General features: G+C 72.5%; 39 protein-coding genes and 2 pseudogenes (2 of these 41 cut by a window edge). 20 read left to right on the top strand and 21 right to left on the bottom strand.

All coding sequences use genetic code 11. The features are described 5' to 3' along the window. Both ACFZDL_RS07915 and ACFZDL_RS07920 read right to left on the bottom strand, forming a co-directional pair. Window positions 1-455 carry the 5' portion of a TerD family protein gene (locus ACFZDL_RS07915; RefSeq protein ID WP_391190716.1) on the bottom strand. The gene continues 73 nt to the left of window position 1, outside the view, so only the first 455 of its 528 coding nucleotides appear in the window; its start codon is at window positions 453-455; its stop codon lies beyond the left edge, outside the window. A 93-nt stretch (window positions 456-548) separates the two neighbouring features. Further along, window positions 549-1,466 carry a DMT family transporter gene (locus ACFZDL_RS07920; protein ID WP_353593580.1) on the bottom strand — a complete coding sequence of 306 codons (918 nt, stop codon included), beginning with the start codon at window positions 1,464-1,466 and terminating at the stop codon, window positions 549-551. Window positions 1,467-1,540: 74 nt separating this feature from the next. On the opposite strand from ACFZDL_RS07920, the gene ACFZDL_RS07925 reads away from it, so the two are divergent. Further along, on the top strand, window positions 1,541-2,392 hold the full coding sequence (locus ACFZDL_RS07925; protein WP_353593579.1) for an AraC family transcriptional regulator: 852 nt from the start codon (window positions 1,541-1,543) through the stop codon (window positions 2,390-2,392). 8 nt (window positions 2,393-2,400) lie between these two features. Here ACFZDL_RS07925 and ACFZDL_RS07930 read toward each other — a convergent pair whose 3' ends face one another. Next, window positions 2,401-3,282 (bottom strand): helix-turn-helix transcriptional regulator, encoded by an 882-nt coding sequence (locus ACFZDL_RS07930; RefSeq protein WP_353593578.1) that lies wholly within the window; start codon window positions 3,280-3,282, stop codon window positions 2,401-2,403. Window positions 3,283-3,486: 204 nt separating this feature from the next. Here ACFZDL_RS07930 and ACFZDL_RS07935 point away from each other — a divergent pair, with 204 nt between their 5' ends. Both ACFZDL_RS07935 and ACFZDL_RS07940 read left to right on the top strand, forming a co-directional pair. After that, window positions 3,487-4,236, top strand: coding sequence for an SDR family oxidoreductase (locus ACFZDL_RS07935; protein ID WP_353593577.1), 750 nt, complete (start codon window positions 3,487-3,489; stop codon window positions 4,234-4,236). 80 nt (window positions 4,237-4,316) lie between these two features. Further along, window positions 4,317-4,523 (top strand): annotated as a pseudogene (locus tag ACFZDL_RS07940) (tautomerase family protein); the annotation flags it as partial. A 53-nt stretch (window positions 4,524-4,576) separates the two neighbouring features. On the opposite strand, the gene ACFZDL_RS07945 reads toward ACFZDL_RS07940, so the two are convergent. Together ACFZDL_RS07945 and ACFZDL_RS07950 are read right to left on the bottom strand one after the other, a co-directional pair. Next, the gene (locus ACFZDL_RS07945; protein ID WP_353593576.1) at window positions 4,577-7,720 is read right to left on the bottom strand and encodes an amidohydrolase family protein; all 3,144 of its coding nucleotides are present in this window, start codon (window positions 7,718-7,720) and stop codon (window positions 4,577-4,579) included. A gap of 105 nt (window positions 7,721-7,825) precedes the next feature. Further along, complete coding sequence (locus ACFZDL_RS07950; protein ID WP_353593575.1) at window positions 7,826-10,261, bottom strand: GTPase-associated protein 1-related protein; 2,436 nt, start codon at window positions 10,259-10,261, stop codon at window positions 7,826-7,828. 333 nt (window positions 10,262-10,594) lie between these two features. On the opposite strand from ACFZDL_RS07950, the gene ACFZDL_RS07955 reads away from it, so the two are divergent. Next, window positions 10,595-12,247, top strand: coding sequence for a cellulase family glycosylhydrolase (locus ACFZDL_RS07955; RefSeq protein ID WP_353593574.1), 1,653 nt, complete (start codon window positions 10,595-10,597; stop codon window positions 12,245-12,247). Here the strand turns inward: ACFZDL_RS07955 and ACFZDL_RS07960 are convergent. The 5 genes from ACFZDL_RS07960 to ACFZDL_RS07980 all read right to left on the bottom strand — a co-directional run bounded on the left by ACFZDL_RS07960 (window position 12,244) and on the right by ACFZDL_RS07980 (window position 18,924). Then, window positions 12,244-14,271, bottom strand: coding sequence for a DUF2264 domain-containing protein (locus ACFZDL_RS07960; protein WP_353593573.1), 2,028 nt, complete (start codon window positions 14,269-14,271; stop codon window positions 12,244-12,246). The two genes, ACFZDL_RS07955 and ACFZDL_RS07960, sit on opposite strands and share 4 nt — an antisense overlap. After that, on the bottom strand, window positions 14,268-15,356 hold the full coding sequence (locus tag ACFZDL_RS07965) for a LacI family DNA-binding transcriptional regulator (RefSeq protein ID WP_353593572.1): 1,089 nt from the start codon (window positions 15,354-15,356) through the stop codon (window positions 14,268-14,270). The genes ACFZDL_RS07960 and ACFZDL_RS07965 overlap by 4 nt, the downstream gene beginning before the upstream one ends. A 53-nt stretch (window positions 15,357-15,409) precedes the next feature. Next, entirely contained in the window at window positions 15,410-17,059 is a 1,650-nt protein-coding gene (locus ACFZDL_RS07970; RefSeq protein WP_353593571.1) for a sugar ABC transporter substrate-binding protein, read from the bottom strand. Window positions 17,060-17,185: 126 nt separating this feature from the next. After that, window positions 17,186-18,073, bottom strand: a complete 888-nt coding sequence (locus tag ACFZDL_RS07975) for a carbohydrate ABC transporter permease (protein ID WP_353593570.1) — start codon at window positions 18,071-18,073, stop codon at window positions 17,186-17,188. Beyond that, window positions 18,070-18,924, bottom strand: coding sequence for an ABC transporter permease subunit (locus tag ACFZDL_RS07980; protein ID WP_353593569.1), 855 nt, complete (start codon window positions 18,922-18,924; stop codon window positions 18,070-18,072). The genes ACFZDL_RS07975 and ACFZDL_RS07980 overlap by 4 nt, the downstream gene beginning before the upstream one ends. Before the next feature lie 410 nt (window positions 18,925-19,334). On the opposite strand from ACFZDL_RS07980, the gene ACFZDL_RS07985 reads away from it, so the two are divergent. Continuing rightward, on the top strand, window positions 19,335-19,886 hold the full coding sequence (locus tag ACFZDL_RS07985; protein WP_391190661.1) for an RNA-guided endonuclease InsQ/TnpB family protein: 552 nt from the start codon (window positions 19,335-19,337) through the stop codon (window positions 19,884-19,886). Here the strand turns inward: ACFZDL_RS07985 and ACFZDL_RS07990 are convergent. Beyond that, window positions 19,772-20,527 carry a VC0807 family protein gene (locus tag ACFZDL_RS07990; RefSeq protein ID WP_391190663.1) on the bottom strand — a complete coding sequence of 252 codons (756 nt, stop codon included), beginning with the start codon at window positions 20,525-20,527 and terminating at the stop codon, window positions 19,772-19,774. The two genes, ACFZDL_RS07985 and ACFZDL_RS07990, sit on opposite strands and share 115 nt — an antisense overlap. A 234-nt stretch (window positions 20,528-20,761) precedes the next feature. Between ACFZDL_RS07990 and ACFZDL_RS07995 the strand changes: the two genes are divergently transcribed. The 3 genes from ACFZDL_RS07995 (at window position 20,762) to ACFZDL_RS08005 (ending at window position 26,583) form a co-directional block, all read left to right on the top strand. After that, window positions 20,762-22,732 carry a BTAD domain-containing putative transcriptional regulator gene (locus tag ACFZDL_RS07995; RefSeq protein WP_353593568.1) on the top strand — a complete coding sequence of 657 codons (1,971 nt, stop codon included), beginning with the start codon at window positions 20,762-20,764 and terminating at the stop codon, window positions 22,730-22,732. Between the two features lie 96 nt (window positions 22,733-22,828). Further along, on the top strand, window positions 22,829-22,999 hold the full coding sequence (locus tag ACFZDL_RS08000) for a mersacidin/lichenicidin family type 2 lantibiotic (RefSeq protein ID WP_014181724.1): 171 nt from the start codon (window positions 22,829-22,831) through the stop codon (window positions 22,997-22,999). Between the two features lie 182 nt (window positions 23,000-23,181). Further along, window positions 23,182-26,583, top strand: a complete 3,402-nt coding sequence (locus tag ACFZDL_RS08005; protein ID WP_353593567.1) for a type 2 lanthipeptide synthetase LanM family protein — start codon at window positions 23,182-23,184, stop codon at window positions 26,581-26,583. Here the strand turns inward: ACFZDL_RS08005 and ACFZDL_RS08010 are convergent. Beyond that, entirely contained in the window at window positions 26,540-26,878 is a 339-nt protein-coding gene (locus ACFZDL_RS08010) for a GNAT family N-acetyltransferase (RefSeq protein ID WP_353593566.1), read from the bottom strand. The genes ACFZDL_RS08005 and ACFZDL_RS08010 overlap by 44 nt on opposite strands. A 228-nt stretch (window positions 26,879-27,106) precedes the next feature. Between ACFZDL_RS08010 and ACFZDL_RS08015 the strand changes: the two genes are divergently transcribed. Continuing rightward, window positions 27,107-27,979: a LysR family transcriptional regulator gene (locus ACFZDL_RS08015; RefSeq protein ID WP_353593565.1), complete on the top strand. Its 873-nt coding sequence runs from the start codon at window positions 27,107-27,109 to the stop codon at window positions 27,977-27,979. A 273-nt stretch (window positions 27,980-28,252) separates the two neighbouring features. Beyond that, complete coding sequence (locus ACFZDL_RS08020) at window positions 28,253-29,362, top strand: low temperature requirement protein A (protein ID WP_353593564.1); 1,110 nt, start codon at window positions 28,253-28,255, stop codon at window positions 29,360-29,362. Window positions 29,363-29,432: 70 nt separating this feature from the next. Here the strand turns inward: ACFZDL_RS08020 and ACFZDL_RS08025 are convergent, their stop codons facing one another. After that, window positions 29,433-30,404 (bottom strand): alpha/beta hydrolase, encoded by a 972-nt coding sequence (locus ACFZDL_RS08025; protein ID WP_353593563.1) that lies wholly within the window; start codon window positions 30,402-30,404, stop codon window positions 29,433-29,435. A 311-nt stretch (window positions 30,405-30,715) separates the two neighbouring features. On the opposite strand from ACFZDL_RS08025, the pseudogene ACFZDL_RS08030 reads away from it, so the two are divergent. Next, window positions 30,716-31,003, top strand: a pseudogene (locus ACFZDL_RS08030) (amidohydrolase family protein); the annotation flags it as partial. A 56-nt stretch (window positions 31,004-31,059) separates the two neighbouring features. Here the strand turns inward: ACFZDL_RS08030 and ACFZDL_RS08035 are convergent. The 5 genes from ACFZDL_RS08035 to ACFZDL_RS08055 form a co-directional block, all read right to left on the bottom strand. Next, window positions 31,060-32,058 (bottom strand): helix-turn-helix domain-containing protein, encoded by a 999-nt coding sequence (locus ACFZDL_RS08035; protein WP_353593562.1) that lies wholly within the window; start codon window positions 32,056-32,058, stop codon window positions 31,060-31,062. Between the two features lie 119 nt (window positions 32,059-32,177). Next, window positions 32,178-34,148 carry a BTAD domain-containing putative transcriptional regulator gene (locus tag ACFZDL_RS08040; protein WP_353593561.1) on the bottom strand — a complete coding sequence of 657 codons (1,971 nt, stop codon included), beginning with the start codon at window positions 34,146-34,148 and terminating at the stop codon, window positions 32,178-32,180. 91 nt (window positions 34,149-34,239) lie between these two features. Next, window positions 34,240-37,104, bottom strand: a complete 2,865-nt coding sequence (locus ACFZDL_RS08045; RefSeq protein ID WP_353593560.1) for a BTAD domain-containing putative transcriptional regulator — start codon at window positions 37,102-37,104, stop codon at window positions 34,240-34,242. A 37-nt stretch (window positions 37,105-37,141) separates the two neighbouring features. Further along, entirely contained in the window at window positions 37,142-37,873 is a 732-nt protein-coding gene (locus ACFZDL_RS08050; protein WP_353593559.1) for a response regulator transcription factor, read from the bottom strand. Continuing rightward, window positions 37,870-38,748: a histidine kinase gene (locus tag ACFZDL_RS08055; RefSeq protein WP_353593558.1), complete on the bottom strand. Its 879-nt coding sequence runs from the start codon at window positions 38,746-38,748 to the stop codon at window positions 37,870-37,872. Before ACFZDL_RS08055 ends, ACFZDL_RS08050 begins: the two co-directional genes overlap by 4 nt. A gap of 137 nt (window positions 38,749-38,885) precedes the next feature. Here ACFZDL_RS08055 and ACFZDL_RS08060 point away from each other — a divergent pair, with 137 nt between their 5' ends. The 4 genes from ACFZDL_RS08060 to ACFZDL_RS08075 all read left to right on the top strand — a co-directional run bounded on the left by ACFZDL_RS08060 (window position 38,886) and on the right by ACFZDL_RS08075 (window position 44,943). Continuing rightward, complete coding sequence (locus ACFZDL_RS08060) at window positions 38,886-39,593, top strand: ABC transporter ATP-binding protein (protein WP_353593557.1); 708 nt, start codon at window positions 38,886-38,888, stop codon at window positions 39,591-39,593. Further along, window positions 39,590-41,878 (top strand): FtsX-like permease family protein, encoded by a 2,289-nt coding sequence (locus tag ACFZDL_RS08065; RefSeq protein ID WP_353593556.1) that lies wholly within the window; start codon window positions 39,590-39,592, stop codon window positions 41,876-41,878. The genes ACFZDL_RS08060 and ACFZDL_RS08065 overlap by 4 nt, the downstream gene beginning before the upstream one ends. 119 nt (window positions 41,879-41,997) lie before the next feature. After that, entirely contained in the window at window positions 41,998-43,389 is a 1,392-nt protein-coding gene (locus ACFZDL_RS08070; RefSeq protein ID WP_353593585.1) for a VOC family protein, read from the top strand. A 24-nt stretch (window positions 43,390-43,413) separates the two neighbouring features. Beyond that, window positions 43,414-44,943 (top strand): aldehyde dehydrogenase family protein, encoded by a 1,530-nt coding sequence (locus ACFZDL_RS08075; RefSeq protein WP_353593555.1) that lies wholly within the window; start codon window positions 43,414-43,416, stop codon window positions 44,941-44,943. A gap of 96 nt (window positions 44,944-45,039) precedes the next feature. Here ACFZDL_RS08075 and argG read toward each other — a convergent pair whose 3' ends face one another. Further along, complete coding sequence (gene argG, locus ACFZDL_RS08080) at window positions 45,040-46,503, bottom strand: argininosuccinate synthase (protein WP_353593554.1); 1,464 nt, start codon at window positions 46,501-46,503, stop codon at window positions 45,040-45,042. A gap of 386 nt (window positions 46,504-46,889) precedes the next feature. Between argG and dctA the strand changes: the two genes are divergently transcribed. From dctA to ACFZDL_RS08095, 3 genes are all read left to right on the top strand, one after another. Further along, a complete protein-coding gene (gene dctA, locus ACFZDL_RS08085) occupies window positions 46,890-48,221 on the top strand; it encodes a C4-dicarboxylate transporter DctA (RefSeq protein ID WP_353593553.1) in 1,332 nt (443 codons plus the stop codon). 45 nt (window positions 48,222-48,266) lie between these two features. Beyond that, window positions 48,267-49,172 carry a LysR family transcriptional regulator gene (locus ACFZDL_RS08090; RefSeq protein ID WP_353593552.1) on the top strand — a complete coding sequence of 302 codons (906 nt, stop codon included), beginning with the start codon at window positions 48,267-48,269 and terminating at the stop codon, window positions 49,170-49,172. 159 nt (window positions 49,173-49,331) lie between these two features. Next, window positions 49,332-50,423, top strand: a complete 1,092-nt coding sequence (locus tag ACFZDL_RS08095; RefSeq protein WP_353593551.1) for a tartrate dehydrogenase — start codon at window positions 49,332-49,334, stop codon at window positions 50,421-50,423. A gap of 97 nt (window positions 50,424-50,520) precedes the next feature. Here ACFZDL_RS08095 and ACFZDL_RS08100 read toward each other — a convergent pair whose 3' ends face one another. After that, on the bottom strand, window positions 50,521-52,746 hold the full coding sequence (locus tag ACFZDL_RS08100; protein WP_353593550.1) for a family 43 glycosylhydrolase: 2,226 nt from the start codon (window positions 52,744-52,746) through the stop codon (window positions 50,521-50,523). Between the two features lie 192 nt (window positions 52,747-52,938). On the opposite strand from ACFZDL_RS08100, the gene ACFZDL_RS08105 reads away from it, so the two are divergent. Further along, window positions 52,939-55,134, top strand: a complete 2,196-nt coding sequence (locus tag ACFZDL_RS08105; protein ID WP_353593549.1) for a glycoside hydrolase family 9 protein — start codon at window positions 52,939-52,941, stop codon at window positions 55,132-55,134. Between the two features lie 106 nt (window positions 55,135-55,240). Beyond that, window positions 55,241-57,634 carry an Orn/Lys/Arg decarboxylase N-terminal domain-containing protein gene (locus ACFZDL_RS08110; protein WP_353593548.1) on the top strand — a complete coding sequence of 798 codons (2,394 nt, stop codon included), beginning with the start codon at window positions 55,241-55,243 and terminating at the stop codon, window positions 57,632-57,634. Here ACFZDL_RS08110 and ACFZDL_RS08115 read toward each other — a convergent pair. Then, window positions 57,624-57,671: the 3' portion of a helix-turn-helix transcriptional regulator gene (locus ACFZDL_RS08115; protein ID WP_353593547.1), read on the bottom strand. 792 nt of this gene lie beyond the right edge of the window; only the last 48 of its 840 coding nucleotides appear in the window; the start codon falls outside the window, past its right edge; the stop codon is at window positions 57,624-57,626. The two genes, ACFZDL_RS08110 and ACFZDL_RS08115, sit on opposite strands and share 11 nt — an antisense overlap.

Genomic DNA, 57,671 nt, shown 5'->3' on the forward strand with positions numbered 1-57,671 from the left:
TTCCACTCGCCGTCACGCCGGTAGAGCTGGCCGAATACCATCGCGGTCTGGTCGTGTGCGTCCTCGGTCGGCTCGTAGCGGCACATCTCCACCTCCGTCGCCTGGTGCACCGCGCGAATGTAGGCGTCGCGGATCCGGCCGAAGGTGATGGCGGCCCCGCCCTCGTTGTGGACCGACACCACGAACACCACGGACTCGGCGTGCGCCGGAAGGAGGTTGAAGTCCACGGCGATCTGCTCGTCGTCCCCCTCGCCCTCGCCGGTCTTGTTGTCGCTGGTGTGGCGCACCGACTGCTCCGGCGTGGTGCGGTTGTTGAAGAAGACGAAGTGCTGGTCCGACAGAACCCGTCCGTCGCCGCCCAGCACGAGCGCGCTCGCGTCCAGGTCGACGTCGCCGGGGGCCGTCGTGAGCAGCCCGTCCGTCAGGCCATAATCTACATCGTTGTAGAAGTTGATGGGGTGTCGAACGGTCCATCTCGGCCAGGTGGCGCGCCCGGCGGGACCATCCGCGGGCGGCACAGCGACGACGCCGGACCTGGCACTACCCGCTCACGTGGCCGACCTGCGGGTCTGCAGGCTCAGCACGGCACCCGCCATCAGCAGCAGCGCCCCCGCGCCCTGCACCCGGCCGAACGACTCGCCCATGAAGAGCGTGGCGCACACCGTATTGACGACCGGCACCAGGAACATCATGAGAGAGGCCGACGCGGGCCCCACGGCCGCGATTCCCCGGTAGTACAACAGGTTGGCGACAGCGGCGGCGCACACGGCGAGATACGCGGCGTTCAGCCACACCCCGGCCGACAACTCGCCCCAGCGCACCTCCGGCAGATCGGGCACGGCGATCACCGCCAGGAGGACGGCGCCCGCACACGTGGCGTAGGTCGTGGCCCGCAGCGGCTCGATACCGGCCAGCACCCGCGGCCCGGCCAGGGTGTACGCGGCCCAGCACACCGCACTGAGGAGGAACAGCGCGTCCCCGGCGAGCCGTGCCCGGTCACCGCCCCCGGACGAGGCGCCGCCCGCCCCCAGAAAGAAGACCACGGCCCCGGCCAGTCCCGTCCCGAGCCCGGCGATACGCGCCGCCGAGGCCCGCTCACGCCGTACCACCAGCAGAAAGGCGCTGGTGATCACCGGGCTCATGACCGGGATGAGAATGCCGGCGTCCAAGGACGGCGCCAGCGACAGCCCCCAGAAGAAGAACGCGTTGTACGCGAACACGCCCAACACCCCCGCCAGCGCCGCGCGCCACCCATGGCGCGCCGCCACCTCCGTCCGCCGCCGGCCCCCTGACACCCGTACGGCCAGCAGCAGGGCGAGGGCGCCACCGCCGAAACGCAGCAGCGCGGCCACGGTGTGCGGCATATGGCCCACCATCGACTTGGAGCTGGAGAAGGCGCTGCCCCACAAGACCATGGTGACGAAGAGGAGTGCATAAGGGCCGCTCAAGCCCTGTTTCGATGCCATGCCCCCACCCTGGCCGGCCACCGCGCGCCCGTCTTGAACGCCTGTGCGCACACCATGTGCAGCACAATGAGGCCATGGGAACGGGACCGAGCTGGGTGCGGTACTGGCGGGACGGCTCGCATCCGCTGGAGGCGATGCACGCCCACTTCTTCGACCACGTGTACGCGCCGCACAGCCACGACACGTACTCCTTCGGCATCACCGACGTCGGCGCCCAGCGTTTCCACTGCCGCGGCGCGGCCCACACCAGCGGCGCCGGGATGGTGATGGCCTTCAACCCCGACGACGTGCACGACGGCCGGGCCGCCGCGGAACTGGGCTACCAGTACCGCATCGTGCACATCGGCCCCGCGCTGGTGCGCGACGTCCTCGCCGACGCCGCCGGCAAGGGCGCCGGGGCCATGCCGCTGTTCGGACAGCCCGTCCTCCACGACCCCGCGCTCACCGGCGCGCTCGCCCGCCTCCACGCCGTGCTCAGCGGCCCCGCGGAACCCGGCGTACGGGACGAATGCCTGACCGCGGCCGTGCTCGCGATGGCACGCCGCGGCGCCACCCGCGCCCCCCGCCTCCGCACGGAATCGGCGGCCGCCCAGCGGCAGATCGCCCGCCGGGCCCTCGCCCTCCTCCGCGAGTCCTGCCTCGAACCGTCCCTCGCGCCACTGACCACCGACGCCCTGGCCCAGACGATCGGCTGCAGCCGCTACACCCTCTACCGCGCCTTCCACGCCGAAGTGGGCCTGGCCCCCAGCGCCTACCAGCGCCAGCTCCGCCTGCGCCGCGCCCGCGACCTGATGACCACCGGGATCGGCCCCGCCGCCGCGGCAGCCGCCACCGGCTTCGCCGACCAGGCCCACTTCACCCGCTGGTTCCACCGCGCCTACGGCCTGACTCCGGGCACCTTCCGCCGTGCACTGGCGGCGGGTTAGCCACTGGATCAGGACTTCGGCTGTTCGGCTCCGTCCGTGCCGCTCGTCATGGTCGTCATGTCCTGCGTGCCGATGACGGAGAGCAGTTCCAGCTGGGCGGCGCCCTCGGTGCCCGGCGGGGCGCTGAACCACAGCAGGCGTTGCCGTCCGTCCTCGCTGAACAGGCTGTGGCAGTCCAGCTCGATCACGCCCAGCGCGGGATGGACGATGCGTTTGTGGTCGGCCCGCCGGAGGGCGACGTCGTGAGTGTCCCAGAGGGTGGCGAACTCCTCGCTGCGCCGGCGCAGCGCGGCCACCATCCGGGCCACTTCGGGGTCGCTGGCGCGCCGGGCGGCGACCGCCTGGAGGTCGGCGACGAAGACCCGGGAGTGGTGGGGGTGGTCCTCGAACGGGTAGATCGTCCGGGCCCTGGGATCGGTGAACCAGCGGTAGACGAGGCTTGCCGCGGGGCCGCGTACGGCCGGGGGCCGGCCGACGAGCGCGGCGGCCAGGGGGTTCTGGACGAGGATCTGGTGCAGGTCGGTGATCACCTGGGCCGGGGTGGTGGTGAGCCGGTCGAGCAGACCGAGCAGACCGGGCTGGACGTGCGCGTTCGCGCCGTGGGTCGCGGGAGGGACCGGACGGTCGGCGAGGTGGAACAGATGGTCGCGTTCGTCGCCGTCCAGCCGCAGCGCCCGGGCGAGGGCGGCCAGCACCTGGGCCGACGGCTGCGCGCCCCGCCCGCGCTCCAGCTCGGTGTAGTAGTCCGCGGACAGCCCGGCCAGCTGGGCGACCTCCTCGCGCCGCAGACCCGGCACCCGGCGCCGGGGCCCGCCGGGCAGTCCGACGTCGGACGGGCGGATCCGGTCGCGCCGGGATTTGAGGAACGCGGCGAGCTCGGCATGGTTCACGCCCCCCATCGTCGCGCGTACCGGCGGGCTGAGCCAGGGGTTGGGAACCCCAGGGTCGGGACAGCCCTGGCAGGCCCGGGAGCCCCGGGCCACGGTGGAGACACGGACAGGGCACCGGGCTCGCCGGCACCGGCACTCCGGCACCGGCGCCACGGTTCACCCAGTGTTCCGTCCTTCATCAGGCATCAACACGCAGGAGTCCCCATGTCCACCCAGGAAACCGCGAAGAGCCGCGTCGCCGTCGTCACCGGCGGCTCCCGTGGCATCGGCCGCGAAACAGTGACCCGGCTGGCCGCCGAGGGATACGCCGTCGTGGTCGGGTACGCGGGCAACCGCGACCGGGCCGAGGCCGCCGTCAAGGAGATCACCGCCACCGGTGGCAGGGCGGTCGCCGTGCGGGCCGACGTCGCCGACGAGCAGCAGGTGGCCGCGGTCTTCGACACCGCGGAGGCCGAGTACGGCGGCATCGACGTCGTCGTCCACGCGGCCGGCCGGGGGCATGTGGCCCCGGTCGCCGACCTGGACCTCACGGAGCTGGACGCGGTGTACCGCACCAACATCCGCGGCACCTTCGTCGTCGCCCAGCAGTCCGCCCGGAGGATCCGCCGCGGCGGGGCGATCATCACCTTCTCCAGCTCCGTGGTGGGCCTGGCCTTCCCCGGCTACGGCGCCTACAGCGCCAGCAAGGGCGCCGTCGAGGCCCTGACCATGGTCCTCGCGCGCGAACTGCGCGGCCGGGACGTCACGGTCAACACCGTCGCCCCCGGCCCCACCGCCACCGACCTGTTCTTCGAGGGCAAGGACGAGGAGACCGTCGCCCGGCTGGCCGCCCAGCCCCCGCTGGAACGCCTCGGCACCGCCGCCGACATCGCCGGCGTCGTCGCCTTCCTCGCCTCACCGGCCGGCCACTGGATCAACGGTCAGACCATCCGCGCCAATGGCGGCATCATCTGACGGCCGCCTGGCCCCGCACGACCGCCACACCCCCGTACGCCACTCACGTCACCGACGCCATCACCAGAAAGAGAGCCACCGTGCCGTTCGCGAACTTCAAGGTCCCCGCCGGATCCCTCGACGAGAAGCAGAAGGCGATGATCGTCACCCGCGCCACCGAGCTGTACGCCGAGATCTACGGGGAACGAGCCCGAGCCACCACCCTGGTCCTGGTCGAGGAGGTCCCCGACGGCGGCTGGGGCATCGGCGGCGACGTCCTGACCCTGGCCATGCTCCAGCAGGACCCCGGACAGCCGCAGCCCAAAGGCCCGGAACTCGCCGCCGCCGGGGAGGAGGCGGCTCAGCAGCAGGGGCCGAGCGCGCGCTCGTCCCGGAGCCACCAATAGCGCTTCCGCGCCGTGGCCCCCGCCGTGGGCTTCGCCGTGGCCTTCCGCACGGCGGAGGCGCTGCGGGCCGCCCCCGATCCCTCGGCCACCAGGTCGTCCACCGTGTGCACCACGCCACCGACCACCACCTGCCGCACGGCCGCGGCCGCCGTGATGTCGCTCAGCGGGTCGCCCTCCACCAGCACCAGGTCGGCCAGCTTCCCCGGCTCGACCGTGCCCAGGTGGGCGCTCATGCCCAGCGCCCGTGCGCCCGTCACGGTGGCCGAGCGCAGCGCCTGGTACGGGCTGGCGCCGTAGCGCACCATCGTCTGCACGTTCAGGTGGTAGTAGACGGCCGGGGGCACCAGCGGGCTGTCGGTGCCGACGCCCACCTGCGCCCCCCGCTCCAGCAGCCCGCGCAGTGTCGCCCCGTGCCGGGCGGTGAAGGCCAGCTCGTCGGTCGGCTCGTTCTGCTGCGCGTCGGCCACGCCCTTGCGGAAGTCCTCGTACTCCGCCGCGCTCATCAGCGACATCAGCCGCCGGTCGCCGACCGCCCACTGGGCGTACCGGTACAGCGCGGCCCGGGTGGCGGCCAGGCCCGCGCCGGACAGCCCCAGCGTCGGGGTGAAGACCATCCCGGAGGCGATCAGCGGCTCGGTGACGTCCTGATAGGTGTGGCCGAGGTGGGTCTCCTTCTGGCGGCGGCCGTAGCGGCTGGTGCCGCCGATGTGTTCGACGCCGTCGGCGCCGAAGCACAGCGGGCCGAACAGGTAGTGGGAGGTGGCGGGCAGGCCGAGGCGGTGGATCGCCCGTACGGCGCGGCGCTGCAGCGCGTACGGCAGCCGCACATAGGTCTTGAGCAGGTCGTGGCCCAGTGCCTCGGCCTTGGCCACCTCCCGCTCCACCTCCTCCTCGCTCGCCACGGGGCGGCCGACGCCGTAGTAGGTGCGGTTGCCCTCGAGCGCGTCACCGGCCGCGAAGACACGTGGCCCGGCGCGGCGTCCGGAGTCGATGGCCTCCTTGGTCTCGACCGATGTGTAGTGCGCGCCGCCGGGGGAGCGCAGCGTGGTGACGCCGAAGGCCAGCCACAGCTTCAGGGTCTCGGCCCGTGGCCAGGGCGCGTGTTCATGGAGGGCGATCAGGCCGGGCATCGCGGTCAGCCCGCGGGCGTCGATCGTGCGGTCGCCGTCGACGGCGCCGCGCGCCACGACCCGCTCGATGCGGTTGTCCTTGATGACGATGTCCACATCGCGCCGCAGGGTCTCGCCGGTGCCGTCCCAGACCGCCCCCACCTGCACCACCGTGCGGCCGGACTGCTTGGCCTGGCGCCAGGTCAGCCCGGTCGGGACGGTGGTGGCGCGGCCCGTGCGCACATCGGCGAGGCGCAGCCGGCCGTCGGAGACGTAGAGCAGGGAACGCCCGTCGGCGCTCCAGCTGGGGCAGTCCGCGGTCTCGCCGTTCAGCTCGCGGGCGGTCCCGGTCGGCCGCGAGGCGGAGTCGAGATCGCTGAGGTGCACGGTGCCGTCGACGATGTACGCGGTGTACCTGCCGTCGGGCGAGTGGACGGGCCCGGCGTCGGTGCGGTTGGCGAGGGACTTCCCGGGCAACGGATCGGCGTAGTGGACTTCACCACTGGCGAGGTCGAAGGTCAGGACACGGTTGGAGCCCTCGCGGTAGCGGGGCGTGGCGGGCACCAGCGCGGCGTACGAGACCTTGGTGCCGTCGGCGGAGAAGGTGGGTCTGGCGGCCCCGACGGTGAGGGTGCGCACGGCTTTGGAGGCGACGTCGATGGTCTGCACGACGGCGGACCACCAGGAGAATGCGACGGTCCTGCCGTCAGGGGCGAAAACCGGCCCGGACAGCTGGGCCTGAAGGTCCGTCAGCCTCCGGTTCTCACCGCTGGCGAGGTCGTGGATCCACAGATCGGCCGCGCCGTCGGCCCGGTCGCTGACGTAGACCAGACAGGACCCGTCGGGGTGCCAGGCGGGGTCGCTGTTGATGTGGCCGTCGGACACCACGGCCTTGGGCGCGGAACCGATGCGGCCGACCCAGATGTCGCCGAGCGCGGCGAAGGCGACCTGCCTGCCGTCGGGCGACAGACTCGGGCCGACGATGCCCTTGACCTCGCGTGGCGCGGTGGAGTCGAAGTCCCGTGGGGCGGGCCGCTCGGGGACCCTCGGGACGGTGAGACGGACGGTGAAGGGGACGTCCTTGACCGAGGCGCCGGAGAGCGACCTCCGCCGGATCTTTCCGTCGCCGGTGTAGAACACCTCGTTGCCGGAGATCCAGCGCGCGGCGAACGGGAAGACCTCCTCGCCGTCGCCGGAGACGGTCTTCCCGTCGACGACGAGACCGGCGGCCGAGGAGGTGAGATGGACATACGCCAGCTTGGTGCCGTCGGGGGACAGGGACGGCCCCGCCACCCGCCCCTCGGTGACGGTGACGAGCGTGGTGCGCCTGCCGTCGGCGTCGACCCGGACCACGGACTGCGGGGCGTCGCCCTTGCCGCTGGTGAAGACGATGGCGTTTCCGTCGGGGTGCCAGAAGGGCTGCGCCTCCTGGACCGTGGCGTCCGTGCCGGAGGTCCAGCGCCTGCTCTCACCGGTGCCGAGGTCGAGGACGTGGATGGCGTAGTGCCCGTCCGTCTCGGCCGCGTAGGCGATCCGGCCGCCGTCCGGCGAGAAGCGGGGCTCGTGGTGGTCGACATCACCCTCGGTGAGCCGCCGCGCCCCGGTGCCGTCCGCCCCGGCGAGCCAGAGGTGGAAGTTGCCGTCGGTGTAGGACTGGTAGACCAGGTGGCGGCCGTCGGGCGAGAAGTCGGGCTCGCTCGCCTCCTGGCCGATCTCCGTCAGCCGGGTGGCCTCGCCGCCCTGCGCGGGGAACGCCCACAGCAGGTTGAGCAGGTCCATGACGACGGTGCGGCCGTCGGGGGAGAGGGCGGCGGACGCGTTGGTGGCCTGGCTGACGGTGATCTGGCGGGTGTCGCCCTCCGCCGCCTTGCCCGGTGCCGCGGACGCCTCGGTGGCGAGGCCGGCCAAGGGCCCGCCCAGCCACAGCGCACCGGCCCCGGCGGCCGCCCTGCCGCTCTGCTGGATGAGTGATCTGCGTGATAGCTCCAACGCCCTGTCCCCTTGCTCGGATATCGGCTCGGCAGAGTCCCGAGATCGGCGGAGCGCGCGAAGAGGACCTGCGGCAGCAGGGTGACGCGGGGGCCTAAAACCGGTCTAAATTCCCTGTCCTTCCGAGGCGCCCTTCCGCCGCCGGCCGGCCAGGCGCCGGCCGAGCCGGCCGAACGCGCCGGGGCGGTTCCACGCCCGGAACTCCTCGGCCCACCGGACGCTCGTACGCTCCAGACAGCTCTCCACCGAGGCGATATGCGCGTCGGGCAGCGCCCGCACCACCGGACGGAGCACCGTGTCCAGCAGCGCGGCCCGCGTCTCCTGCCAGGCGTCACCCGCCTGGGGATGCGAGCTCCACGCGATGAAGCACTCGGCCACATACGACGGATCGGCGTGGAGCCGGTCACGCACCCACTCGGACCGCGCGGCCCGGCCGTAGGCGGCGACGAGGCCCGGGTCCCCGCTGTGGATCAGCGCGTACAGCTCCCCGTCCGGGGCGTCCTCGGACAGCACACGGTCCGCGAGCGCCCCGAAGGCATGCTCGAGAACCGTGGGTTCCACCGGCTCCGCCGTGGCCCGGAGGGACAGCGCCCGCTCGGTCCAGCCGGGCTCGGCGCGACGGCTCCGCAGATCGCGTGCGAACTCCAGGAGCAGCAGCGACGCACGGTCACGCGCCGTCAGATCCTCGGCGAAACAGCGCAGGAGGTCATGGGCGAGATCCGGGACGTCGGCATCGTCAGCGGGCCCTTCGAGCGCGGCCCTGAGCAGGCCGGCGGAGGTGCCGGCCGTGCGGTGGGCGTCCGATCCGATCTCGCCGAGCATCAGCCGGGCCTCTCGGGCGGTCGGTGTGCCGCCCTCCCACACCAGCCGGACCGCGGTGCGCAGGACAAGCGGCTCGGCGAACACCGAGACGCCGCCGGAGCGCAACACGGCGTTCAGCGCGGTGGCGCGGTCCCCTCCGCCCGTCGCCACCCGCGGCGCCTCGGCACACATGCGCAGATGGGGCAGGGCCTGGCTCTCCGCGAACCGCAGCGGGACGCGGGCCAGCAGCCGGGCCGCCGCGGGCGGATCGCCCGCGGCCAGGGTGTCGAGCCTGCCGAGCAGCGCGGTCCGCAGCGCGAAGTGCTCCTCAAGCGCCAGGTCCACCGCGCGGGTGTGGGCCGACTCCGGGTCGGCCAGCAGCGCCCGGGCCAGCTCGTGTGCCACCCCCGGCAGCAGATCCGAGCAGTCCACGCCGAGCAGATCGGCGATGCGCAGCAGCTCCAAGGGGCGGGTGGCGCCCTGTTCGGCGTCCGAGACGCCGGCGCGCAGATCGGCCGCGAGTTCGCCCGCGAGGCGCTGCCGGACCTCCTCGGTGAGCGCGTCGGGCCGCAGGGCCTCGAGCCCCGGGCCCGCTGCCGGCGCACGGACGGCTTCGGTCAGCACCAGCGCGGCGAGCGGTGTGCTGACCGAGGTCGCCACCCTGCCGTCCAGGCAGGTGAACAGCCCCGTCAGGGCCGCCTTCTCGGCATCGGAGCGGTCCACGGCCGGCACGCACAGCGCCGTCAGCAGCCGGTGCAGCCGCTCATCGCCCAAGGCCTCCGGGTGGTGGCGTACCCAGTCCGCCGCCTCGGCACGGCCGGTGGTGCCGAGGTCGAGCCCCGCGCACAGCGCGACCACGGCGAGCGCGCCAGGGGCGAAGGGGCCTCCCGGGAGCGCGTCGGCCTCCTTGAACAACTCGGGGGCACCGCCCAGCCAGACGCCCGCCGCCACCTTGGCCCAGGCGTCGGACACCGGCTCCCCGGTCCTCCGGCCGGCCACGTCGTACACCCGGTAGCGGTGGCCGTGATCGGTCAGCTCCCGGCCGTCCTGTGGCCGTACGCCGATGATCTGCTGCCGGGAGAGCTCCGGCCGCGGCGCACAGGTGGTGAACGTCAGCCAGTGGGCGAGGTCACGCGGCAACGCGCTGGACGCCAGGGCGATCCACCGGGCCACATCAGCGCTGTCCTGCTCGATCAGAACGATCCGTGGCGCGGACCCGTCCTCGCTCAGCCCGCGCAGATCGGCGAAGAAACGCGCGAGCCACGGCGCCCGGGAGCCCGCGAAAGCGACCAGACCGTCCCGGCTCAAGCGCCCCGAAGTGGTCAGGGACTCCAGCGGCTCCGGCACCCCGCCCTCAGGCGCGCGAGCGGCCCACCGCGGGGAACCCCAGGCGCTGATGGGCAGCGCGCCATCCGGCAGCGACGCACCGACGGGCAGGAACACGGCATGGCCGTGGAAGGTGCCCCAGCGCCCGCCGGCGTCGGCCCCCGCGAAGACCGTACGGGCCAGCAATCCGCTGCCGTCGGAGAGCCGGCTGTAGCTGAACGCCTCGGGGCACGAGGCGCGTTCGGAGCCGGAGCCACGCGGCGGCGCGTCAGGTGGCGGCACATGTCCGGCCAACAACCCCTCGACCTCCCCGAGCAGCGACGGTGGCACCGCGGGGCTGACCGCGGTGAACCGCACCCCGGGTCCTTCGGGCCCCGGCGGAGCCGAGGTGTAATGCAGCTGCGCCAGGTTCATACTCCGGGCCTCCACGGCTCCCGCACCACAGCCCGCTCCCCTGCTCACCGTCGACTGTGAGAAGGATTATCACAGCAGACCCGCCTCTCCGGTGGCGGACTCCCCAGGTTCGCCCCGGAACACCAAACCGGGGCTGTATGTGGCGGTTCATCGCAAAAGGCCCCTCGCGTCCTCGGCAGGACCCAATATCCCTGTGCGGCACGGCAGATGAGGTCCCAGGGCGGGCCGGCTCCCGCCGGAGACCTTGACGTGCCTGGGGAGCGATGCATTGATGGGAGCGCTCCCAGTTCCTCGCCCGCGTCAGCCGTCATGTGCTCACTCCTTGGAGTCGCGATGAGACGAACGAGACCGCCGGCCATTCTGCTGGCCCTACTGGCCGGCCTCCTCGGGATCGTGGGCCTCGGCCCGACCGCCCAAGCCGCCCCCCAGGCAGCCGGGACACGCGCCCCGCTCGCCACCGGCCTCCACATCAGCGGCGGCCGCCTGCTGGAGGGCAACGGCAACGACTTCGTCATGCGCGGCGTCAACCACGCCCACACCTGGTACCCGGGCGAGACCCAGTCCCTGGCCGGCATCAAGGCCCTGGGCGCCAACACCGTCCGCGTCGTCCTCTCCAACGGCCACCGCTGGACCAGGAACAGCCCCGAGGACGTGGCCTCCATCGTCGCCCAGTGCAAGGCCAACCGGCTCATCTGCGTCCTGGAGGTGCACGACACCACCGGCTACGGCGAGGAGTCCGCGGCCGCCTCGCTCGACCAGGCGGCCGACTACTGGATCGGCCTGAAGAGCGTGCTCACCGGCGAAGAGAACTACATCATCATCAACATCGGCAACGAGCCCTGGGGCAACACCAACCCCGCCGGCTGGACCGACCCCACGGTCGCCGCCGTCAAGAAGCTGCGGAGCGCGGGGTTCCAGCACACCATCATGGTGGACGCCCCCAACTGGGGCCAGGACTGGCAGAACGTCATGCGTGACAACGCGCAGACCGTCTACAAGGCGGACACCACCGGCAACCTGATCTTCTCGATCCACATGTACAGCGTCTACGACACGGCACAGGAGATCACCGACTATCTGAACGCCTTCGTAGGCGCCCGTCTGCCCATCCTCATCGGTGAGTTCGGCGGGCCCCCCGACCAGTACGGCGACCCCGACGAGAACACCATGATGGCCGCCGCCCAGCAGCTCAAACTCGGCTATCTGGCCTGGTCCTGGAGCGGCAACACCGATCCCATCCTGGACATGACCACCGACTTCGACCCCAACAAGCTCACCGACTGGGGCAAGCGCGTCTTCAACGGCGCCAACGGCATCGCCCAGACCTCCCGCGAGGCCACCGTCTACGGCGGCGGCTCCGGCGGCGACACCCAGGCCCCGACCACCCCCGGCACGCCCACCGCCTCGGCCGTGACGGCCACCTCCGCCACGCTCACCTGGCCCGCCGCCACCGACAACGTCGGCGTCGCCGCCTATGACGTCGTCCGCGTCAGCGGCGGCACCGAGACGAGGGTCGCCACCTCGACCGGCACCAGCGCGACCATCACCGGCCTGACCGCCGCCACCTCCTACACCTTCGCCGTCTACGCCCGGGACGCGGCAGGCAACCGCTCGGCCCGCTCGGCGACGGTCGGCGTCACCACCGAGGCGGGCGGCGGCTCCGGGGCCGGGTGCTCGGTCGGCTACCGCGTCGTGGGCGACTGGGGCAGCGGCTTCCAGGGCGAGATCTCCATCCGCAACACCGGCTCCGCCGCCATCAACGGCTGGAGCCTGGGATTCTCCTTCGCCAACGGCCAGACCATCACCAACATGTGGGGCGGCACACCCCAGCAGACGGGCGCCGCGGTGACCGTCGCCCCCGCCGCCTACACCTCCACCATCCCCGCCGGCGGCTCGGTCACCCTCGGCTTCACCGCCAACCGGGGCGGCACCAACTCCGCGCCGACCGCCTTCACCCTCAGCGGCAGCGCCTGCGCCACCGGCTAAGGCCCCTCGGACGCCGTGCGGGTGTCCGCTGTCGTAAGGGTGTCCGCTGTCGTGAGGGTGTCCGTGCGCACCCGCTCGACCACCCCGTCCGGGAAGCGGACCTCCACGGATCCGTCCGGTGTCACAGCGGCGCGGGCGCCCGCGCGCAGGGCGTGGACGTCGCGGTGCACCGCCGGGTCGGCCGTGAGCAGGACCAGGGTCACCAGCAACCGGGCGCCGCCGGGGTGCCGGTCCAGGGTGAGCAGGGGGGTCGCCGAGTGGTGGCCGTAGGCGTTGTGGTCCCGCGCCCGCGCCACCGTTCCACTGGCCGGCCCGTCCTGGCTCTCCCAGCCCAGCAGGCCCACGAGCGCGCTGGTCAGCCCGTCGCGGCGGCGGGCCAGCGCCCAGCCGGGGCCGGTGTCCGCGGTGGGCGGGGCGGTGTCGCAGGCCACGGCCCAGCCGCCTTCGCGTACGGAGGTGCCGGGCGGGGCCTGGACATGGTGCACCCGCACCTCCCAGGGGCCGTGCACGAGACCGGCCGTGGCGATGCGCGGAACCGGGCCCGAGCGCTCCTCGCCGTCCGGGCCGAGCGGGGTGTGCCATGAGGCGGCGCGGCGGCCTTCGGCGTACAGCGGGTGGATACGGCCCCGGCGGGAGGGGCCCGCGGGGGTCAGCAGCGCGATGTGGTTGTCGGGGCCCGGCGGTTCGTCGCCGGGCGGGGTTTCCGGCGCGGTGGCGGTGGAGTAGGCGAGCCGGGTGTAGTGCGGGCTGTCCTGCGGGGCGGCGGGCGGGGGCGGCAGCCGGTCACTGCCGTGGTTGACCAGGCGTACGATCCCGTCGGCCGCGGTGGAGTGCAGCAGCCAGCCCGGGGCGGGCAGGGCCAGGCAATGGTCTGCGCTCTCCACCGGGCCGGGTTCCTCGGTCGCCGTCCACACCGGGTGGTCGGCGGGGAGCAGCAGGCCGAGGAAGGCCTTGCTCGCCCAGTAGGGGGAGGCGGGCCCCGAGTAGGGCTGGGTGGCCGGGCGGAAGGGGCGGTACCAGCCCAGGCTCAGCAGCCCGTCCGCATCGGGTACGCCGTGGTCGGCGAAGTGTTTCAGGGCGCCCGAGGCCAGGCGTCGGGTGCGGCCGGGAGGCAGCGGGGTGGCGTCGGTGAGGGCGCCCGCCCACAGGGGCGCGGTGGTGGCGTAGCGGTAGGTGAGGGAGCGGCCCTGGTGGACGGGGGCGCCGTCGGAGCCGAAGAAGTACTGGTGGGTGTCCAGGAAGGTGTGCAGCCGGGACCGGTGTTCGGCGATCAGGGCGGCGTCGGCGCGGGGCCCGGCGATGCGCGCCCACAGGACGGGGTACAGATGCAGGGCCCAGGCGTTGTAGTAGTCGAACTTCCGCCCGTCGCCGTCCGTGTACCAGCCGCCGCCCCGGTACCAGTCGTCCAGGCGCGCCAGGCCCGCGTCGATCTCGGCGCGGCTGTGGGGCGCGTCGACGGAGGCGAGGAACTCCTCGGTGATGACCTGGAAGAGACGCCAGTTGGAGTCGTTGGCGGTGGCCCCCACGAAACCGCCGAGCCATGCGGCGGCCCGCCGGCGTACCGGGTCGGGCAGCCGGTCCCACAGCCACGGGCGCGTCTCGTGCAGGGCGATGGCGATGGACGCGGCCTCCACCATGGGCTGGCCGCGGTCGGTGATGGGCGGCCACCGCTCCGGGTGGCGGGGGTCGGTGCCGGCGGCGAGGCCGGTGGCATAGCGCTCGATCAGCGCCCGGACCACGGTGCTGCCGGGGGTGTCGGTTCCGCCGGCGCCGGCGATGCGGAAGGCGGCGAGCAGGAAGGAGCGGGCGTAGCCCTCGAGACCGTCCGACCACGCTCCGGAGTGACTGGCCGGGCCGGGGAGCCGGTACTGGGCCAGCCCGGGGGAGGCGTACGGGACGAGCGAGGTCAGCAGGCGGTCGGCGGTGGCCTCCCAGTGGGCCCGGGTGTAGCCCGTGTAAGGCGATCGCCGGGGGTCGGGGGGCGGCAGGGGGTCGGTGTCGACCGGGAGATGCGGCGCGGTCATGCCGGGTCGGTTCCTCCGTGTGTGTCACTGTGCGCGTGCGGACGGGGCCGGCCCACGCTGTCGCGTACGACGATGTGGGTGCCGAGCACATGCCGGGTCTCGGCGGTCCCTTCGGCATCGCGCAGGGCCAGGCGTACCGCGGCCCGCCCCAACTCCTCGGCGGGCGTACGGACGGTGGTGAGCGGGGGGTTGAAGTCCTGGGCGAGCGGGATGTCGTTGTAGCCGACGAGGGAGATGTCGTCGGGGACGCGCAGGCCCGCGTCGAAGATGGCGCGCAGGGCGCCCGCGGCGACCATGTCGTCCCCGGCGAAGACCGCGGTGAAATCCCTTGGCTCCGCCAGGAGTTCGGCCATGGCGCGATGTCCGGCACCGCGGCCCAGGCCGCAGTCGACGATGTGCGCGGACGCGGCCGGCAGGCCGTGTTGGGCGAGCGCGGCCCGGTAGCCGGCGACGCGGGCGTCCAGGGCCGTGTTGCCGGGCAGTCCGCCCAGGAACACGATCCGCCGGTGTCCCGCCGAGACCAGGTGGCTGGTGATGGCCTTGGCGCCCGCCTCGTTGTCGAAGACGACGACCAGCGCGGGCAGCCCGGGGTCGGGCGAGGGACGGCCGCACAGCACCAGCCGGGAGCCGGCGGCGTCCAGGGCGTGGGCGTAGTGGGCCACCCGTTCCCGGTAGGCGTCGTCCTCGACGACGCCGCCCGCCAGGATGACCACGCCGGCGCCCTCCTCCCGCATCAGCTGTACGAACTCCATCTCCCGCTGCGGATCGCCGCCGGTGCTGCCGACCAGACACAGCCGGCCGTGGGCCGTCGCCTCCGCTTCGACGCCCTCGGCGACCTGCGCGTAGAACGGGTTGGTGACCTGGCGCAGGACGACGGCGACCATCTTGCGGCCGCCGCCGACCAGGGCCCGGGCGTGGGCGTTGGCGACGTAGTCCAGGGTCCGCGCGGCACGGAGCACCCGGGTGCGGGTGGCCGGCGGCACCGGGTACTTTCCGCTGAGCACACGGGAGACGGTGGCCGCGGACACGCCGGCCCGCTCCGCCACGTCGCGGATCGTGACCCGCCCCCGCCCCGTTGCCGCCATGCCGTTTCCTCTTCTCCTCGTACCCCTCTTGCCGTCTGGTTGTCGCCGCCTGCTCAGCTGTTGGCGGCGTGTTCCTTCGCGTACTCCTCGGCGATCCTGTCGCCACCGCGGGAGCGCCACCTCTTGACGGCGTCGTCGTATGCGGACATCGAGATCCGTCCGGCGATGACCCCCGTGATCGTGTCGTCCATCAGGGCCCTGAGCGTGGCGCCCTGGGCGGTGTCGGTGCGGGACTGCAGCCCGTAGGACGCGTTGCGGATGGCGACCGGGACCACCTTCTGCTGCCAGGCGTGCAGGGCGCGTACGGCCTCCGGCCTGCCCGGCACGAAGAGCACCTGGGGCCCCTCGGCCAGATACCTGAAGGGGAGGTTGCTGACGTTCTCCACCTGCCCGAGCTTGGTGGTCTTCGGTGCGCCGTCCTTGTCGCGGGTGAAGTGCACGCCCTCCACGCCGTAGTGGACCAGCTCCCACTCCTTGGTGCCGAACGGGGCGGCCAGGTAGTCGAGAAGGCGCAGCAGCAGTTCGACGCGTTCCTTCTTGGCCTTCTTCACGATGGTGTAGCCGAAGGAGCGGCGGGCGGCGACGACACCGCCGGGGGTGCCGTCCACGCTGTACGGGGTGGCGGGGGCGGGGGTGAGCAGGCCCTTGGAGTCGGGGTAGAGGGTCTGGTAGGCGCCGAAGCCGTTCTGCTGGGAGCCGACGGTGCCGTTGAGGAACAGCGTGGACAGGTCGACCGACGACAGCGAGGTGGCGTCGGGGTGGTAGGAGCCGTTCTTGCGCAGCTGTGCCTGGAAGGCGATCGCCGCCTTGTAGCGCTCGTCGGTGTAGTTCGGGTGGAAGGTGCCCTTCTTGTCGACGGCCCAGCCCTGCGGGGCGTTGTGGGCCGCGGAGTGCACCCCGTTGCCGAACAGTGAACCGGTGGCGGCGCCCAGCGCGTACGTCTTGCCGTGGGTGGCCTTCTTGGCGACGGCGGCGAAGTCCTGGGAGGTCCAGCCCTCTTTCATGCCGGCGTCGCTGAACATGCCCTGGTTGACCCACAGCGTGGAGCCGGGCAGCGGGCGTTCGAGGGGGATGCCGTAGAGACGGCCCCCGATGCGGCCCATGTCGCGCCAGGCGTGGGTGGGGATGCCCGCCAGGTTGGGGTACTTCCTGATGGCCTCGCCCGACAGGAAGGGCGTCAGGTCCTCGGCCCTGCGCTGGACGAACTGTGCCTCGCGGGGCAGCACGAACCCGGAGAAGACGTTGATGATGTCCGGCAGCGAGTCGGGGTCGCCGGCCATCACCGTGGCCATCTTCTTCTGGTAGTCGGCCTGCGAGATGATGGTGTACTCGATCTTGACGCCGAGGGCCTTCTCGACGGCGCGCCAGTACTGGTTCTGCCCGCGTCCCTTCGGCGGTGTGCCGAAGGTGATGGACATGACCTTGACCGTGGAGCCGTCGCCCGGTGTGCGCGCGACCGAGGTGGCCAGGTCGGAGGGGTAGGAGGTGTAGCCGGCCTGGACCCCGGTCTCGGTGGGGGCGAGGTCCGGCTTGGCGCCAGGGGCCGGCCGGTAGGCGGGCCACGCGGCGAGCTTCTTGCCCGCGTTGGTGACATCGCCGTCGTCCGAACCGGTGGAGCACGCGGTCAGCAGACCGGGGACGCAGACCGCGGCGCCACCGGTGGCCATGGAACGCAGCAGAGTGCGTCGGGACATGCTGGGCATGGGCGAGTGACCTTTCTGGGTGCGGCTCTTGCTGGTGGTTCTCGGCTCGCGCCGGCTTCCGGGCCCGCGCTCGCTCTCAGCTCTCGCTGTCTCTCAGCTCTCGCTGTCTCTCAGCTCTCGCTGGTTTCAGCTCTTGATGGCGCCGGTGAGCACGCCCTTGGTGAAGTACTTCTGGAGGAAGGGATAGACGAGCAGGATCGGCACGGTGGCGATCACCAGAATCGCCATCTGGATCGTCTGCGGTGCGTTCACCGTGCCCTCGCCGGTGGTGGTGTCGGTGAGCCCGGCGCCGGTCACGACATAGGTGCGCAGCACCTGCTGGAGCGGCCAGTGGTCGCTTTCCAGATAGAGCGAGGCGTAGAACCAGGAGTTCCAGTAGGCCACGGCGTAGAACAGGCCGACCACGGCCAGCGCGGCCTTCGACAGGGGCAGTACGACCGACCACAGGACGCGCAGGTCCCCGGCGCCGTCCAGGCGGGCCGCCTCGTACAGCTCCTCGGGGATGGCCTGGAAGAAACCGCGCAGGACGACGAGGTTGAACACGCTGATCAGCACGGGGAGGATCAGCGAGGCATAGGAGTCGAGCAGCCCGAGCTCCTTCACCAGCAGGAAGTTCGGGATCATGCCGGGCGGGAAGAGGAAGGTGAACAGGACGAGCAGGAGCACGGGTCTGCCGCCGAACACGCCGGGCCGGGACAGGGCGTAGGCGAGGGTGACCGTGCAGACGAGGCTGAGCAGTGTGCCGACGATGGTGACGCCCGCGCTGACGCCGAGCGCATGGGTGACGATGCCGCCGTCGAGAATGTCCCGGTAGGCCTTGAGGGTCGGGTTCTGGGGCCACAGCACCCAGCCGCCATTGGCCACCACCTCGCGCTGCGAGGCCAGCGAGGTCGACAGGATCACGAGGAACGGCACACAGACCAGCAGCACGACCGCGACGAGGGCGACGGCCTTGGCGGCCTGGGTGACGGGCTTCGGCTTCTCCATCCAGCCGGGCCGCACCTGGGCGCTCACTTGTAGACCCCCTGTTCCCCGAGCCGGTGGGCGACCTTGTTGGCCGCGTACACGAGCAGGGCGCCGATCAGGCCCTTGAACAGGCCCGCGGCCGCCGCGAACCCGTAGTCGCCGCCGACGATGCCCTGGTAGTAGACGAACGTGTCGATGATCTCGGCGGCCTGCGGGCCCACCGCGTCGCGCTGGAGCAGCATCTGCTCGAAGCCGACGGAGAGGATGTCGCCCAGCCGCATGATGAGCAGCAGCACGATCACCGGGCGGATCGCGGGCAGCGTGACATGCCAGAAGCGCCGCCAGGGCCCCGCCCCGTCGATCGCGGCGGCCTCGTACTGCTGCTCGTCGACCTGGGACAGCGCGGCCAGGAAGATGATGGTGCCCCAGCCGGCGTCCTTCCAGATCACCTGAGCCACCACCAGCGGCTTGAAGGCGTCCGGGTTGCCGATGATGTCCACCGTGTGCAGACCGGCGTCGCCGAGGTAGCCGTTCAGCATGCCCGTGTCCCCCAGGAGCTGCTGGAACAGGGCCACGACGATCACCCACGAGATGAAGTGCGGCAGATACACCACCGACTGCACGAAGCGGCGCACGGTGGACCAGGTGAGGCTGTGCAGCAGCAGCGCGAGGGCGAGCGGGACGGGGAAGTAGAAGACCAGCTGGAGGACCGCGATCCAGAGGGTGTTGAACACCGCGTCCCAGAAAGCGCCGTCTTCCAGCATCCATTGGAAGTTGCCGAGGCCGGTCCAGGGGCTGCCCCAGATGCCGTCGAAGGGCACGTACTCCTTGAAGGCGATGACGTTGCCCACCAGCGCGCCGTAGTGGAACACCAGGAAGTACGCGAGCCCGGGCACCATCAGCAGGAACAGGGTCCAGCTGCGGCGTCTTTGAAAACCTTTTCGCTTGTTGGAAGCGCCTGACGGGGGACGGGAGGGGCGGCTCACCGTCGATTTCCCAGGGCGCTCGCGTAGCAGCGCTGCCACGGAGCCTCCTCGGCTGTGGGTATGGAGTGAGGGGAAGTTAAAACGTTTTCAGTCGAGGGTCAACACTTCTGACGCATCTTGGCGACCGGCCCAGGCGCCGGGTTGGGCCGCGTTCGCGCCGCGCCTTGACGCTTGCGCCAGGCGCTGCCAGACTCGCGGCCACCCTCCAGAAAGCGCTTGCTCCGCCCTGCCGCGAAACGGCGTGTGAGGAGGCGTCACCCCAGCGATGCGCGGTTCGACGCGACGCCCACGCCAAGCGCCTGCCGCGCCCGACGGCGGCCGAGTTGTCCAAGCAGGTCATCACCGAGGCCAGGAAGACGCCCGAGCGGGCCTGGCTCGGTGAGGTGTCAGCCGTGGTGCTCCAGCAGTCCCTGCGCGACCTGGAGGCCGCCTACGGCAACTTCTTCGCCTCGAAGAACGGCGCCCGGCGCGGCCCTGCGATGGGCCCGCCGAAGATGAAGAAGAAGGCCGCCCGGCAGGCGGTCCGGTTCACCGCGAACGCCCGCTGGTCGATCACCGATGGCGGGAAGCTGAGGCTGCCGAAGATCGGCGACATCGACGTGGCCTGGTCCCGTGTGCTGCCCTCCGAACCCTCCAGCGTGACGATCATCAAGGACCCGTCCGGCAGGTACTTCGTCAGCTTCGTGGTCGAGGTGGACGACAAGCCCCTGCGGGCCCGGGTTGTACGCGAACCGGACGGGACCACGTACCGCGGGGCCGGTCAGGCGTGCGCGGCGGCCGCCGCCTCGGCCGCCGCGGCGCGCTCCTCGCCCTCGCGCTGCGACCGCTTGGCGTACCAGCCCGTCCACAGGGCGAGGGCACCGAGCACGCCGTAGATCAGGACCGGGCTGACGACCACCATGGTGCCGGTGGGCAGCGCGTAGGCCAGCGCGATCCGGCCCCCGGCCTCCAGCAGGTACGCCACCCCCCACACCGCCGTCATCGTCATCATCGTCCGGCGGAACCCCTCGAACTGCCACAGGCCGTTCCACCAGGCGGTGCTCGCCTCGGTGCCGTCGGTGGCGAACTTGCGCCCGAAGTAGAACATCAGCGGGCGCGGCGCCAGCAGCGTCGCCAGGCACAGCAGCCCGAACAGGCCCGTCACCCCCGAGTCCTTGACCAGCAGGGCGCGCGTCGAGTGGGCGCCGACCAGCGACACCACGGCCGTGATCACGAGGAACACCAGGGTGACGACGGCGAATTCATCCAGGTGGCGGCGCCAGATCAGATGGACGGCGCTGTCGAGGACCGGCCAGGCGCCGCTGGCCAAAAGCGCGGCGAATTCGCTCCAGCCGTGGTCGTGGAGCGCGTTGTACGTGACGATCGGAGCCACGACGTTGAGGCCGATGGTCACGGCCCAGCCGAGGGCGGCGGCGCCCCTGGACCGGGCGGGCGGCGCCGGGCGGTCCGCGGGCCCCGCCGGCGGCGTGTCGGATGCGCTCCGAGCGCCCGGTGCGGTCGTGTCCTGGTCGGCCACAGTTCCCCCTAAGACGTGGTCGATGGTGCGGGAAGAAGACTAGTACAGGGAGGGACAGGCGCGCGGCGGGCGCCGGTTCCCGTGCGCGCGGTCCGGTCTCGCGGCCTCCCGCCGGCTTTTGTCGAAATTCTCCTCACAGCGCATCCGGCTAATTCGCCAACAGAATCGCTTTGCTTCTCCCGGGAAGCCCAGCAAAATGGCGGTCATTGGGCTCATCCTGTAAGGAGCACTGGTTTGCATTTCAGCGTATTGGGTCCGCTCCAAGTCCTGTCCCTCGGCCGGCCCGTCGCCTTTGGCGGCCCGAAGCAGCAGGTACTGCTCGCGCTGTTGCTCGCACGTTCCGGTAGCGCCGTACCGGTGCCGCAGATCGTGGACACGCTCTGGCCGCGCAGGCCACCGCGGACCGCGTTGGCGCAAATCCACAGCCGTATTTCCTCACTCAGACACATTCTCGGTGCGGAAACCATCAAAACGGTCCCGTCCGGCTATTCCCTGACGCCGTCCCCGGGGGCGATCGACGCCCAGGTCTTCGAGGAGGAGGTCAGCCGGGCCATCGCGCTGCGGGCGGCCGGGCGGCACGGCGAGGCCACCGCCCTGCTGCGGGCCTGCCTGGGCAGATGGCGCGGCCCGTCGGCGTACCAGCACCTGGAGGGCGAGCCGTTCGACCGCGAGGCCGGCCGGCTGGAGGAGCTGCGCCTCTTCGCCCTGGAACACCGGATCGGGGCCGACCTGGAGACGCGGGACGCCGCCGAACTGGTCCCCGAACTGGTCGACCTCGTCGCGGCCCACCCCACCCACGAGCGCTTCCACCATCACCTGATGCTCGCCCTCGACCGCAGCGGACGGCGCAGCGACGCGCTGAACGCCTATCTCGGCCTCCAGCGGCGGCTGGCCGCCGAGCTGGGCACCGATCCCGCCGAGGACCTCCAGCGCCTCTATCACCAGCTGCTCTCCATGGACCGCGTCGCGCCCACGGGCGACCAGCGGCAGCGGCAGGGGCGGGCCCGGCGCACGGCCACCGCGGCCCGGCCGGAGCGCACCGGCCCCGCGGGCCCCTTCGCCAACCAGCTGCCCCCGGACATCCCCGACTTCATCGGGCGCGCCCGCGAGCGGCGGGTCCTCCTCGACGCGCTCACGGCAGGCTCCGCCGCGCGGCCGGGCACCGCGGCGCGCGCCGTCATCGTCAGCGGTATGACCGGGGTGGGCAAGAGCGCGCTGGCGGTCCACGCCGCGCACCGGGCGCGCGAGAGCTACCCCGACGGTCTGCTGTACATCGACGGGTCCGCCTTCCCGCGCACCGAGGAGGGCCTGCGGGGCGTCCTGGGCCGGCTGCTGCACGGCCTGGGCGTTCCGGAGGCGGAGCAGCCCGACTCCTGGGCCCTGCGGCAGGACGCCTACCGGAGCCTCGTCGCCACCCGCCGTGTCATGGTGCTCATCGACAACGTCGCGGAGGCGGACGACCTGCGGGCGGTCATCCCCACCGGGGGCGGCTGCGCGGTGTGCGTCACGACGCAGGTGTCCCATCTCGCCGTCGACGGCGCCGTGCGGGTGCCGCTCGATGTGCTCGGGGCCGACGAGTCGCGTGCGCTGCTGTCCTCCGGGCTGCGTCCCGGGCGGTTCGAGGGGCAGGGCCGGTGGCTCGATGAGGTGCTCGCGGTGTGCGGAGGGCTGCCGGCCGCCCTCCGCGCGGTCGGCAATGTGCTCGCGGCCCGTCCCCACTGGTCCCTGGAGCAGGTCGCCGCCTCCCTCACCGGCGCCCGGAATCCGGCGAGCCGGCTGAGCCTGCCGGGACGCGGCCTGGCCGACGCCTTCGACGAGGCGTGCGGCCGGCTCACCGAGGAGAGCAGACGCGCCCTGTCGGCCCTGGCCGCGCTGGACGTGGAGCGGCTGACGCCCGGCGCGGCCGGTCTGCTCCTCGGCCGATCCGGTACGGACGCGGCCGCCCTCCTCGACGAGCTGACGGACCGTAACCTGCTGCGCCCCGTGCCGGCCGCGCGGCCGCAGGAGTGGGCTTACGCCATGCACGCGTTACTGCGCGCACATCTTCGCGCCGGGCTTCCCGATACGCTTCACGACTCCGCGTATCGCGGCAATTGCGGTCAGTTCCACTTCGGATACCGGGCCGCTCGGGACGTTATCGCCGCGGGGCCAGGGTTCTCCGGCGATACGCGGCGGACGGAGAGAACGGAGGTAGGGATTCCGTAGCGGCGCGCGTTAACGTCCGGGTGTTTCCGCGGAACGCGGCTGATTCGGCCGGGTACCGCACGCCCTGTACACCGATTTCATAAAGGGGAGACTCTTATGAACAGCACCGTGACCGCCTGGAAGGACGCCACGTACCGCGAGGGCCTCGCGGTGGACCCGGGCCACCCGGCGGGCGTGGTGGACCTGACCGCCGACCTCGCCGACGAGGGCACCTCCGTGGCCGCCGTGACCCTCTCCACGCAGCCCTTCTTCCAGTGCTGCGGCTGACCGGGACAGCACCCGCGCCAACCCGCGGCGACCGCCCGTAGCGGCGGTCACCGCACGCACCGAGGCCGGCGCCGGCCCGTCCCGTACGGGCCGGCGCCGGTCTGCCTCGCGGACGCGTACGCGGGAGGCGCACGAGGCAGACGCACATCCGGCCGGCGCATCCCGCCGTGAAAGGACATCCGATGCCGCTCAGCCGTCCGCCCGCCGGCCACACCGCCTCTCCGGCCCCGGCCCCGGACCTGGTTCAAAACCCGGCCCCGGCCTCCGACATGGCCCCGGATCAGGCCCCGGACCTGGCCCCCGACTTCTGGGCCGCGGGATGCTACCTGCGGGAACGCCTCACCCCTTCCTCCGCGCCGCCCGCCCCCGCGGACCCGGCCCACGCGGCGGCCCGGCTCGCCGGCTGGCGGGCGCTCGCGCCCTTTCGCGGCCCCGAGGAGCGCTTCACCGACGGACTCCGCCCCATCGGGGTGACGGCGCCGGTGCTGCACCGGCTGCTCGGCGAGGACCCCGCGGCGCTCGCCGCCCGGCTGCCCGGCCGCCCGGCGTGGGCGCGGCGGGTGCGCTCCGCCCGCCCGGCCCCCGCCCCGCCCGGCGCGGAGCCGCTGCCGGGGCTCCTGCGTGTCGCCGAACCCCTCGTCCGGCAGGCGCAGGAGAGGCTGCGCACGGCCCTGCGCCGCCTCGGGCCGTATCCCCAGGACCTGGACGGGCTGTGCGAGGCGCTGTCCGCGAGCGTGCCGGTCGACCGGCTGGCCATGGTGCTCAAGCCCACCATGATCCTGGAGATCAACGTGGCGCGCGTCGAGGGCCGGCTCGCCTCCGGAAGGACAGGCGAGGAGCGCTACCGCCTGTTCGTCGACTCCCTCACCGACCCCCGGGCCCAGCACCGCCTGTGGACGGAGTACCCGGTGCTGGCCCGGTGCGTGGCCGAACTGCTCGACCACTGGGTGGCGAGCCGTACGCGCTTCGCCCGGCATCTGCGCGACGACCTCGGCGAGCTGCGCGACGCCCTGCTGTCCGGCGCCCGTCCGGGCGGCGTGGCGGCGGTGCGCTTCGGCCACGGCGACGTCCACCGCCGGGGCAGCTCGGTGTGCCGCGTCGACTTCCACGACGCGCCGTCGGTGTTCTACAAACCGCGGTCGCTCGCCGTGGACGAGCAGTTCGCACGCGTCCTGCACCGCTTCAACCAGGACAGCCCGTACGCGCTGCGCACCCCGCGCACCCTGAGCCGAGCGGACCACGGCTGGGCGGAGTGCATGACGGCCCGGCCCTGCGCGGCGGCGCAGGACGTGGCCGGCTTCTACTGGCGCACCGGCGCCCTGCTGGCCCTGGTGCACGCGCTGGGCGGCACCGACTTCCACCACGAGAACATCATCGCCGCGGGCGAACACCCGGTGCTCGTCGACCTCGAGGCACTGCTGCACCCCCGCGCCCCCGAGCGCGCGGGAGCCGGCGCCGGGCAGGGGGCGCCGGAGGAGCCGGCCCTCGTCGCGCTGCGCGAATCGGTGCGGGCCACCGCGCTGCTGCCCACCAAGGTGGTGCTTGACCGGGCCGCGGCGGGCGCTTCCGCCGCGGACTACAGCGGACTGAACGGAGCCAAGGACCAGCCGTCGGTCGTGCCGGTGCCCGTCGAGAAGAACGCGGGGACCGACGAGGTGCACATCGTGTGGGAACACGTGCCCACCGCCGGCGGGGAGAACCGGCCGCGGCTGCCCGACGGCACGCCCGCCGACCCCGCGGACCACACCCCCGACGTGCTGGCGGGTTTCCGCTTCGGCTACGACTGGATCAGCGCCCGCCGCGCGGAACTCCTGGCCCCCGGCGGCCTGGTGGACGGCTTCGCCGGCACGCCGGTGCGCTTCCTGCCTCGGGCCAGCTACGTCTACGCCAAGGTGCTCGCCGAGAGCACCCACCCGGACTTCCTGCGGGACGCGCTGGAACGGGAGCGCAGCACGGCACGGCTGTGCGCGGGACGGTACGCGGGGGCCACGGGCGACGCGGTCGTACGCGCCGAGATGGACGCGGTGCTGCGCGGGGACATCCCGCTGTTCGAGGCGGTGCCCGGGTCGCGGAAGCTGCTGCTCGACGACGGGCGGGCCGTGCCCGGGTTCTTCGCCGAGCCGGCGCTCGGCGCGGTGCGCCGCCGCATCGAGGCCATGGGCCCCGAGGACCGGGAGTTCCAGGAGCGGATCATCGCCGGGTCCTTCGTCGGCAGCGTCGATGTGAGCCTGCTGGAGGAGCGGCCCGCCGCGGTCCCCGGCCCGGCGGGGACACGCACCCGCGTCGCCGACCCCGAGGAACTCGTCGCCGCCGCCATCGCGATCGGCGACCGGGTACGGCGCCTCGCGATCGCCCGTCAGGGGCGCGTCGGCTGGGTCGCGCCGGAGCCGGTGGCGCACGGGGTCTGGGACCTGGCCCCGCTCGGCCAGGACCTCTACTCGGGACTGTCCGGCATCGGCCTCTTCCTCGCCCGGCTGGGCCTGATCAGTGGCCACCGGCGTTTCACGCGGTTGGCGTCGGACGTCGCCGACGAGGTGGTCCGCCGGGTCCTCTCACCGCCGCGGGCCCTCACCAACGCGAGGACCCGCGGCGGCGAGGACACGGACATCGGGGCGTTCGGCGGCTGGATGGGGCCGCTGTACTTCCTGGCCCACCTCGACCGGCTGCTGGGCGGCACACCGCATCTGGCCGCGGTGCGCGAGCCCGTGCTGTCCGCCGCCGAACGGGCCCTGGGCTCCACCAAGGCGTTCGACGTCGTGGCCGGTTCTGCGGGCTGCGCCCTGGCCCTGCTCACCCTGATCGACGCCGGCGGCGACCCCGACGGCCGAGCGGCGGCCCTCGCCCGCGCCACCGCCCGCCACCTGGTCACCGGCGCCGTCCCCGACGCCACCGGGCCCGGTCTGACCTGGGAACACCATCAGATCGACAGCACGCGGCCGCTCACCGGCCTCGCCCATGGAACGGCGGGCATCGTGACCGCCCTGGCCCGGCTGCACCCTCTCGCGCCCGGTGAGGGCTGCGCCGAGGCGGTGGCCGGCGGGCTGGCGTACGAGACGGGGGTCTTCGACGCCGAGGCGGGCAACTGGCCCGACTTCCGCGCCGAGGCCGTGTCACCCTTCCGGTCGCTGTGGTGTCACGGTGCCGCGGGCATCGCCATGTCCCGGCTCGACCTGATCGGCAGGCCCGGGGCCGCCGGCCGGGAGGAGGAGCTGGCCGCCCAGGCGATGGCGGCCCTGCGGCTCGACGGCGCCGGCCCGCACCGGCTCACGGGCCGGGGCAGCGACAGCATGTGCCACGGCGACCTCGGCAACCTCGAACTCGTCCTGCTGGCCGAGCGGAGCGGCAGGTGCGAGCCCGGTGTGCTGATGCGGTTGCTCGGACAGAAGCTCGACGAGGCCGGGCAGCGCGGCTGGGTGTGCGGTTCGCCGACCCGCAGCGAGACACCGGGCCTGCTGACGGGCCTCTCAGGGGTGGGACACCAGCTGCTGCGCTTCGCCTGCCCGGACCAGGTGCCCTCCGTCCTGCTGCTGCACCCGCCGGTCAGCGCAGCGCCGTACGGAGCCACTGAAGGGCGTCCTGGGTGACGGGGTCGGTGATGTCGCCGAACTCGGTGTGCTTCTTGAGGAACTTCGCCACGTAGGGGCAGATCGGCACGGCGCGGAGCCCGCTGTCGCGCACATCGGTCAGCGCCTGCTGGACGAGGAGGGAGGCGAGACCCTGCCCGGCGAAGGCGTCGTCGATCTCGGTGTGGAAGAAGACGCGCTGCTCGCCGCGGTCGCGGTATTCCGTGAAGCCGGCGAGCTGCCCGTCGACCAGGATCTCGTAGCGGCGCTTGTCGTCCTCCCGGCTGACCTGGGGGGCTGCGGCTGGCTGAGTCATCGTGTTCCGTTCGGTGTCGGCGGTGCGGGGCTGGTGCCCCAGGTCAACCTAACCCGCGAGGCGGGGAGAGTGTGCCGACGAGCGCACCGGGCCTTGTCCGACAGCGCACTGGCGACGGCGTCGCCGCGGCCGCCTCGGGGCGCGGCTGATCCTGCCGTGCGATGATCGGGGCGGGCGGCGATCTCATCATGAGATGGCCTGCAACGGCTCGTCCGTCGGGGAGTGGCTATGGATCTGCGGCAGATGGAGGTCGTCGTCGCGGTCGCCGAGGAAGGCGGGTTCACCGCGGCGGCGCGACGGCTGCACGTGGTGCAGTCGGCGGTGTCCGGTACCGTGCGCGCCCTGGAGAAGGAGATGGGGACCCGGCTCTTCGACCGCACCACGCACCGGGTCGCCCTCACCCCGGCCGGTGAGGCGTTCGTGCCCGCCGCCCGCGCGGCGTTGCGCGCGGCGGAGCAGGCACGGGCGGCGGTCGACGTGGCGCGGGGCGAGCTGCGGGGACAGGTCACGGTCGGCACGATGCAGGGCGTCTGGGCCGGACTGCACCGTGCGCTGGCCCGGCTGCGGGCGGAACACCCACGGGTGGTGGTCCGGCTCCGGCAGGGGCCGGTGGCCGACATCCGGGAGGCGCTGCGCGACGGCTCGGTCGACCTGGCCGTGGTGGCCCTCGACCGCCGGCAGCAGCGGGGGTTGGTGACCCGGCCGCTGGTGCGCGAGGAGATGGTGCTCGCGGCCTCGCCGGTGCGTGGCTTCGCCCAGGACGACCGCGTCACCTTCGCCGAGGTCGCCCGGATGCCCTTCATCGACTTCACGCCCGGCTGGGCGATCCGCTCCGCGGTGGACCGGGCCTTCCGGGCCGCCCTGGTCGAACGCGCCACCGCCTTCGAGGCCAACGACATCGTCGCGGCGTCCGAACTGGTCAGGCACGACCTCGGAGTGTGCGTGATGCCGGAGTCGATCGCCGCTCGCTTCCCCGATCTGGCGCTGCGCAGATTCGCCCGGAACCCGCCGCGCTGGCACGTCATGGTGGTGTGGCCCCGGGGCGAGACGCCTCCGGCGGCCGCCGCGCTGCTGCGCCACATCACGCCGACCGCCGTGTGACGGGGCGCCGGGGGCCGCTGACGACCGCGGCCTCCCGGCCGGGACCGCCTCGGCGGGGCCCGCGGGCGGCGAAGTACTGTACGACTCCGGGCCGCCGTCCACACGGAGGTGCCCGTCGAGCGACTCAGGAACCTGATCCATGTCTGTCCCACCGTCCACCGGACCATCGAAGCCACCCTCACGGCCCTGCGGTGACCGACGCGCCGTGACCCCTCGGACCGCCGCGTGAGGGCGCCCTCCATGCGGGCTCGTGACCCGCGCGAGAAGCACCGCGTGGCGACCTCACTGGAACTGCTCTTCGATCTGTGCTTCGTGGTCGCCGTGGCCCAGGCGTCCTCCAGCCTCCACGACGCGGTCACCCACGGCCACTACGCGGCGGGCGTCCTGCACTTCCTGATCGTCTTCTTCAGCGTGTGGTGGGCGTGGATGAACTTCACCTGGTTCGCCTCCGCCTACGACCCGCAGGACATCCCGTACCGGCTGACGGTGTTCGTCCAGATCACCGGATCGCTGATCCTCGCCGCCGGTGTGCGGCGGGCGTTCGAGGGAGACGACCTCAGCGTCATCGCCCTGGGGTACGTGGTGATGCGCACCGCGCTGGCCGGGCTGTGGCTGCGCGCCTCCCGGGCCGACCCCGAAAGGCGCCGGACCACCCTGCGCTTCGCCTGCGGGGTGGTGGCCTGTCAGATCGGCTGGGTGGCGCTGCTGTTCCTCCCGGAGCCGGCGCGGCTGCCGGGCATCGCGGTGCTGGTGGTGGCGGAGGTGGCCGTACCGGTGTGGGCGCAGTCCGCCGGGATGACCCCCTGGCATCCGCACCACATCGCCGAGCGCTACGAACTGTTCACCCTGATCGTGCTCGGCGAGTCCGTGGCCTCCGCCACGGCCGCGGTCCGCACCGCCTTCGACGAACACCCCACCAGGGCGCTGTACGCGGTGGCGGCGGGCGGACTGCTCATGGTCTTCGCCATGTGGTGGCTGTACTTCGCCCGCCCCGCGCACACCCTGCTCGCCACCACGCACCAGGCCGCCCGCAGACGGTTCCAGTGGGCCTACGGCCACTATCTGATCTTCGGTTCCGCGGCCGCCGTCGGGGCGGGCCTGGCGGTGAGCGCCGACCAGGTCACCCACCGCGCGGAGGTGTCCCCGCAGGCCGCCGGCGCCATGGTGGCCATCCCGGCGGCCGTCTTCCTGATCACCGTGTGGGCGCTGCATCTGCGGCCCCACCAGCAGTGCGCCGCCGAGTCGGTGCCCTTCCTCCTGGCCGCCGTCCTCGTCCTGCTGACCCCCTTCTCCCCGGCGCCGGCCCTGAGCACGGGGATCGTCCTGGCGGTGCTGGCCGGGGTCGTCACGGCGACCCGCGGCGGCCGGCCGCCGCGGGAGTGAGGTCAGCGCCGGCCACCACCGCCCAGGAGGGCCCGGCCCCCGGAGCGGTGGGCGAGGCCGGGCCGCCTCCTCAGCGCTTCCGGAGCGCGGCGCCCAGCGTGTCCGCTGCCAGCTTGATGGCGGCCTGCGCGGCATGGGTCCCGCGCAGGGCGTTGAGCATGACGAAGTCGTGAATGATGCCCTGGAAACGCACGGCGGTGACCGCGACACCGGCCTCGCGGAGCTTGTTGGCGTAGGCCTCGCCCTCGTCCCGGAGGACATCCGCCTCGGCGGTGATGACCAGGGCCGGAGGCAGACCGGTCAGCTGCTCGGTGGTGGCGCGGAGCGGCGAGGCGGTGATCTCGGCCCGCTGCGCCTCGTCGGTGGTGTACTGGTCCCAGAACCACTGCATGCCGTCCCGGCGCAGGAAGTAGCCGGTGGCGAACTGGTGGTACGAGCCGGTGTCGAAGTTCGCGTCGGTGACCGGGTAGAACAGCACCTGCTGGACCAGCGGCACATCGCCGCGCTCCTTGGCCATCAAGGTCAGCGCCGCGGTCATGTTGCCGCCGACGGAGTCCCCGGCCACGGCCAGACGGGTGCCGTCAAGCCCCTTGGAGGCACCCTCCCGGACCACCCACTGGGCGACCGCGTAGTTCTGCTCGATGGCCACCGGGTAGCGGGCCTCCGGCGACCGGTCGTACTCGGAGAAGACCACGGCCGCGCCCGCGCCGACGGCGAGCTCGCGCACCAGGCGGTCATGGGTGTGGGCGTTGCCGAACACCCACCCCGCACCGTGGATGTAAAGGATCACCGGCAGTTCCCCGGTGGCCCCCGCCGGCTTGACGATCCGGGCCCGGACACTGCCCGTCGGACCACCGGTCACGGTGATCCACTCCTCCTCGACCTCCGGCTTGTCGATCTCGCCGGACTGCACCTCGTCGACCGCCGCCCGGCCCTCCGCCGGGGGCAGCTCGAACAGGAACGGCGGCTTGGCGGTGGCTTCGGCGAAGGCGGCCGCGGCCGGCTCCAGGACGGGCTGGACCGGCACGAAGGCGTCGGACATCTGGGTCTCCGAAGTGATACGGGGATACGGATGGGAATTGCGGGAAGAACGTGGACATCTCCCCGGTTGCTGGGGCCCACCCTAGGTCGGCCGGCGGTTTTCTCTTGCCCGTCAGCGCACCGAGTCTTTCCCCGCAGCGCCATTCGTGGGACACGGCGCGGCCCCATGCGCTGACGGACCGGAAGCAGTGCGCTGCCGGGCAAGACCAGCGCACCGAGGCGCCCTAGTGTCCTGAGGGAACGGCCGAGCGGGTCCGGTCAAGATCTGCACCGGAGGCAGCGGCCGCCCGCACGCCGGTGCCCTGGCCGGGTGTCCCGGGGCTCGACGACGCCCATCCGCATGTGATCCGGGGAGGCCTCAACCATGTCCTCGAACTGCGCCGGGACGGTGTGCCCGCGCTGCGTCAGGCCCTGGCGATGCTGCGGGAGCAGGCGGTCCGCACGTCGAAGGGGCAGTGGGTGCGGGTGGTGGGGGGCTGGTCGGCCGAGCAGTTCGCCGGACGGCGGCTGCCCACCCCCGCCGAGCTCAACGCCGCCGCACCGGACGCCCCGGTCGTCGTCCTGCATCTGTACCGGTCGGCGACCCTGAACCGGGCGGCGACCGTGTCACCACCGCGGTCGAGTACGCCCTGATCGTGGGCGGTGGGCCCCGCCGGTCAGCCGGCGGCGCCCTGCCATTCGCTGGGGGACATCCCGTACGCGGCGCGGAACACCCGGCTGAAGTGCGTCGGGCTGATGAACCCCCAGCGGCGGGCCACCGCCGCGATGGTCTGGCGCCCCCGGGCCAGGACCAGTTCGCGCTGGCACTCCTCCAACCGGCGCCGCCGTATCCATTGGCCGACCGTGGTGCCCTCGTCCCGGAAGAGTTTGTGCAGATAGCGCACCGAGATGTGGTGGGCGCGGGCGATGGCCTCCGGGGAGAGGCCGGGGTCGGCGAGGTGCTGGGTGATGTGGCGCTGGATCCTCAGCAGCAGCGCCCGGCGCGCGTCCGCCGTGTCGGCGGGCGGCGGGGCGAGCTGCTGCATGGCGAGGGTGGCCAGGAGATCCAGCGCGTGGTGGGCGACGGCTTCGCCGACGGCGGGAGCGGCGGAGGTCACCATCTCGGCCAGTTCGGACAGGAACGGCGACACCAGGGAGCCGAGGAGTGAGCCGCCGCGGACCGGCGCCGCCGTGAGCCGGCGCAGGTCGTGCTCGTCGACGCCGAGCAGCCGGCGCGGCAGCAGGAAGATCTTCAGCCGGGCGCCGGTGGGCATCTCCAGCGGGTGGGGGAGTTCGGCGTCGTAGAAGAGGATGTCCCCCGGGCGCAGCAGGGTCTTCGGCCCGGCAGGCCCATACGGCCCGCCGCGCCCGGCGAGCCCATCCGGCCCGCCGGGCCCGCCCGGCCGGGGGAAGCCACCGCCTGATCCCCGCAGCCCCACGAAGAGATAGTCGCCCCGGTCGTACGCGACCAGACGGGGGCCCCGGCGCGGCGGCTCGCCGGACAGCGCCGATACGGCCGTGGCCGGATCAGACGGGGCGCCGCCGAGGGACATCCGCGCGGTGGCCTCCATGACGGCGATGTCCAGACCGACGGATCTCCAGAACCGCGCGCCCTCGTACCCGGCGACGGTTCCGGGGGCCTCCTCCATCGGATCCGCGGTGCGGCCGACTCTCACATGCGCCTCCACCGGCACCCGACGAATGGCCCTCGACCTCGACGTGTGTCGACGAGGTGAGGGCCGTGTTCTTTTCGTGAGTGACCGTACAAGCGCAGGAAGTACAGAAAAGTGTCACTTCAGTGACCATGGCCGGCGTCCTGGTCCCGAAGGTGAACGCCCGGCGCGCCCCGTCGCTCCGACTCCTCGCCCAGCCCCGCCGCATAGGCGCGCAGCAGGTCGTGGACGGAGTACCGGCCGGGGCTCGGCTCCGCGACCAGGTGGGCCCGGATGAGCTCGGCGAGCAGCGGACCGCTCTCCTGGTCGCCGAGTCCCGCGAGCTCGGCCGCGGCGGGCGCCGAGAGGTCGGGGCCGGGGTGGCCGGCGAGCAGCCGGAAGATCCGGGCGGCGCCCGCGGACAGCGCGCGATACGACCAGGAGAAGACCGTGCCGACCTCGGCTGACCCCCGGGCGATGGCCTCCAGGCGGTCGTGGGCGTCGCACAGTTCGGCGGCCATGGCGGACAGCCGGAAGCCGGGGTGCGCGGCCAGCCGGGCGGCGACGCAGGCCAGGGCCAGCGGCAGTCCGGCGCACAGCTCGACGATCTCGGCCGCCGCCCGCGGCTCGGCCGCGACCCGGGCGGCCCCGAGCCGGGCGGCGAGCAACTCGCGCCCCTCCTCGGCGTCGAGCCACCACAGGCTCAGCGGCCGCGCGCCGTGGTCGGCGACCAGCCCGGTCAGCGCGTCCCGGCTGGTGACGATCACCAGGCAGCCGGGCGCCCCGGGCAGCAGCGGCCGCACCTGCTCGGTGTCCAGGGCGTTGTCCAACAGGACGAGGAAACGCCGCCCGGCCAGCAGACTCCGGAACAGCGCGGCCCGGGCGTCCAGGCCGTACGGCACGCGGTGTCGCGGCACCCCGAGCGCGCACAGGAAGTCGCGGACCGCCTCCCTGGGGTCGAGCGCCGTGCCCGTGGGATCGAATCCGCGCAGATCGACATAGAACTGGCCGTCCGGGAAGCGGTCGGCCACCTGATGGGCCCAGTGCACCGCCAGCGTGGTCTTGCCGACCCCGGCCATTCCCGCGATCACACTGACCACCGCCGCCTCCAGCGGCCGGCCCTCCGCCGGCAGCAGGGCGGCCAGCCGCGCCAGCTGGGCGCGCCGGCCGGAGAAGGCCGGCAGGTCCTGGGGCAACTGGGCGGGCGGCGGTTCGGAGTACCCGCCCCCCGGCAGGGGGACGGCCGACCGGGGGATCGCCGCCGGCAGCCCGCCGTCCGCCGGCAGCCCGCCGTCCACCGGCTCCCCGCCGAGCGCGGCCGCCGTGCCCGCGGCGGGGCGCGCCCCCGGCCGGGACTCGCGCAGGACCGCCGCGTGGGCGTCGGACAGCTCCCGCCCCGGGGCCAGGCCCAGTTCGTCCGCGAGCCGGTCGACGGCGGCACGGTGGGTCGACAGCGCCTCGGCCCGCTGACCGGTGGCCGCCAGGGCGAGCACCAGCCTGGCCAGCAGCGGCTCGTCCAACGGGTCGGCCAGGGCGGCCCTCCGGAGCTCGTCCAGGACCGGGGCCGTCATCCCGGCGCGCAGCGCCGCGTCCGCCAGCTCCTTCACGGCCGCGAGGTGCTCCCGGTCGAGGACGTCGAGAAGGGCGCGCGCCCGGATCTCGGCGGACACATCGGCGCCCGCCGGTCCCTTCCAGAGCGCCAGCGCCTCGGTGAGCAGCGTCACCGCCCGCCCGGGGGACCGGCCGGCGGCCTCGGCGGCCTGCTCGCGCAGGTGACGGAAGCGCAGGAGGTCCAGGGAGTCCGCGTCGGCGGCGATCCGGTAGCCGGCCGCCTCCCGCAGCAGCCACTGACCGGACTCCCGCAGGGGCAGCCCGGGTTCCAGGGTGCGGCGCAGCATCCCAATGTGCCGGCGGACGGCGTTGACGGCGCTGTCGGGCGGGTCCTCACCCCACAGGGCGTCCACGATCTCGCTCACCCCGACGGGCCGCCCCGCCCGCGCGAGCAACAAACCCAGCAGTACGCGCTGCTGGGGGCGCCCCAGGCCCAGCTCTGCCCCGGCCCGCCAGGCCCGTATGGGGCCCAGCACCGCGAACCGTACAGATTCCCGCGACACCCTCGCTCCTCACCTGCCCTCAACGCATGAACACGGCGGAAAACAGTACAGGGTTGCTCGCAAAACGGGCGCAGCCGGACGGGGCGCCGGCTCACCCCCGGCGCGCCTCGCCGCCGGGGGCCAGGCGCGCGCCCACCTTCCGCGCGTCGGGGTGTTTCAGGCCGTTGAGCAGCGTCAAGGCCTCCTGCCAGGCGGCCCGGGCGGCCTCGGAGTCGCCCAAGGTGCTGTGGACGTCCCCGAGGTCGGTCAGCGTCTGGGCCTCCATATAGGGCACGCCCAGCACTTGATACAGCCTCAGGGCATGGCCGTACGCGCCGAGGGCGCGCGTGTGCCGGCCGGCCTGCTGGTGGATGTAGCCGATGCTGTGCCAGGCCGCGGCCTCGCCATAGCGGTCGCCGTGCTCGCGCAGCACCGGCAGCGCCGTGCGGCAGTGGCTGAAGGCGAGGTCGTACTCGCCGAGCAGGGCGTGGTACCAGGCCACCGAGGCCAGGACGCTCGCCCACGCGGGCCGGTTCTCGGCCGATCGCAACAGCTCCAGCGCCTGCTGGTTGTGGCGCAGGGCGCCGCGGAGATCGCCCAGTTGCTCGGCGGTCCAGCCGAGGCTGCGGTGGGTGTTGCCCCGCCCGATGTCGTCGCCGAGCTCCGTGAAGAGGCGCAGGGCGCGCTCGAGATGCGCACGGGCCTCCTCATGCCGGCCGAGGCGGCCCTCGACCCGGGCGAGGGCCCGCAGGGCCCGGGCCTCCATGGCGGGCAGGCCCGTGCGCAGGGCGGCCCCCAGGGCGGTGCGCTGGACCGTGGCCCAGTCGTGCCAGTGGCCCCTGCGGTCGAAGAAGGCCTCCAGCGCCCAGGCCAACTGGCAGGCGTGGGTGTCGAACCCGCTTCGTACCGCGACGTCCACCGCCAGCAGCAGCGCCGGGTACTCGGTGGTGAGCCAGTCGAGCGCCCGCTCGGCGGAGGCGAAGGGCTCGAGGATCGCTCCGGGCAGCGGTGGCGCGGGAGGGACCGGGTCCAGGTGCGGGGCGAGCAGCAGGTCCGCGGCGTGGGCGGCGTGCGCATAGTGGTCGAGCAGCCGGTGGACGGCCGCGCGGCGCTCGTCCTGCGGATCCTGGGTCCGCGCCAGCTGCCTGGAGTAGGCGCGCAGCAGGTCGTGCAGGACGTACCGGCCCGGAGCGTGCTCGCTGATCAGCTGCACCTGGCTGAGCTCGGTCAGCAGCGGCCATGTCTCCCGCAGCGGAAGGCCGACCAGACTGGCCGCCGCCGCGGCGGAGACGTCCGGCCCGGCCTGCAGGCCGAGCGCCCGGAACAGCCGGGCGGCGGCGGGGGAGACGGCGCGGCAGGACCAGGAGAACACCGCGCCGACATCGGTGGACACCTCACCGCCCGCGAACACCTCGAGGCTGTCCCGGGTCTCCCGCAACTCGTCGGCCACGACCGACAGCGGAACGTCGGGGCTCAGGGCCGCCCGGGCGGCGACGCAGGCCAAGGCCAGCGGCAGCCCGGCGCACCGTTCGGCGATCTCCGCGACGGCTCGCGGGTCATCCGAGACCCGGCCGGCCCCGAGCCGGCGGGCGAGGAACTCCCGGGCCTCGTCCACATCCAGCGGCCGCAGGCTCAGCGCGTGGGCGCCGTACGCCGCCAGCAGCCCCTGCAGCTGGTTGCGGCTGGTGACGATCGTGAGGCAGCCGGGCGAGCCGGGCAGCAGCGGCCGCACCTGGTCCGTGGTGGCGGCGTTGTCCAGCAGCACCAGGACCCTGCGGCCGGCCAGCAGGCTGCGGTAGAGCGCGGCCTGGGCGTCCAGGCCGTGGGGGATGTGCTGCGGCGGCACACCCAGGGCGTCGAGAAAGCCGCGTACGGCCTCCCCGGGGGGCATGGCGGGCCCCGTCGGATCGAATCCGCGCAGGTTGACGTAGAGCTGGCCGTCGGGGAAACGGTCGGCGACCTGGTGGGCCCAGTGCACGGCCAGGGTGGTCTTGCCGATCCCGGCCATCCCGCCGATGGCGCTGATCAGCACGGTGGTGGTGTTCTGCCCGGCCTCGGGAAGGCGGGACAGCACCTCCGCCATCTCGGCCCTGCGGCCGGTGAACACCGGAAGGTCGGGCGGGAGCTGGGCCGGGCTGGGCGCGGTGTAACCGGCGCGCCCGGACGGCCCGTCGGCGGCGGTCCCGCCCGCCGGACGCACCGCCTCCCGGGGCCGTTGCCCGGTCGCCACCGCCTGAGCCGCCAGCAGCTCCGCGCCGGGCGAGATGCCCAGCTCGTCGGCGAGGCGTACGCGGGCGCCCTCGTACACCTCCAGCGCCTCGGACCGGTGCCCGGTCGCCGTCAGGGCGAGCACCAGCCGGGACAACAGCGGCTCGTCCAGCGGGCTCGCGGCGGCGGCCGTCCGCAGCGTCGGCAGCACCAGATCGGCCGCGTCGGCGCCCAGGGCCAGGTCCGCCGACTCCTTGACGGCCGCCAGGTGCTCACGGTCCAGCGCCGCGAGCAGCGGGTGGCCGCGCACCCCGGCGGCGATCCCGGAGGCGGCGGGCCCGTGCCACAGCGCCAGCGCCTCCACGCTCAGCGCCGCGGCCCGCCCGGCCGCCCCCTCCTCCGCTGCCTGCCGGGCCGCGTCCCGCAGGCTCCGGAAGCGCAGCAGGTCCAGGGAGCCGGCGTCGACCTCCAGGCGGTAGCCACCCGCACCGCGCAGCAGCCAACGGCCCGCCGCCCGCGTGGGCAGCTCCGGCTCCAGCAGCCGGCGCACCGCGCCCACGTGCCGGTGAATCACATTGGCGGCGCTGTCGGGCGGGTCCTCGCTCCACAGGGCGTCGATCAGGTCGCCCATCGGGACCGTCCGTCCGGCCCCCGCCAGCAGCAGCGCCAGCAGCGCCCTGCGCTGAGGGCGCCCCAGGTCCAGCTCGGTCTCCCCGCGCCAGGCCCGCACCGGTCCCAGCAGCGCGAACCGCACAGGATCCTGTGACAACCCAGCCTCCGAGATCCGATCGCCGCCACACTCATGATCACTCTAGGTCGTGAGGCAACCGGGCCGGAGCGGGGGAGCCGCCCCCGCCGGGACCCCCCGGCTTGACCAGGCCCGTCTCGTACGCGAGCACGACGGCCTGGGCGCGGTCGCGGAGGGTCAGCTTGGCGAAGATCCGGGCCACATGGGACTTCACCGTGGCCTCGCTCAGGGTCAGCTCGGCGGCCAGCTCGGTATTGGACAGGCCGCGGCCCAGCAGCGTCAGGACCTCCCGTTCGCGGGGCGTCAGGGCCGCGAGGTCGGCGTGGACGGCAGGCGAGCCGGCGGACTGCGAGGCGAAGCGCTCCACCAGCCGCCGGGTGATGGACGGGGCCAGCAGGGCGTCGCCCGTGTCCACCAGCCGCACGGCCGCCGCCAGATGTTCCGGGGTGACGTCCTTCAGCAGGAAGCCGCTGGCCCCGACGGACAGCGCCGTATACACATAGTGGTCCAGGTCGAAGGTGGTCAGCATGAGCACCCGGCAGTCCGGGGCCTGCCGCAGGATGCGGCGGGTGGCCTCGAGGCCGTCCATGGTCGGCATGCGGATGTCCATCAGCACCACGTCCGGCCGCAGTTCGCGCGCCGCCGCCACCGCCTCCGCGCCGTCGGCCGCCTCGCCCACCACCTCGATGCCACGGGCGGTGAGGATCAGCCGGAACCCCGTCCTGATCAGTGTCTGGTCGTCGGCGATGAGCACACGGGGAGCCCGCTCGACCCCGGGCGCCGCCGTCACGGGCGGTCCAGGGGGATGCGCGCCCGGACCCGGTAGCCGCCGCCGAGGCGGCGCCGGGCGTCCAGGTCTCCTCCGTACACCGCGACCCGTTCGCGCAGGCCCAGCAGTCCGCGGCCGGTGCCCTCCCGCCGCCGTGGCGCGGCCCGCCGCGGTGCCGGCCGCGCGGGCGCACCGCCGGTCAGCACGCTGGGGCCGGTGTTGAGCACCTCCACGCGCAGCGCGTGGTCGGCGTATCGCACGGTCACCTCGGCCTTGCCGCCACCGTCGCCGTGCCTGAGCGCGTTGGTCAGCGCCTCCTGGATGATGCGGTAGGCGGTCACATCGACCCCCTGGGGCAGTGGGCGCGGCTCGCCGGAGACGCGCACCTCGACGGGCAGCCCGGCGAAGGAGACCCGGTCGACGAGCGGGCCCAGCCGGTCCAGGCCCGGCTGCGGCGTCAGCTCCGCCGCGCCGCCGGCGCCGGCCGCACCCGGCCCCTGGTCCGTGTCCTCGCCGCTCGGTGACGGCGCCAGCAGCCCCAGCAGATGCCGCAGATCGGTCATCGCGCCACGCCCCGCGTCCTCGACGGCCCGCAGGGCCGCCGTGGCCTCGTCCGGCATGGTGCCCAGCACCTCGCGGGCGGCCCCGGCCTGGACCACCATGAGGCTGACATTGTGGCTGACGATGTCGTGCAACTCCCGGGCGATACGGTCGCGCTCGGCCGCGATCGCGGTGCGCGCGGCGCTCTCCCGCTCCCGCTCCAGCAGCCAGCCGCGCTCTCCCACGGCCGCCCGCCAGCGGCGCCGCGTGCGCACCAGCGCCACCGCCAGCCACAGGGCGGCAACCGACACCACCCCCAACGCCGCCACCAGCACCTTTGTCTCCCACTCCCACACGGGGCCACTGTGGCAGACCGACAAGCGATCCGCATCAGCCTGTGGATGCAGGCCCTGCATCCCGGGGATGAGCCGCGCGCGAAGGTGCCATCCGGGGAGGGATGTCCGGGCCCGGCGCCCCGTTTAACGTCCTGGGCATGTTCACTGAGCACAGCAGCGCGGAGGCCGTCGTACGGCTCGAGCGCGTACACAAGGAATACGGGGAGACGACGGCGCTGGACGGCGTGTCGCTGGAGATCCGGGCCGGGGAGGCGGTCGCGGTGATGGGGCCCTCGGGCTGCGGCAAGTCCACCCTGCTCAACATGATCGCCGGTCTGGACCGTCCGACGGGCGGCACGGTCACCGTGCACGGTGAGAACGTGGGGGAGCTGAGCGAGAAGGGTCTCGCCCTGTACCGGCGCCGCCGCATCGGCATGGTCTTCCAGTTCTTCAACCTCGTCGACGACCTGTCGGCGCTCGACAACGTCGCCCTGGCCGCGCAGCTGACCGGCACCCCCGCCCGGCAGGCGCGCCGCCGCGCGCTGGAGCTCTTCGACGAACTGGGCATCGAGGACCGTGCCCAGGCCTATCCGGCGGTGCTCAGCGGCGGTGAGCGGCAGCGGGTCGCGGTGGCCCGGGCGCTGATGAACCGCCCCGCCCTGCTGCTGGCCGACGAGCCCACCGGCGCCCTGGACAGCCGGGCGGGCGAGCAGGTGATGGACCTGCTGCTGGACCTCAACCAGATCGGCCAGACGCTCATCATGGTCACGCACGACGAGCACCTGGCGCGGCGCTGTGCCAGCCGGCTGGTCCTCCTCGCCGACGGCCGGGTGACCGGCGAGCAGACCCTGGAGGCCTCCGCATGAGGGCCGTGTGGCGGGCCGCGTGGGCGGCCGTACGGCGGCGCAGGCTCCAGACGCTGGTCATCGGGCTGGTCACCCTGATCTCGACCGGGGCGATCGTGGTCGCACTCGGCCTGGTCGACTCGGCCTCGTCTCCCTTCGAGAGGACCTTCGGCAAGCAGCGCGGCCCGCATGTGACCGCCGCCTTCGATTCCGCCAAGGTGTCCGACAGCCAGTTGGCGCGGGCGGCCCGGCGGCCCGGAGTCGAGGCCGCCGCAGGGCCGTTCGCCCAGGCGACGGTCGACATACCGAGGGAAGCGGCACAGTACGGTTTCGGCGGCCGGGTCACGTTCGTGGGCCGCTTTGGCCCGGGGGGCCCGGTGGACCGGGTGGACCTCTGGGCGGGCCGTTGGGCCACCCGGCCGGGCGAGGTCGTCCTGAACCGGCAGACGGACTGGACCGCGCACGACCTGGGCAAACGGATCCGACTCCCCTCCGGGCCGACGCTCACCATCGTCGGGTTCGCCTTCGAACTCAGCGGTGCGGCGGACGCCTGGGTCGCGCCCGACCAGATCGCGGCCCTGCACCCGACCGCCGCCCAGATGCTGTTCCGCTTCACGGACGCGTCGTCGGACGCCCGGCTGCGCGCGCAACTGGCCACGGTGGTACAAGGGCTGCCGAAAGGTGCCCTGACCGCTTCGGAGTCGTATCTCACCCTCAAGCACCAGACGGCCGGCCCGGCCCGGTTCTATGCGGCCTATCTGCTGGCCTTCGGCATCCTCGGGGTCCTGGTGGCGGTGCTCATCGTGGCCAACGTGGTCAGCGGCGCCGTGATTTCGGGCTTCCGGCACATCGGCGTCCTCAAGGCCCTGGGGTTCACGCCGGGTCAAGTGGTCGCCGTCTACCTGACCATGATCTCCCTGCCCGCCGTCGTCGGCTGTGCGTTCGGCACCGCCGTCGGCAACCTGGCGTCGCGCCCGTTCTTCCGGTTCGTGTTCACCGGCCCCGACTCGGGGGTGCTCCGGGACTACGTCGGCGTGCCGCCCTGGGTGAACGCGCTCGCCCTGCTCGGCATGCCCGTTGTCTGCGCCCTCGCCGCGCTGCTCCCCGCGGTGCGCGCACACCGGCTCCCCGCGGCACGGGCGATCAGCGCGGGCAGCGCCCCGCGCGCCGGCCGGGCGCTCGGAGTCCAGCGCCGGTTGGCGGGCAGCGGACTGCCCCGGTCGGTGAGCCTGGGGGTGGGCCTGCCCTTCGCCCGGCCGGGCCGCAGCGCCCTGACGCTCGCCGCCGTGCTCCTCGGGGTGACCACGGTCACGTTCGCGACCGGCCTGGCCACCACGATGACCCGGTTCGCGACCGCGGGACAGGACGCCTACCAGGTCTCGGTGTACGCGAGCCATGTCAGCCACAGCGACAGGGAACTCGAGTCCCTGCTGCGCTCGCTGCCAGGTGCGCGCGAGGTCACCGCTGCCTCGTTGACCGATGTGCGCATGGCCGGTTCGGCGCGGAACGTCATGTTCGGGGCGCGCCGGGGCGACCGCCCCCAGCTGGGCAGCGTGCTCACCAAGGGCCGGTGGACCCGCGGAACGGGCGAGGTCGTGGCGAGTTCGGCCTTCCTGCGCCGGCACGGCCTGCGGATCGGCGATCACCTCACCCTGGAGAAGGGCGATCGCCGGGAGGCGGAGGTCGTCGTCGGTGAGGTCATGGAGCAGAACAACCGGCTGGTCATCGGCGACTGGGCGACGATGATGGCGCTGTTCCCCCAGGAGAGGCCCTTCGAGTACCACATCAAGCTCCGGGACGGAGCGGACGCGGACGCCTACGCGCGCGCGGTCAAGGCCGCCGACTCCGGAGCCGACCTGGAACTGCACAGCCCCGACCCCGCCGCCCGGACCATCAACGGCTCCGCGGCTGCCCTCACCCTGATGCTGATCGTCGTCGCGGCCCTGGGCGTCTTCAACACGGTCGTCCTCAACACCCGCGACCGCCGCCGCGACCTGGGCGTGCTCAAGTCCATCGGCATGACACCACGGCAGGTCACGGCGATGATGGTGACGTCGATGGCGTTGCTCGGCGCGGCCGGTTCGCTGCTCGGCATCCCGCTGGGCATCGCGGGCTACGACCTGGTGGTGCCGCGGATGGCGGACGCGGTGGACCTCGCCCTGCCCTCGTACATGACCGACGTCTGGCACCCCCCGACGCTGGCCGTCCTGGCCCTGGCGGGCCTGGTGATCGGAATCCTGGGCGCGCTCATCCCGGCGCGGCGCGCGGCGCGGCTGACGATCGCGGAGGTGCTGCACAACGAGTAGCGCCGCACGACTGGGCACACTCTCTCCGTGTATCACCAGGGGGAGCGGGCCCTGCTCGACGGATGAGCCGGTGTGGTGCGAACCGCGGTGTGACCTCCGACCGAAAGGCCAGGAAACCGATGATCAGCCAGTGGCGGCTGCGGGCCGCCTTCGCCGCGCGGCTCTCGGAGATGTACGGGCAGGAGGTCCCCGCCTACACCACGCTGGTGGACGTCTCCCGGGAGGTCAACGAGGACGTGCTGCGCACCCGGGGCGCCGACGCCGAGCGCCTGGGCTCCCTCAGCCGGGTGACCGCCGAGCGCCATGGCGCCATCAGGGTCGGCACCCCACGGGAGCTGGGACAGGTCGCCCGCGTCTTCGCCGCCCTGGGCATGCACCCGGTGGGCTTCTACGATCTGCGGGAGGCCGCCGCCAGCGCCGTCCCCGTCGTCTCGACCGCCTTCCGGCCCGTCGACGGCGAGGAACTGGCCCGCAACCCCTTCCGGGTCTTCACCTCCATGCTCACCCCCGCCGACCCGCGGTTCTTCGACGACGATCTCCGCTCCCGCCTGGAGACCTTCCTCGCCGGCCGCGAACTGTTCCCCGCGGAACTGCTCGCCCTCGCCGACCGCGCCGCGGTGGAGCGGGAGCTTCCCGAGGCGGACGCCGAGCGCTTTCTGCAACTGGCCGTGCACGCCTTCGAGCTGTCCCCCGAGCCCGTCGACGCGGCGTGGTACGAGACCCTGGAGCGGATCTCCGCCGTCGCCGCGGACATCGGCGGTGTCCGCAGCACCCACATCAACCACCTCACCCCGCGCGTGCTGGACATCGACGAGCTCTACCGGCGGATGACCGAGCGCGGCATCGAGATGATCGACACCATCCAGGGCCCGCCCAAGTGGCAGGGCCCCGACGTCCTGCTGCGTCAGACCTCCTTCCGCGCCCTCGCCGAGCCCCGCGCCCTGCGCACCCCCGACGGCAGGGTCACAAGCGGCGCGCTGCGGGTGCGCTTCGGCGAGGTCGAGGCCCGCGGCATCGCCCTGACCCGGGACGGCCGCGCCCTCTACGACCGGCTGCTCACCCTGGTCGACCAGCGGGCGGCCCGCCGGCCCGAGGCCGACCGGGGCGAAGTCGCCCGCGCCGTATGGGAACAGCACCTGCCCGGCAGTGAGCGGGAACTCGCCGCCCAGGGCCTGGCCTACTTCACCTACCGGGTGGCCCCCGACCGGCCACGGGACGGCAGCCGGCCGCCCACCGACCTCGGCGCCCTGGTGGAGCGGGGGTGGGTGTGCGCCGAGCCCATCGTCTACGAGGACTTCCTGCCCCGCTCCGCGGCCGGGATCTTCCAGTCCAACCTCAGCGGAGAGGGCGTGCGGAACAACGACCACGAAGGCACCGCGTACGACGCCGCATGGCTCTCCGGAGCCATCGGGCGCGAAGTCCTGGACCCCTTCGCCCTCTACGAGCAGCAGCAGAACCGCTCCCTCGCCCGGGTCGCCGAAGAGCTGGAACTCGACACCACCCTCCGCTGACCCCCACACCCCCGAGGACCCCACATGCCGAGCAACCCACTGCCCACCACCGACGAGCTGCGCTCACGCGCGCTGACCGCCTTGGAGCGCATCGGCGTCACCGTCCCGGAAGGCACCGACTTCCCCGCGCGGACCCCCATCACGGGAGACCACCTCCTGGGCCTGAGGGCCGCCACCGCCGCCGGCACCGACCAGGCCCTCGCCGCCACCCGCGAGGCCTTTCTCACCTGGCGCACCACCCCCGCCCCGCGCCGCGGTGAACTCGTCCGCCGGCTGGGGGAACTGCTGCGCGCGCACCAAGGGAACCTTGCCGACCTCGTGACGATCGAAGCGGGCAAGATCCGCTCCGAAGCGCTCGGCGAGGTGCAGGAGATGATCGACATCTGCGAGTTCGCGGTGGGCCTGTCCCGCCAGCTGTACGGGCGCACCATCGCCTCCGAACGCCCCGGCCACCGTCTCGCCGAGACCTGGCACCCGCTCGGTGTGGTCGGCGTCATCTCCGCGTTCAACTTCCCCGCCGCCGTCTGGTCCTGGAACGCCGCCATCGCCCTCGTCTGCGGCGACACCGTCATCTGGAAGCCGTCCGAGCTGACCCCACTGACCTCCCTGGCCTGCGACCACCTGCTGGCCCGGGCCGCCGAGGAGGCCGGCGCGCCCCGCGACGTACACCGCCTCGTGCTCGGCGACCGCACCATCGGCGAGAAGCTGGTCGACGACCCCCGCGTCGCGCTCCTCAGCGCCACCGGCTCCACCCGCATGGGGCGCGAGGTCGGCCCCCGCGTCGCGGCCCGGTTCGGGCGCAGCCTGCTGGAGCTCGGCGGCAACAACGCGGCCGTCGTCGCCCCCTCCGCCGACCTGGACCTCGCCGTCCAGGGCATCGTCTTCGCGGCGGCCGGTACGGCGGGCCAGCGCTGCACCACCCTGCGCCGCCTCATCGTCCACCGGGACGTCGCCGACAGCCTCGTCGAGCGGCTGACCGCCGTCTACCGGAAGCTCCCCATCGGCGACCCCTTCGACGAGGCCACCCTCGTCGGCCCGCTCATCTCCACCGCGGCCCTCGACGGCATGCGCGACGCGCTGACCCGCGCGCGGGCCCAGGGCGCCGAGCTCCTGGCGGGCGGCGACCGGCGCCTGGCCGACGCCGCGCCCGGGGCCGCCTACGCCGAGCCGGCCATCGTCCGCGTCGCCGAGCAGACCGACGTCGTACGGGAGGAGACGTTCGCCCCGATCCTGTACGTGCTGACCTACGGCACCCTCGACGAGGCCATCGCGCTGCACAACGACGTCCCGCAGGGCCTGTCGTCCAGCATCTTCACCCGTGACCAGCAGGAAGCCGAGATCTTCCTGTCGGCGGAGGGCTCCGACTGCGGTATCGCCAACGTCAACATCGGCACCTCCGGCGCGGAGATCGGCGGTGCCTTCGGCGGTGAGAAGGAGACCGGGGGCGGCCGTGAGTCGGGCTCGGACGCCTGGCGGGCGTATATGCGCCGCGCCACCAACACCGTCAACTACTCCAGCCGGCTCTCCCTGGCGCAGAACGTCAGCTTCCTCTGAGCGCTCTCGCGCCCGGACGGGCGAACGCGGCGGCCCTCACCCGGAAGAAAACCGGGCGAGGGCCGCCGCGTGAGGGGTGAGTGACCTCAGGGCCGGTCAGTCGGCGCCGAACTCCATCGCGGCGCGGTCGAGCAGCTGGTCGTCCACCTGGTCGCCGCCGGAGGCCTGGCCGTCGGAGGTGGCGATCGCCTCGGACGCGCCCTTGGGCATCGCGCCGATCAGCCCGGTCGAGGCCGCCTGCGCGGCGCCGATCAGCGCCGGGTGGGAGCTGCCGACCATGCCGAGGCTCGCGTACTGCTCGAGCTTGGCGCGGGAGTCCGCGATGTCGAGGTTGCGCATGGTCAGCTGGCCGATCCGGTCCACCGGCCCGAAGGCGGAGTCCTCGGTCCGCTCCATGGAGAGCTTGTCCGGGTGGTAGCTGAACGCCGGCCCGGAGGTGTCCAGGATGGAGTAGTCCTCACCGCGCCGCAGCCGCAGGGTCACCTCGCCGGTGATCGCCGCGCCGACCCAGCGCTGCAGCGACTCGCGCACCATCAGCGCCTGCGGGTCCAGCCAGCGGCCCTCGTACATCAGCCTGCCGAGCCGCCGGCCCTCGCTGTGGTACGTGGCGACGGTGTCCTCGTTGTGGATCGCGTTGACCAGCCGCTCGTAGGCCGCGTGCAGCAGCGCCATGCCCGGCGCCTCGTAGATGCCCCGGCTCTTGGCCTCGATGACGCGGTTCTCGATCTGGTCGGACATGCCCAGGCCGTGCCGGCCGCCGATGGCGTTGGCCTCCAGCACCAGGTCGACGGCGGAGGGGAACTCCTTGCCGTTGATCGTCACCGGCCGGCCCTGCTCGAAGCCGATCGTGACGTCCTCGGCCGCTATCTCGACGGTCGGGTCCCAGAACCGCACGCCCATGATCGGCTCAACGAGCTCGATGCCGGTGTCAAGGTGCTCGAGCGCCTTGGCCTCGTGCGTCGCGCCCCAGATGTTCGCGTCGGTGGAGTAGGCCTTCTCGGTGCTGTCCCGGTAGGGCAGGCCGTGGGCGACCAGCCACTCCGACATCTCCTTGCGACCGCCGAGCTCGCTGACGAAGTCGGCGTCCAGCCACGGCTTGTAGATCCGCAGGGAGGGGTTGGCCAGCAGACCGTAGCGGTAGAACCGCTCGATGTCATTGCCCTTGAAGGTGGAGCCGTCGCCCCAGATCTGCACATCGTCCTCGAGCATGGCGCGCACCAGCAGGGTGCCGGTGACCGCCCGCCCGAGCGGGGTGGTGTTGAAGTAGCTGCGGCCACCGGACCGGATGTGGAACGCCCCGCAGGCCAGGGCCGCGAGACCCTCTTCCACGAGGGCCGCCCGGCAGTCGACCAGCCGGGCGACCTCCGCGCCATAGGCGGTGGCGCGGCCGGGCACCGAGGCGATGTCGGGCTCGTCGTACTGGCCGATGTCAGCGGTGTAGGTGCACGGCACCGCACCCTTGTCGCGCATCCACGCGACGGCTACCGAGGTGTCGAGACCACCGGAGAAGGCGATCCCGACGCGCTCGCCGACAGGCAGGGAGGTGAGAACTTTGGACACGGCAGAAGTATGCATGACCCCGCATGATCATGCAAGCGCCGAGTTGTGACGCGCCGCACCAGGCAGCGGCGGATTTGATAGGGAGCACCTATACGGGGCATTGATTTTTGGTCGTGGACCCCTGGCGTGTGACCCGGTTCACTGTGGCGGAAGTCAGCGTGGTGCCGATCGGGCTCGGTGCCGCGCACGCACGGGAGGTCGCAATGGTGCATGCCCCGGACGGTGCCGCACACGGTGCACAGGAAGCCTCGGACCCGCGAGACACCCGGAACACCCGGGACACCCGGGACACCCGGGAGACACGGGAGACACGGGAGACACGGGAGACAGGGGATACGCGATCCACGGCGAAGCCGTGGTTCCGGCAGCTGTACGTCCAGGTGCTCGTGGCGATCGTCATCGGCATCGGGCTGGGGTGGCGATGGCCGGATCTGGCCACCTCGATGGAGCCGATCGGCACGACGTTCATCACCGCGATGAAGATGCTGATCGGGCCGATCGTCTTCCTGACCATCATCGGTGGCATCGCCGGGGTGGCGGATCTGAAGAAGGTCGGCCTGACCGGCATCAAGGCGCTGACGTACTTCCAGGTCGGCACCATCGTCGCGCTGCTCACGGGCTTGGTGGCCATCAATGTCGTCCGCCTCGGCGACGGTGTGCACGCCGATCCGTCGACGCTCGACACTTCCGGCGACGCCGGGCAGTACATCGAGCAGGGCCGGCACCAGCACTGGTGGGAGTTCCTCACCCATGTGGTGCCGAACAGCTTCTTCGGGGCCTTCGTCGAGGGCGACATCCTCCAGATCATCTTCCTGGCCGTGATCTTCGGTATCGCGCTCAAGGCGGTGGGCACGGTGGGGGAGCCGGTCATCGCGGGTGTCCACCGCCTCACCGAGGTCGTGTTCAAGGTGCTGTCCTTCGTCATGAAGGTCGCGCCACTCGGCGCCTTCGGCGCGATGTCGTACGCCATCGGAAAGTTCGGCCTGTCCACGCTGACCAGCCTCGGCTCGCTGATCCTGCTCTTCTACGTCACCTCGCTGCTGTTCGTCGTGGTCGTCCTGGGCGGTGTGCTCGCCGCGTATGTGAAGCTGAACATCTTCCAGCTCTTCCGCTACTTCAAGGAGGAGTTCTTCCTCATCCTGGGCACGTCCACCGCCGAGCCCGCGCTGCCGGGCCTCATGCGCAAACTGCGGTTCATGGGGGTCGAGCGGTCCACGGTCGGTCTCGTCGTACCGACCGGCTACAGCTTCAATCTCGACGGCGCGGCGATCTACCTCTCCCTCGCCACGGTCTACATCGCCCAGGCCACCGACACCCCGCTGTCCATCACCCAGCAGCTCGGCCTGCTCGCGGTCATGCTGCTGACGTCCAAGGGCGCCGCGGGCGTCGCCGGAGGTGGCTTCATCGCCCTCACCGCCACCCTGTCGACGGTCGGCCATGTCCCGGCCGCGGGCATCATGCTGGTGTTCGGCATCGACAAGTTCATGTCGGAGTGCCGGGCGCTGGTGAACTTCTTCGGCAATGCCGTGGCCACGCTGTTTGTCGCCACGTGGGAGAAGGACCTGGACCTGGACAGGGCCCGGGAGGTGCTGGCCGGCCGGGCCGGGGACCCGCCGGTGTCCGTCGAGGCCGAGGACGCCCCGCCGGCCCCGGCCCGCGCCCGGGACACCTCGTGCGCCCCGGCCCGCCCCGATATCGGTGTGAATGCCGCCGGATAGGTAGGCTGCGCCTATCGGACGAGGTCGACGAAGTGGAGCGGCGCCATGGACGCCCGGCAGCTCGAGTACTTCCTCGCCATCGTCGAGCACGGCGGCTTCAGCAAGGCCGCCGCCGCGCTGCATGTGGCGCAGCCGTCGCTGTCCCAGGCGATGGCCAATCTGGAAGCCGATCTCGGGGTGGCGCTCTTCCACCGGGTGGGGCGGGGCGTCGTGCTCAGCGAGGCCGGTGCGGAGCTGCTGGAGCCCAGCCGGCGCGTGCTACGGGACATGACGGCCGTACGCGACACCGCCGCCGCGCTCTCCGGGCTGCACGGCGGGACCGTCGAGGTGGCCACCATGCCCTCGCCCGGCATCGAGCCGCTGACCACCCTCGTCCACCGTTTCGCCGAGCTGCATCCGGCGGTCACCGTCAGCACCCAGGCCGCCTTCACCCCCGACGAGGTGGTGTCCCTGGTGCGCAGCGGCGCCTGTGAACTGGGGCTGCTCGGTTCGGCGAGCCCGGTGGCGGTGTCCGGCCTTGACGTCCTGCAGGTCGAGGACCAGCCGTTCGTGGTGGTCGCGGCGCCACAGCCGCATGGGCCCGTCCGGGACGATGTGGCGATCCGGCCCGACGAGCTCGCCGGGCAGAAGCTCATCGCGTCGCGGCCGGGCAGTCTGATGCGCAGCATCGTGGACGAGATCACCGCGGGCGGCAGCGGCACCGGGATCGTGACCGTGGTCGACCACCGCACCTCGATCCTGCCCCTGGTCCTGGCCGGGGTGGGCGTCGCCGTGCTGCCCTCCTCCTGGACCTGGCTGGCCCGGCGGTGCGGGGCCGTGGTGGCGCCCATCGAGCCCACCGCCCACCTCCATGTGGCGATGGTCAGCCTCCCCGCGCATCTCACCCCCGCCGCCCGCGCGTTTCTCGCCCTCACCACCTCCCTGGCCCGGCAGCGGGCTCAGAAGAACTGATCGGCCGGGCCTATAGGTCGCATCGAAAGCAGGTCTTGGACGCGTCAGGCGCCCGGTGTGTTGACTCGAACCCACCGAACACACAGCACGCGTCGGGCGCACGCCGCCCGCGCCCGTTCGGGACACTCAACGCAGCCCTGCCACGCGCCGGAGGCCCTGATGACCCCACCCCGCACGTTCCGCATAGCCGCCATCCCCGCCGACGGAGTGGGCAAGGAGGTCGTCGCCGCAGGACGTACGGTCCTGGACGCCCTGGCCGCGGACTCCCACGGGTCCGACGAGGCCTTCGCCTTCGCGTGGGAGGAGTTCCCCTGGGGCTGTGACTTCTACGAGCGGACCGGCAAGATGATCGATGACGACGGCCTGGACCGGCTGAAGGACTTCGACGCCCTCTACTTCGGCGCGGTCGGCTGGCCCACCGTCCCCGACCACATCAGCCTCTGGGGCCTGCGTCTGAAGATCTGCCAGAGCTTCGACCAGTGGGCCAACGTCCGCCCGGTGCGCTTCCTGCCCGGTGTCCGGAGCCCGCTGCGCAAGGCCGACGACACCGAGCTCGACTGGGTCGTCGTCCGCGAGAACAGCGAAGGCGAATACGCGGGGCTGGGCGGCCGCAACCTCGCGGGCCGTGGTCCGGGGGGCGAAGTGGCCGTGCAGTCCGCCCTGTTCACCGAGGTCGGCTGTGAGCGCGTGATGCGCTATGCCTTCGACCTCGCCCGCACCCGGGCCCGCCGCAAGGTCTCGTCCGTCACCAAGAGCAACGCCCAGCAGTACGGCATGGTGCTGTGGGACGACGTGTTCAGGCGCGTCGCCACCGACTACCCGGACGTCGAGACCGAGACTGTGCTCGTGGACGCGATGTCCGCGAAGTTCGTCCTCCACCCCGAAACCCTCTCCGTCGTCGTCGCCTCCAACCTCAACGCCGACATCCTCTCCGACCTCGGCAGCGCCCTCGCCGGCAGCCTCGGCCTGGCCGCGAGCGCCAACCTCAACCCCGAGCGCCGCTTCCCCAGCATGTTCGAGCCCGTCCATGGTTCCGCCCCGGACATCGCGGGTCAGGGCCTCGCCAACCCGATCGGCGCGGTCGGCAGCGCCGCGCTGATGCTGGAACACTTCGGTCTCCCGGAGCAGGCGGCCCGTGTGCACCGGGCGATCGAGGCCACCACGGCCGCGGGGATCCTCACCCGTGACATCGGCGGTACCGCCACCACCGAGGACGTCACCAAGGCCCTCGTCGACGCGCTGAACCCCTGACCCCGAACACGGAAGAGAACACGGAAGAGAACACGGAAGGGCTGGGGCCGTACGGCCCCAGCCCTTCCGACTCGTCGGTGGGCGCGCGGGCCGCCCGTCAGTGGCGGCGGACCGGGGCGATGGACTCCAGGGTCGGCACCACCGGCTTGATCGTCCCGTCGGCCGCGAACTCCATGCGGTCGATGGTGGTCTCGCGGTGCGTGCCGTCGCCACCCGCCTTCCCGGGGCCGTTCACGGCGAACCGGTGGTAGGCGATGTACCAGTCGTCCGTCCCGGGGACGTTGACCACCGAGTGGTGGCCGGTCCCCTTGATCCCGTACTCGGCGCGCTTGGAGAGGATCGTGCCCCGCTTGGTCCACGGGCCCAGCGGTGTCGCCCCCGTGGCGTAGGCGACGTGGTAGTCCTCGCTGCGGGTGTCGTCCTCGGACCACATGAGGTAGTACATGCCCGTGCGCTTGACGACGAAGGAGCCCTCCCGGAAGTTGTCCGGGGTGAACTTCCGCACCTTCGAGGGATCGAAGGACGTCATGTCGGCGTTCAGCGGCACCCCGTACGCCTGGCCGTTGCCCCAGTACAGATACGCCTGGCCGTCATCGTCCGTGAACACCGCGGGGTCGATCATCTGGCCGGTGAACTGGCCCTTGGCGACCAGCGGTTTGCCCAGCGCGTCCTTGAAGGGACCGGCGGGGGAGTCGGCGACCGCGACGCCGATCTGCTGTTCGGCGCAGAAGTAGAAGTAGTACTTGCCGTCCCGCTCGGCCACCGCGGGCGCCCACGCGTTGTTGTCCGCCCAGCTCACATCCGGGCCGAGGTCCAGGATCACCCCGTGGTTCTCCCAGTGGACCAGGTCCTTCGACGAGTAGGCGCTGAACTTGGTCCCGCTCCAGCTGCGGAAGCCGTCGGTCGTCGGGTAGATCCAGTAGCGGCCGTCGAAGTACTGGATGTCCGGGTCGGCGTTGAGCCCGGGCAGCACCGGGCTGCGCATCGGGACGGCCTCCACGGTCCAGGTGCGGGTCGTCCCGTCGGCGGTCCGAAGCGTGTACGTCCGGGGCTTGCGGAAGTCCCGCCGGGTGCCGGAGGCCGGGCTGAGGGTGGCGCCGGCCGGGAGCGCGAAGCGGGGCGCGAGACGGCTGAGATCGGCCTTCGGGCCCATCGGCAGCACGACCTTGGCGCTCGCCTCGGTGACGATCGCGTACCCGTTCTGGCCCTTGGCCGTGACGTCGGCGAGCGAGGTGGGGGACGCCGGGTAGGCGCTCAGCAGCCGGTCGTACTCCGCCTGCGTCACCGGGAGCACGGTGCCGTGCCGGGGGCTGGCGGGCAGCTGGTAGTTCTCGGACGGCGTCCACTTGCCCGAGGCGAGGTCGGTGGTCTCGAACGGGATGTAGCCGCGGCCGCCGAACTCGTCGATGAACAGGTACCACTTGTCCTCGGTGTTCGACTTGAAGATCGTCGGCCCTTCGCCGCGGTCGATCGCGCCCTTGCCGATGCAGTCGGCGACGAAGTCGTACGAGGTGTCCGTCAGCGAAGTGGACTTCTCGGCGGTGATGAACTTCGAGCAGGGCGTGCCGGAGGACGGGTCGCGCTCGTCCTTGGTGAACCGGTAGTACGCGCCCTTGTCCTTGATGACGGTGGAGTCGATGACCGAGTAGCCGGGGTCGTTCCACACCTTGGGCTCGCTGAAGCTGCGGAAGTCCTTGGTCGTCGCGTACAGCATCTTGTTGTACGTGTTGCCGGTGTGGTTCGGGTCGTCCTCGGCGTAGAGCTTCGAGGCCCAGAAGACGACGTACTCGCCGAGTTCCTCGTCGTAGTACGCCTCGGGCGCCCAGGTGTTGCCCGCCGTGTCCGGTGAGACCTTGACGAGGCGCTGATCGGTCCAGTGGACCAGGTCGGTCGACTCCCACACCATGATCGACTTGCTGCCGGTGCGCTGCACCTGGTCCCAGGTGCCGCTGGAGTTCTGGTACATCCGCAGATCGGTGGCGATCAGATAGAACTTGTCGCCCTTGGGGGAGCGGATGACGAACGGGTCGCGCAGCCCCTTCTCGCCGAGGCCGGAGGTCAGGACGGGCTTGCCGGCGTTCAGCTCGCGCCAGTGCAGCGGGTCGTTGCCACGGCTGAGGGCCATTCTTATCTGTTCGCCGTCGGCCGTGCCCTCACCGGTGAAGTAGGTGAAGAGATAGCCGGCGTACTTAGGTCTCGGCTGCGCCTCGGACGGCGCTCCGCGGCTTTGTGCGGGACTGGGCGATGCGGCCAGGAGGCTCACCACCATGGTGAACAGGGCGAGCAGCGGCAGGAGGAGGGTTCGGGCTGTGCGGGACACCATGAAACATCCTGTCGGAGTCTGATGGATTATGTTGAACTGCTGGCCCGAAGTGTGGTCAGTCGAACTCCGCGCGTCAATGGGTGAGCGGCCGCTCACGGGCGCGAAAGTTTTCGGCCGCGCGGTGACGTTTCGTCACCGCCGTCGCGGCCCGCTCGGGTGGCATGTCGGGAGGACGCCGCGCACGCTGGACATATGGCACAGGACCCACGGGAAAAGGTCTTCAACGGGGATTTCAGCGAGGGCACCAACGGCTGGTTCACCGTCCAGGCCCCGGCTTCCGTCGTCGACGGAAAACTGTGCGCCGGCGTACCGGCGGGCACGCACACCCCCTCCGACGTCATCGTCGGGCAGAACGACATCGTGCTGCAGAAGGACAGGGATTACACCTTCTCGTTCACCGCCTCGGCGGACGAGCCGCGGACGGTGAAGGCCCGGGTCCAGCTCGGCGAGGACCCGTACACCCCCACGTTCTCGCAGGACATCGCCCTCGGCCCGGAACAGCGGTACACGTTCACGTTCACCTCCTCCCTCGACACCGGAGGCGGCCAGGTCTCGTTCCACATCGGCGGCGACCCCGCGGCCTGGGTGTTCTGCGTGGACAACGTGTCCCTTGTCGGCGGCGACCCGGTGCCCCCCTACGTACCGGACACCGGCCCGCGGGTGCGGATCAACCAGGTCGGCTATCTGCCGTTCGGCCCGAAACACGCCACCGTCGTGACCGACGCCCCCGGGCCGGTCCCCTGGCAGGTGAACGACAGCGCCGGTGTCACCGTGGCGTCCGGCACCTCGACCCCGGCCGGGCTGGACCCGTCCTCCGGGCAGCAGGTGCACACACTGGACTTCGGCGCGGTCACCCAGGCCGGCACCGGATACACGCTGAGTGTCGACGGGCAGACCAGCTACCCGTTCGACATCTCCGCCGCCGCCTACGACCAGCTGCGCTCCGACGCCCTGCACTTCTTCTACATCCAGCGCAGCGGCATCCCCATCACCGAGGCCCTGGCGCCCGGGTACGGCCGGCCCGCCGGACACATCGGGGTCGCCCCCAACCAGGGCGACACCAGCGTGCCCTGCCAGCCGGGTGTCGGCGACTACCAGTTGGACGTGAGCGGCGGCTGGTACGACGCCGGCGACGAGGGCAAGTACGTGGTGGGCGGCGGCATCGCCACCTACCAACTCCTCAGCGAGTACGAGCGGACCCTCACCGCGCCCCGAGGGCGCCTGGGTCCGCCGGGCGACGGTGACCTCCGGGTCCCCGAGAGCGGCGACGGCGTACCGGACATCCTCGACGAGGCGCGCTGGGAGCTGGAGTTCCTGCTGCGCATGCAGGTGCCCGCCGGGCAGCCCCTCGCGGGCATGGCGCACCACAAGGTGCACGACGACAACTGGACCGGGCTGCCCATGGCCCCGGACCAGGACCCTCAGCCGCGCCATCTGCACCCGCCGTCCACGGCGGCGACGCTCAACCTGGCCGCGGTCGCCGCGCAGGGCGCCCGGCTGTACGAGGCCTTCGACCAGGCCTTCGCCCAGCGCTGCCTGAGCGCCGCGCGTGCCGCCTGGGCGGCCGCGAAGGCCCACCCGGAGGTGTACGCCGGCAAGGACGACGCGATCGGTGGTGGCCCCTACAACGACGCGGACGCCACCGACGAGTTCTACTGGGCGGCCGCCGAACTGTTCCTCACCACCCATGAGCAGACGTTCCTCGACGAGCTGCGGACCTCGCCGTATGCCACGGGCGAGGCGTTCCCGCCGTCCGGGTTCGGCTGGCAGCAGGTCGCCGCGCTCGGCCGGCTCGACCTGGCGACCGTGGCCGGCCCGCTGCCGGACGCCGACCGGACGGCCGCCCGCGCCTCGGTGGTGACCGCCGCGGACCGGTATCTCGACGCGGCACACGGCCAGGCGTACGGGATGCCGCTCGGCGAGTACGAGTACTACTGGGGCTCCAACAGCGTGCTGCTCAACAAGCTCGCCGTCATCGCGACCGCCTTCGACCTGACCGGCGACCAGCGGTACCGCGACGGGGTGCTGGAAGGTCTTGACTACATCTTCGGCCGCAACGCCCTCAACCAGTCCTATGTGACCGGATACGGCGAACACCACTCCCACAACCAGCACAGTCGCCTCTACGGCCACCAGATCGACCCCGCGCTGCCGCAGCCACCGCCCGGCTCGATCGCCGGCGGCCCGAACGTCGGCCTGGAGGACCCGAAGGCGAGCAGGCTGCTGATCGACCGCACGGTCGATCCGCCCCGGACGCCCGCACCGCAGTTCTGCTACCTCGACGACGTCCAGTCGTGGTCGACCAACGAGGTCGCCATCAACTGGAACGCGGCGCTGTCGTGGGTCGTCTCGTTCGCGGCCGACCAACCGATGGCGGCCACCCCGTGAAATTTCCCCCTTTCGTGTGAGCTTCCCCGGCTGTGCCGCCGTGTGTGGCTCCGTCCCCGGACACTGAACCGGACAGGGGCGGCGAGGCATGGAGGGGGATGGGGGCATGGCGGGCAACACCGTTCTGTTCGCGGTCCGGGAGCACCCGGAGGACGACACGGCCGGAGCCGAGCAGCTGCGCAGGATCCGCAAGGAGCTCGAGGGCGGCGGCTTCGCGGTGCGGTGGGCCTCCACCGGCACCGACGCCCAGACCGTGCTGCGCACCGAGGCGGCTTTGGCCGCCGCGCTGGTCGACTGGGGCCTCGACCCGCGCGGCGGCGGGTGGGGCGACGAAGCGGGCGGGGCCGTGGTGCTGCGCCACATCGGCCGGCGCTTCCAGGACCTGCCGGTCTTCCTGATCACGGCCGATGAGCACTTCGAGGACCTGCCGCTGTGGGTGTCGGAGACCGTGGTCGGCTATGTCTGGCCGGCCGAGGACACCGCCGCCTTCATCGCCGGACGGATCTCCAGCGCCGCCCGCGCCTACCGCGAGGCCCTTCTGCCGCCGTTCTTCAAGGCGCTGCGCCGCTTCGACGACACACACGAGTACTCCTGGCACACCCCCGCACACTCCGGCGGCGTCGCTTTCCTCAAGTCACCGGTGGGCCGGGCCTTCCACGACTACTTCGGGGAGCGGCTGTTCCGGAGCGATCTGTCGATCTCGGTGGAGGCGCTCGGCTCCCTGTTCGAGCACACCGGACCGATCGGCGAGGCGGAGCGGAACGCCGCCCGGGTCTTCGGCGCCGACCTCAGTTACTTCGTCCTCCACGGCGACTCCACCTGCGACCGCCTGGTCGGCCACTTCTGCGTCACCCGCGACGAGATCGCCCTGGTCGACCGCAACTGCCACAAGTCGGTGCTGCACGGTCTGGTCATCTCCGGCTCCCGGCCGGTCTATCTGATCCCCACGCGCAACGGCTACGGGCTGTCCGGGCCGCTGCCCCCGGGCGAGATCCAGGGGGAGGCCGTGGCCGCTCGTATCGCGGGAAACCCCCTGGCGCGCGGCGCGCTCTCCCCCCGGCCCCAGTACGCGGTGTTCACCAACTCCACCTACGACGGCCTGTGTTACGACGCCGTCCAGGCCGCCCGAGGGCTCGCCGCCAGCACGCCCAGGGTCCACTTCGACGAGGCGTGGTTCGCCTACGCCCGCTTCCACCCGCTCTACGCCGGGCGCTACGGCATGTCGGTCGGGCCCGACACCTTCCCCGGGCCGGACCGCCCCACCGTCTTCGCCACCCAGTCCACCCACAAGCTGCTGGCCGCGCTGTCGCAGAGCGCCATGGTGCACATCAAGCCCGCGCCGCGGGCCCCGGTGGAACACGACCGGTTCAATGAGGTGTTGATGATGCACGGCACCACCTCCCCGCTGTATCCGATGATCGCCTCCCTGGACGTCGCCACCGCGATGATGGACGGCCCACAAGGCCGCTGGCTGATCGACGAGGCGGTGACCGAGGCGATCCGCTTCCGCCAGGCGATGGTGCGGATCGGGCGCCGTATCAAGGCCGCCGGGGACCGTCCCGCCTGGTTCTTCGGGGTCTGGCAGCCGGAGACGGTGACCGATCCGGCCGGCGGGGAGCCGCTGCCGTTCGACGAGGCACCCGTCGAGCTGCTGCGCACCGAACCCTCGTGCTGGGAACTGCGGCCGGGTGCCGACTGGCACGGGTTCCCCGGGCTCGGCGAGGGCTACTGCATGCTCGATCCGCTCAAGGTGACCGTGACCTGCCCGGGCATCGACGCGGCCGGCCGGATGGCCGAGTGGGGGATCCCCGCCCGTGTCCTCACCTCGTATCTGGCCACGCGGAACGTGGTGGTGGAGAAGACGGACAGCTACACCACGCTGGTCCTGTTCTCCATGGGCATCACCAAGGGCAAGTGGGGCACCCTGCTCGACGCCCTGATGGACTTCAAGTCCCTCTACGACGAGGACGCGCCCCTCGACCGGGTGCTGCCGGAACTGGTCACCGCGTACCCCGATCGCTACGCCGGCCGGACCCTGCGCGGGCTGTGCCAGGAGATGCACGACCATCTGCGTGAGGCGAGCCTGGTCCAGCTGCTGGACACCGCCTTCCAGGAGCTGCCGGAGCCGGTCGTCCCGCCGCAGCTGTGCTACCAGCGGCTGATCCGCGGCGGCACCGAGCGGGTGCGGCTGGCCGAGGCGGCGGGGCGGGTGGCCGCGGCCATGGTGACCGTCACCCCGCCCGGTATCCCGGTGCTGATGCCCGGCGAGGGCATCGGCACCGCGAGCGGTCCGCTGCTGCGCTATCTGTCCGCGCTGGAGTCGTTCGACCGGCGCTTCCCCGGATTCCGCAGCGAGACCCACGGGGTGACCGTCGACTCCGGCACCGGCGACTATCTGATCGAGTGCCTGGCCCCGGGCGAGGAGGCCCACCGCGGCGCCCTGGACGATCCGCGCAGGCTTGCCGTCCCGGCCCCGGCCCCCGGCGAGGCTATCCGATGAGTTCCTGGGTGCCGAGGACGGTGAGCAGCGTGAGGCG

This window comes from Streptomyces sp. NPDC007917, assembly GCF_042959105.1.
Lineage (GTDB): Bacteria > Actinomycetota > Actinomycetes > Streptomycetales > Streptomycetaceae > Streptomyces.

What these genes read in the sequence shown, in the direction of transcription:
- ACFZDL_RS07920 (WP_353593580.1), bottom strand. Translation starts at nt 1,466, where the DNA reads ATGGCATCGAAACAGGGCTTGAGCGGCCCTTATGCACTCCTCTTCGTC.
- ACFZDL_RS07925 (WP_353593579.1), top strand. Translation starts at nt 1,541, where the DNA reads ATGGGAACGGGACCGAGCTGGGTGCGGTACTGGCGGGACGGCTCGCAT.
- ACFZDL_RS07935 (WP_353593577.1), top strand. Translation starts at nt 3,487, where the DNA reads ATGTCCACCCAGGAAACCGCGAAGAGCCGCGTCGCCGTCGTCACCGGC.
- ACFZDL_RS07950 (WP_353593575.1), bottom strand. Translation starts at nt 10,261, where the DNA reads ATGAACCTGGCGCAGCTGCATTACACCTCGGCTCCGCCGGGGCCCGAA.
- ACFZDL_RS07955 (WP_353593574.1), top strand. Translation starts at nt 10,595, where the DNA reads ATGAGACGAACGAGACCGCCGGCCATTCTGCTGGCCCTACTGGCCGGC.
- ACFZDL_RS07960 (WP_353593573.1), bottom strand. Translation starts at nt 14,271, where the DNA reads ATGACCGCGCCGCATCTCCCGGTCGACACCGACCCCCTGCCGCCCCCC.
- ACFZDL_RS07965 (WP_353593572.1), bottom strand. Translation starts at nt 15,356, where the DNA reads ATGGCGGCAACGGGGCGGGGGCGGGTCACGATCCGCGACGTGGCGGAG.
- ACFZDL_RS07970 (WP_353593571.1), bottom strand. Translation starts at nt 17,059, where the DNA reads ATGCCCAGCATGTCCCGACGCACTCTGCTGCGTTCCATGGCCACCGGT.
- ACFZDL_RS07980 (WP_353593569.1), bottom strand. Translation starts at nt 18,924, where the DNA reads ATGGTGCCCGGGCTCGCGTACTTCCTGGTGTTCCACTACGGCGCGCTG.
- ACFZDL_RS08000 (WP_014181724.1), top strand. Translation starts at nt 22,829, where the DNA reads ATGAACAGCACCGTGACCGCCTGGAAGGACGCCACGTACCGCGAGGGC.
- ACFZDL_RS08005 (WP_353593567.1), top strand. Translation starts at nt 23,182, where the DNA reads ATGCCGCTCAGCCGTCCGCCCGCCGGCCACACCGCCTCTCCGGCCCCG.
- ACFZDL_RS08010 (WP_353593566.1), bottom strand. Translation starts at nt 26,878, where the DNA reads ATGACTCAGCCAGCCGCAGCCCCCCAGGTCAGCCGGGAGGACGACAAG.
- ACFZDL_RS08015 (WP_353593565.1), top strand. Translation starts at nt 27,107, where the DNA reads ATGGATCTGCGGCAGATGGAGGTCGTCGTCGCGGTCGCCGAGGAAGGC.
- ACFZDL_RS08025 (WP_353593563.1), bottom strand. Translation starts at nt 30,404, where the DNA reads ATGTCCGACGCCTTCGTGCCGGTCCAGCCCGTCCTGGAGCCGGCCGCG.
- ACFZDL_RS08060 (WP_353593557.1), top strand. Translation starts at nt 38,886, where the DNA reads ATGTTCACTGAGCACAGCAGCGCGGAGGCCGTCGTACGGCTCGAGCGC.
- ACFZDL_RS08065 (WP_353593556.1), top strand. Translation starts at nt 39,590, where the DNA reads ATGAGGGCCGTGTGGCGGGCCGCGTGGGCGGCCGTACGGCGGCGCAGG.
- ACFZDL_RS08070 (WP_353593585.1), top strand. Translation starts at nt 41,998, where the DNA reads ATGATCAGCCAGTGGCGGCTGCGGGCCGCCTTCGCCGCGCGGCTCTCG.
- ACFZDL_RS08075 (WP_353593555.1), top strand. Translation starts at nt 43,414, where the DNA reads ATGCCGAGCAACCCACTGCCCACCACCGACGAGCTGCGCTCACGCGCG.
- ACFZDL_RS08090 (WP_353593552.1), top strand. Translation starts at nt 48,267, where the DNA reads ATGGACGCCCGGCAGCTCGAGTACTTCCTCGCCATCGTCGAGCACGGC.
- ACFZDL_RS08095 (WP_353593551.1), top strand. Translation starts at nt 49,332, where the DNA reads ATGACCCCACCCCGCACGTTCCGCATAGCCGCCATCCCCGCCGACGGA.
- ACFZDL_RS08100 (WP_353593550.1), bottom strand. Translation starts at nt 52,746, where the DNA reads ATGGTGTCCCGCACAGCCCGAACCCTCCTCCTGCCGCTGCTCGCCCTG.
- ACFZDL_RS08105 (WP_353593549.1), top strand. Translation starts at nt 52,939, where the DNA reads ATGGCACAGGACCCACGGGAAAAGGTCTTCAACGGGGATTTCAGCGAG.
- ACFZDL_RS08110 (WP_353593548.1), top strand. Translation starts at nt 55,241, where the DNA reads ATGGCGGGCAACACCGTTCTGTTCGCGGTCCGGGAGCACCCGGAGGAC.